This is a genomic window from Carnobacterium sp. (assembly GCF_040274425.1).
In genome coordinates, this window is sequence record NZ_JBEMBC010000009.1 from 1 (window position 1) to 57,671 (window position 57,671).

The following is a 57,671-nucleotide window of genomic DNA, read 5'->3' on the forward strand; positions in this document are numbered from 1 at the left end:
ATTTAAATTATTTAAGTAGTAAAGGATTACTAGTTCGTACTCATGGCGGTGCTACAGTTGCCAATTCTAAAAATGAAATCGTTATTGAACGAAGCTACTCCATTCGTTCAAATAAAAACCAAGCTCAAAAGAAAGAAATTGCTAAGACCGCTTATACGTATATCTACTCTGGACAGTGCATTATTTTAGACGCAAGTTCAACATGTTACGAGTTAGCACAATTGTTAAAGGATACGCCAATGCGTTTGACTATCTTAACGAATGGATTAAAAACAGCTGATTTATTAAAAGATAATCCAAACATTACATTGATTTTAATAGGAGGGATCGTTAAAGGAGCCTCCAACGCTGTTGAAGGACTAATTGGGACAGATATACTCACAAAATTTAACATTGATTGTATCTTTATTTCTGCTCATGCCTTTAATTTAATTGACGGGTTATCTGACTTCAATCTTTATGAAGTTGAACTAAAACAAAGAATGATCGAGGTTTCTACGAAAGTTTTAGCATTATTAGATTCAAGTAAATTAGAAAAAAATTCCATAGCTACTTTTGCTGCTACTGATCAAATTACAACTTTGATTACGAATAAAGAAATAGATAATCAACTTAAAGATTCTTATCGCCAAGCGGGAATGACAATTGTCACTCCTTCTTAAAACCAGCCTTTTCTTTTTTAACACCAATTGGAAAAATTGGTGTTTTTTTATTTTCCAGATACACTTTCTTTACATTTGTTCTTGACTGTAACAAAAAATAGTTATATAATTTTTACATATGATACAGTCATATACAAATGTTAAAGGAGGACTTACCTTATGACACAATCAATTGAAAATCACGCAAGTTTAGATGATGATAAGTTAAAGGAAATCTATACAACAATGTGGACTATTCGTTACTTTGAGGAAAAAGTCGATCAGTTTTTTGCTAAAGGTATGATTCATGGAACGACTCATTTAGCTGTTGGACAAGAAGCAACGGCTGCTGGTAGTGGTGCTGTCTTAAAGAAAACAGATTGGATAACCGCTACGCATAGAGGTCATGGTCACACAATTGCTAAAGGAACAAACGTAAAGCCTATGATGGCCGAATTATTTGGACGCCAAACGGGTACAAATAAAGGCAAAGGCGGCTCAATGCATATTGCCGAATTAGAAAATGGCAACTTAGGTGCTAATGCAATCGTAGGTGGTGGATATGCTATTGCTACAGGTGCTGCTTTAACTTCTAAAATGAGAAATGAAGGAAAAGTTGCCTTAGCTTATGCTGGCGATGGTTCCACTAACGAAGGAAGTTTCCATGAATCCTTAAACCTCGCTTCTATTTGGGACTTACCTGTAGTTTTCTTTATTGAAAACAACTTATACGGAATGAGTGGTCCTTTTGTAGAAATGACGAATGTCCCTCGCATTTCTGATCGTTCTGCTTCTTACGGCATTCCTGGCGTGACGATAGATGGAAACGATATCATTGAAGTGATAAACGCTACTTATGATGCTGTAGAACGTGCTCGTCGTGGTGAAGGTCCTACTCTGATTGAAGCTTTAACTTATCGTTGGAAAGGTCATTCAAAATCAGATGCTAAAAAATACCGCACAAAAGAAGAAGAAAAAGAATGGAAAACAAATAGAGATCCTATTAAATTGGCGAAGAAACGATTCATCGATGCAGGTGTCTTCACTGAAGAAGAAGCTGATGAACTTCAAAATAGTGCTCGTCAATCCATTGAAGAAGCAGTAAAATTTGCCGAAGAAAGTCCAATTACAGATGTTAGCGAACTGTATACGGATGTTTACTCAGACTAAGGAGGAAATCAATAATGCGTGAAATTACTTATTTAGAAGCCGTTAGAGAAGCAATGAGCGAACAGATGCGTGAGAATCCAGATGTCTATATTATGGGTGAAGATATTGGAATATATGGCGGTGGATTTGGGGTTACTAGGGGAATGTATGAAGAATTTGGCGGAGAACGCGTTAGGAATACACCTATTTCTGAAGCGGCTATTTCAGGTGCTGCAATTGGTTCCGCTATCACAGGAATGCGTCCGATCTTTGAATTGCAGTTCTCAGATTTTATTACCATCGCCTTAGATAACATTGTTAATCAAGCTGGAAAAATCCGCTATATGTACGGAGGAAAGGCTCAAATACCGTTAGTAATGCGTACTCCAGGCGGATCAGGAACGGGTGCTGCTGCTCAACACTCACAAAGTTTAGAGAACTTTACAGCTCATATTCCTGGTTTAAAAGTTATCCAGCCTTCTACTGCTTATGATGCAAAAGGATTGTTGCATTCAGCCATTGAAGATAATAATCCAGTTATGTTTTACGAACACAAATTATGTTACAAAACTACCAGCGATGTTCCTGAAGGAAAATACCTCATCCCTATTGGAGTTGCAGATATCAAACGGGAAGGAACAGACATTTCTATCGTTGCTACTGGCATTATGGTCCATAAAGCTCTTGAAGCTGCAGAAATTCTAGCTAAGGAAGGCATCAATATTGAAGTCGTTGATCCTCGTACTTTAGTTCCTCTTGATAAAGAGACGATTGTTAAATCAGTCATGAAAACTGGAAGAGCAATTGTCGTTACGGAAGCTGTCAAACGTAGCGGTTTTAGTGCTGAACTGGCAAGTGTGATCGCTGAAAGTGAGTCATTTGATTTTCTAGACGCACCGATTGTTCGATTAGCTGGCAAAGAAATACCAATCCCTTACCAACCAGAATTAGAAAAATTAGCCGTTCCACAAGTCGATGATATTGTAGAAGCAGCTCGCAACATGATGAAAAAACACTAGGAGGTGAATCAATAATGGCTCATGAAATATTTATGCCCAAACTAAGTTCTACTATGACTGAAGGAAGCATCACTGAGTGGTACAAAGAAGAAGGCGACTCTGTTGAAATCGGAGAAGCAATTTTTGAAGTCATGACCGATAAAATTGCTATTGAAGTTGAATCCTATGATGAAGGTATTTTATTAAAAAAATATTTTGATGTGGATGAACCCGTCCCAATCAATCATGTGATCGGGTATATCGGCGAAAAAGGAGAAAACGTTCCAGATGCTCCTCCTGGCGAGAGTGGTTCAACTGTTGAGGAACCTAGCCCCTCACCTGCGACCAAAGATGAAACCGATACACCGAAATTTGATCAAGAAACTGTTAGAGATGCCGTAACATCTAATAAAGAAAGTCCACAACAACCAGAACCTTTAAAAGCTACGGAAAAATCTAAAACTTCTGAATCTGAACAAACAGATTTAAGTGAAAGAATACGCGCTACTCCAGCTGCTAGACGCTTAGCTCGTGAACACGATCTTTTATTACATGAAGTATCCGGAACTGGGAGAAAAGGAAGAATCCATATAGATGATGTTCGAACTTATCTTGAAGAAAAAGATAACACTCCTGAATCTTCTACTATTGAAGCACCAACAGAAAATGCGCCAGAATCAAAACTAGTATCTCCTACTCTTCAGTCTGGAGATACTGTCATTCCTTGGAAAGGCATGCGTAAAGTAATTGCCGATCGCATGACAAGAAGCAAGCAGGAAATTCCTCATGTTACTTTAAATGCTACATTCGATGCTCGAGAATTGATTAAACTTCGTCAAGAACTGTTGCCTCTTGTAGAAAATGCTACAGGGAAAAGAATTTCTTATAACGAAATCATTATCAAAGCAATGACAATTGCCTTAAAACAACATCCAAGGTTGAATGCTCATGCTTTAGACGATGGGATTCATGAATTTAAAGAAATTAATGTTGGATTAGCTGTTTCAGTAGATGATGGTCTACTAGTTCCAGTCATAAAATTTGCCAATCAAAAAGGATTAGCGGAAATAACCAACGATTCTAAAGAACTTGCTGAAAAAGCTCGTACCGGTAAACTAGCTTCTGAAGAAATGACTGGAGGTACAATCACTCTTTCCAGTTTAGGCAAAAGTCGAGTTGAAAACTTTAATCCTGTAATTAATCAACCAGAAGTCGCTATTCTTGGCGTCGGAACGCTTAAAGAAGTACTTGATTTAAATGAAAATGGCATCGTCTTTAAAAAGCCAACTATGACTTTAAGTCTTTCTTTTGATCATAGAGCTGTCGATGGCACGCCTGCTGCAGATTTTTTGAATACTCTAATTGATATTTTAGAAGACCCTAGGCTATTGCTTTTATAAAGTAAAACAGCTCCACGTAAAGCCACACTATTTGCAGTGTGGCTTTTCTTTCTCTATTACAATTATGGTATAATAGACAAATACTAACAATTCAAGGAGTCGAGAAATTGTGAAAAAATGGGAAGATAAACGATCTATCTTAAAAATTGCTACCCTTTACTATAGCGAAGGATTAACACAAGCAGAAATTGCAAAGAAAATGGAAATTTCAAGACCATTAGTATCAAAAATTTTGCAAGAAGCAAAAAATACTGGAATAGTCGAAATCTATATTAAAGATGAAGATGCCTACTCCATCGCTCTTGGAATGGAAATCGAAAAGAAATATGGCTTAACTGAAGTTATTATTGTGCCAAATCAAAAAAGTGCTACTGAAGCGATTTCTAAAAAGAATGTTGGCAGAGCAGCTGCTTCTTATCTTTCTTCTATCCTTCCAAAAGTAAAAAAAATTGGTGTTTCTTGGGGCACAACATTGGCTGAATTCGTTGATGAGATGCCTTTTCTTCAATATCCTAACGTAACAGTCATACCCATAATGGGTGGTGTCGGCTACTCAAACGTTCTTTACCATTCCAATCATTTAGCATTTTTGTTAGCACAAAAGTTAAATACAAACAGTACTTATTTTTATGCACCTGCTTTAGCAGATACAAAAAAATTAAAAGAAAGTTTGTTAGAATCTAAAATGATCTCAGTTGCCTTATCAGAAGGCAAAGATGTAGATGTAGCTATCGTGGGTGTTGGAAATCCTGTTCGTTCTTCTACTTATCGCGACTTAGGATATTTTACTAACAGCGATATTAAAGAACTTGAAGAAAAAGGAGCAATTGGGGATGTCGCAGCTACCTTCTTTGATAAAGATGGTCAACCCGTTGACACGGACGTTTCAAGTCGTATGATGGGAATTGAATTGGAAGATCTAAAGAATGTCCCTTGTGTTATCGCCTTGGCAACTGGTAAAGAAAAAAGTGACAGCTTAAAAGCTTTGCTTGCACAACAAGTTATAGACGTATTGATTATAGATCAAACATCCGCAGATGAACTTTAATTTCAGCCTTTATCAATAAGGAATGGCAGATAACAGAAATAAATCATTGCTTATTTAAAGAGAATTAATTTTTTTAGTCCTCCTTTATTCCGCTTTTTTAATATTTTAAGAGTATAAAAACTTTTATCTTTAGTGATTATCATGAATAAATTATTTATAAATAAACTTTACTCAAAAAAAATAATAAGAGCACTAAGTCAAATTTTTTCCTTTGACTTAGTGCTCTTTTAATTTCTTCGCTAACTAATTTACTAAAAAATCTTAAAAAAAATTAAATTTAATTAATCTTGTAGTGCCCATTCATAAATCGCATGGGCCACACCATCTTCTTGATTAGATTTAGTTTCATACTTAGCGATTTGTTTAATAGACTCCACAGCATTACCCATAGCAACGCTTGTACCTGCTACTTTCATCATGTCTAAATCGTTCTCACCATCACCAATCGCCATTACCTCATCCATAACAAAACCAAGTTTAGTTGCTAAACCTGTCAATGCTTCACCCTTATTCGCATTTTTCGGCAACAATTCTAAAACATACGATAGACTTCTAATAGGATAAAAGTACTCGGAGATAAAAGGTGGCAAAGAAGAAGCCAGACGGTCAAGTTCCGTTTCTGTTGCTACATACATTGCCTTGAAGATAGTCATATCATGCGGTAATTTTTCTAATGGCAAATGGACTTTTTCCATACCTAATAAATCAGCATCAAATTGCAGCATTTCCGTTGGTGCTCCAGTGTAATAGTATTCCTTTTCATCAAAATAGGTAAAATTCATCTCAAAAGGTTCAATTAATTGTTCAGCTTGCTTTAAATGCTCATGGTCCAATTCATGTGAATACACAATTTCCCATGTCGTAGTCTTTTGTACGACCGTACCGTTTAATGAAATAACGTAGTCTTCTTCATCTTGAGGCAATTCTAATTCTTTAAGGTACTCATAAACTGCTTGAACAGGTCTTCCTGTACACAAAACGATCTTGATTCCTGCTTCACTTGCTTTGGTTATCGCCTTTTTCACCTTATCCGTAACCAAATGGTGCTCATTCAATAACGTTCCATCCATATCAATCGCAATTAACTTAATCAATTTGTTCTCCTCCATTTAACTATTCCTTTAAAACAGTAGGTTATTAATACTCTGCGTATTCATAGTCTACCCCTTTTAATGCTTGTTTTACCCATTGATTATGAGTACTTTCTTGTTTCTGTGTTGATAAATGTTCAATAGATTTTTCAATATCCAAACAAGCTTGAAAGAATTGTAGCGCATCTTCTTCTATTTTAAATTGAAACTCCTGAGCAAGCTCTTTTGTGTTCGCATAATGTAAAACAACTTCTTTTTCATTTATGTAAACGCTAAAATAAGATGAAATTTTTCTTTCCTTCACTGTAAGCCACTCCTCACCTGGTTCAATTATAGAAAATCTATCTACAAATATCATACCACTAATTCAGAAAAATCAGTAGAGCGAATGGTTTGCAATAAACGTTCTCACTCCATTTGTCTAAAGCGAAAAAGGAGTGATCGTCAAGCCTTAGTCGACTGAGTCACATTCCTATTTTAGTATTTTCACCATTCATTTATCTAGTCAAACATTTGATTGTACTGTTGAATGGCCGCTTTTGATTTTTCTAAGTTTGTTACGGTTAAATCGTAGTATTTAGAAGCATAATCATAAAATAAAATATCTACAGCATACATTTGGGTCAGCAAAGATATTGTTGCCCCACTTCTTAATGGAGCTTCGTGGGCAAACGCAGTTTTTAACGCAACATCCGCTTCAATACTTAGAGGGTTTTCTGTATTGCTTGTAAGCGATACTGTTTTTAATCCAAGTTCTTTTGCAATCGTCAATAATGCCAATACTTCTTTTTTCTCTCCGCTATTCGAAACACCAAAAAACACGGCAGGCTTATTAGTAACTGCCATTGAAGTGACTAATAAATGTTGGTCAAGTGAACAAACCATTATTTTGCCCATCCGACTAAATTTTTGTTGGATGTCCGAGGCAACTATTTGGGACGCTCCTAACCCATAAAGGTAAACTACTGAACTCTCATGCAGCAGTTTCGTCACTCGTTCAATTTGTTTTGTATCCAATACATTATTGGTTTCTTCAAAAAGATGATTGGTATTGATCAATAACTTCTTTTTTACTTGTTCTAAATTCTCATCGGATAAAATATCCGTGTATAAATTATCTTTGATCCCTTGCGAATCGGCTGATAACTGCAACTTTAATTCAGTAAATCCTTTTATTCCGATTGATCGACAAAATCGAATGACAGCGGCAGAACTTGATTCTGCTTCGGTTGCCAAATCAGTTGCACTCATTTGAATAACTTTCATGGGATTTTTAAGAATTGTTTCAGCAATTTTTTTTTCAGATTGCGGTAAAGCAACAATCTTTTCTCTAATTTTCAGTAAGACATTGTTTTGCATAACTTGTGACCTCCGTAGTCCTTAAGAAAAGCTGAAAGATATTTTTCATAATGAAAAAGACATGCAAATCGCTAGACTTACATGCCTTTTCAAATGCTATTATTAGTTTACAATAGATGAATGGAATTAACCAACAATACTTTCAGTTTCAAATTCATCTGAATCGTATCCTACTAGTTCAGTTGGCTCCATTGCTGATTTTGGAACTCCAAAGAAGTAAGTTGCTACGAATCCACCAGCATAAGCTGCTAATAATCCAACAACATAACCCCACCATTGACCATTAGCGATCAATGGAATCAAGGCAACTCCACTTGGTCCAATTGCTGTTGCTCCGATTCCACCAAACATTCCGATAACAGCTCCACCAATTCCGCCACCAATACAAGCAGTGATGAATGGGCGACCTAATGGCAATGTTACAGCATAGATCAATGGTTCGCCAATTCCTAAAATACCAACAGGCAATGAACCTTTGATCATGTTTGTTAATTGTTTGTTTTTACGACATTTAACCCATAAAGCGATTGAAGCTCCGACTTGTCCGCCGCCAGCCATTGCTAAAATTGGTAATAATAATGTCATTCCTTGAGAAGCGATCATTTCAATATGAATTGGTGTTAAGACTTGGTGTAACCCAAACATAACCATTGGCAAGAACAATGCGCCTAAAACAAATCCAGCAAATGCTCCTCCAACATTTAATACCCAAGTAATAGCTCCAACTAAACTAGTTGAAATTGCACCTGCGATGGGCATAATCAAGAAAATCGTTACTAATCCAATAACCAATAAAGTGATTGTAGGTGTGACAATAATATCGATTGAGTCCGGGATAACTTTATGCAAGCTTTTTTCTACTAATGACAATAGATAAACAGCTAAGATAACACCGATAATTCCACCTTGTCCAGCAGCCATAGGGTCACCAGTAAAGATATTTGTCAAAGGTGCGTCAACCAACATACCTGGAAGATAAATAATACCAGCGACAACCCCACCTAGACCTTCAGTAGCGCCAAATACTTTTGCAGCATTGATCCCTACGTATACGTTCAAGTAAGTAAATAATCCACTTTTAATGATATTCAACACTAAAACAATTGTTACCCAGTTTTCTCCGGAAAGTGTTTCAGCAGTGATCATATTTTGGAAGATTGAAGCAATCCCACCGATAATACCAGCTCCAACGAATGCTGGTATTAACGGAACAAAAATATTTGCGATGTCTTTCAATACACGTTTGAAAGGTGTATTATTTTTCTTTTTCAGCTCAGCTTTTTTTGCTGCTGCTTGTTTTTCGGCTTCAGAACGACCAGAATTTGATGCAGTTGCCGTTGATTTGCCGGCTGGAATTTTATCGCCTAAACGAACACCTGCCATGCTTACCATTTGGTTCGCAACTTTGTTTACTGTACCAGGTCCAACAACGACTTGTAAAGTATCATCTTCTACAACACCCATAACTCCGTCGATTTTTTTCAAGCCATCAAAGTTTACTTTATCGTTATCTTTGATATCCATACGAACACGAGTCATACAGTGAATAACAGAATCAACGTTACCCATACCTCCAACTTGTTCATATATCTGTCTAGCCATGCGTTGCTCTTTTGTTTCAGCCATCTTTTTACCCTCCTAGTTTTATGCTAAAGTTTCACGAATGAACCCTTTAGCTTCTGTTAATTTTTGAGTTGCTGTTTCTTTATTTGAATGCGTTAAGATCATAACGATTGCCAATTTTACTTGGTGATCAGCAGCTTCAAATGTTTCACTAGCTTCTTCATACGTACAATCTGTTGCTTGCATGATAATGCGTTTTGAACGTTCTTCTAGTTTTTTATTTGATGGTTTTACGTCTACCATTAAGTTTTGATAAACTTTTCCAGAACCGATCATTGCTCCTGTTGACAGCATATTTAAAATTAATTTTTGAGCTGTACCAGCTTTTAATCTTGTAGAACCTGTCAAAATTTCAGGACCAGCATCTACTTCGATCGGCATTTGGGCAAATTGGCTGATTTCAGCATTTTTGTTGCATGAAATAGTTGCCGTTGTTGCTCCAATGCTAGCTGCATATTCTAATCCACCGATAACATAAGGTGTACGTCCGCTTGCTGCGATACCAACTACAACGTCTGTATCATTTAATTGAATCGCTTCTAGGTCTTCTGCTCCCAATGTTTTTGAGTCTTCCGCTCCTTCAACAGCAACTGTCATTGCTTTCATTCCACCGGCAATCAATCCTTGGACCATACTTGGGTCAACACTAAATGTTGGCACACATTCAGCTGCATCTAAAACGCCAAGACGTCCGCTAGTTCCAGCGCCCATATAAATTAAACGGCCACCTTTACTAAATGATTCAGTAATAGCTTCTACTACTTTTGTGATTGTAGGCAATGCTTCTTCAACTGCTAAAGCCACTTTTTGGTCCTCTTGATTCATTAAAGTCATGACTTCGCTTGTTGAAAGCTCATCTAAGTTCATTGTTTGCGTATTTCTTGTTTCTGTCGTTAATTTGTCTAAATTCATTTCCTTAACCTCTTTCATTGTCTTATATCGGTTGAAGTTCAAATAATTGACCTTCTTTACACCAATCTATTAACGGAATATCTTCTGGAATAACATGCGCCACAATATTTACTTTGTCATCTTTAAGTAATGGTCGCTTGGCTATTTGAATTTCTCCCATGTATCGACCGTATAACTTATTATCTACTGTAACGCTTCCTTTTACTCGATCATTAGTGCTGTGTGGTTCAATAGTCGGAATAGTTTTAAATCGTGCATCCGCGCTTCGAATGACATCTCGTGCTGGATCCCAACGATTTTGATGCTTTCCAACGATGACGGATAAGAATTGTGTTTCTGGCTCTTCTATAACTGAGAATAATAACGTTTTCCTTTTAATATAATAAAAAAATTGCAATTGTGTTCTGTCATCAATTGTTGGATCGCCAATATAAACATCATCAACTTCGCATTCTTCTAACAACTCGATCGTACTAGCTAAAGGGTGCGCTCCTCGTTGTTTTTCTAACGTTGGCAACTGACAAAATAAGGGTCCTCTTAACTTTTCGTTTCCAGGAACAAAAGCCATTACTTTAAATCCTAATGCTTTTAACCACTGATTTTTGCGGATAAACTGATTTTTTTCTAATCCAGTTTCTGGACGTGGATAATAATTGTGCCACGCTTCCATTTGATTGAAATCTGTATTAAATTTCTTAAGTTCATCAACATCCTCTTGCGTAATAGTACTGGCATTAAAAGCAACCTTCATTGAGCGGCTGACTTGAGCACTAATTTGGTTTGTTATACCATAATCCATTCTTAAACCTGTAATTCCGATATCCAGCATTTCCTCAGGTCGGTCAAATGAAAACCCGATTCTTTTCAAAGCATCTCCTGAAATATCAATCATCAATTGCATCTTTAACTCTTGTGTCCATTGACCCAGCATCTTCAAACGTGTTACATATTGAGACGCATCATCTTCTGGAATATGCAGTGAAGAAAATACACCTTCAAAACCGCTGTCTTTCATTCTTTGTAGATAGTTTTTTGTTTCAATAGTTAACTCATCTCCAAGAAAGACAGATAAACCAAACATAGCACCACTCCTTTGAAATCGTTTTAATGACATGACTAATAATAACACGTTAAAATATAATTTCAATAACTTTTTTCATTTTAATGAAAAATAGACCAATCGCATTTAAAAAACCATTACATACTAGTGTAACATGACATTTCAAATGTATACCTTTACATTTCTCCCAATAAACTAATGTTATATTTTAAAATTTTATTCAAAAAAAGTTAGAGAGTTAAGCTTTTTTACTGGTTTTTTTATGTTAAAATGAAATTATATTTCAAAAAAATTGGAGGATTCACATGCAACGCTTATTTTTTGTCCGCCATGGTATGACTGAATTTAATTTAGCTAATCGTGTTCAAGGAGGAGATATTGATTCTCCATTATTGCCACAAAGTTGGGAAGATGCGAAAAAAACAGGTCAACACCTTAAAAAATATAATCTTAAACAGATTATCGCTAGTCCACAAGAACGAGTCGTCGAAACTACTCGTTTGATTACTTCTCAATTCGAGCAAGACTTTAAGGTTCAATACACTGATGATTTAAAGGAATTCGGTTATGGTTCTTGGGAAGGAGCATTTATTCCACATTGGCAAAAAACTTCTCCCGATACTTTTTACAATTTACGTCAACGTCCAGATTTATACGATCCTAGTGCATTTAAAGGAGAGACCTACCAAGAACTGATTGCTAGAGGAAGCAGAGCAATCTTTCGTTCTATCGAACAATTTCCTGATCACGATCTTTTATTTGTAGGACACAGCATCACCTGGACGACTACACTTTTATCATTGATCGGAACTGACTTAAAGGAGCTTCGTTCAAAAGAACCGTTGGCTAACACAAGTATCTCTGAATTAGGATATGAAAATGGTCAATTCACTTTAAATAATTGGAACCAAACGGATCATTTAATTTAAAGTAAGCAAACTCTCACAAAAAAATAAGCTTGGCATCTCGCCGAGCTTATTTTTTTTATACCTATTTTTAATTATTTTCTAGAACCTTGTTTTGATTTCTTTTTAATAGCAATTTAACGAATAAAACCTGCAACACCATTCCTAGCCCTGCGCCGCAACTGTCGATCACTACATCACTTAACTGACCGCCTCTGCCTGGTACTATTAATTGATGGATCTCGTCTGAAAAAGCGTAACCGACACAAATGACTAACCCAATTCCAATTGCTTTAAAACCCGTTACACCACTATTCATTAAAGCTACTTTTACTAAAACGCCTAATACAAAATAAATAAAAAAGTGAGCATTTTTTCGGATAAAATGATGCAAATCTGGTGGAACAAGCATATGTCGCAATCCAATAGACAATGTATATAACAAATAGGCTGCGATGAGAATACGCACTAATTCTTTTATACCAATCGTTATACCTCGTTTTTTTAATTTTATAAGAACAAAACCAGCCAAACCGATCACTATGAGAACTTGAGCAATTTTAATAATTTGTACACTGATACCCAATACTGTGTTACTTAAATCCCAAGATTGTTGTTGAACTTGATGAGAAAAATAAAAAATCAAACCCATCCATAACAATACGGCCAACCAAGACAAGCCTTTTTTTAATTTTTTATTTTCAAGAGTCATTTCCACACATCCTTTATGTCCAACAGGTATTCCATTCCTTTTTTCGCCTAATATGATTTTTCAAGTATACAGATAAGCACTATGAAATTCAATCAAATAATGCTTTCAGTTAGGACATGTTTGGAAACTGATGACTACCTTAATTTTTAGCATAATAAAAGAAAAGCAGTTTTGAGTTAATCGAATTATGGCTTATTTCGTCTACTCAAACGGAAATCGGGTTTGAGTTAATCGAATTAACAATCATTCTATCTACTCAAATGAAAAACGGTTCTGAGTTAAACGAATTAACAATCATTCTATCTACTCAAATGGAAATCTGTTCTGGATTAAACGAATTAACACTCATTCTATCTACTCAAATGAAAAGCAGTTCTGAGTTGAACGAATTAACGCTCATTTCATCTACTCAAATAGAAATCTACGTTGAGCGGGTATTTCCCTCTCGGCGAACTAGTTTACAACGCGTCTTAATAAAATTCTATACGCAGCAAAAAAGAAGTTGAGAAAATCTCAGCTTCTTTTTTTTGCTGTTATTTCTTGAATCCATTTCAAGACAACTTGTATTTCTTGGTCCCAAAATGCCCAATTATGGTTTCCTAGCTTTTCAATAAACGTATAATCGATAGATGTTTCTTCAAGAGCCTCACTAAATTTCAGATTATCTGCATAGAGAGAATCTTCCGTACCACAAATTTGTAAAACTGATGGTTGAATGGTTTCTTTTTTCACTTGTTTTAACAATGCATATAAGTCATTTTCAGATCCTAGAAACGATTCTTTTGATCCAAATGCTGGTTTGAAAAGTTTATCTCTATTTGGATCATCTTGCCATATTCTATATGGATCTACAGCAGCTGACAAAGCAGCAATTCCTGCTACTTCGTCAGGATAAGTAAGTCCCCATTTTATTGCGCCATAGCCACCCATAGATAACCCGGCAACAAAGGTCTCTTCACTTTTATGAGAGATATTAAATAAGTTTTTCATTTTCATAGGGAACTCTTTTGTTAAAAAGCTCCAGTAATTTGCCCCCATATACATATCTGAATAGTAACTTATATGCACTTGAGGCATAAAAATAGCTAAGTTATATTGCGATGCATAACGTGCTATTGAAGAGTTATACACCCAACTAGAATCATCGTCTGATAATCCATGTAAAAGATACAAAACAGGATACGGCCCTATTCGTTCTTCCGGCAAAATTGCTTTATAAGAAATCATAAATCCTAATTCTGAAGAATCGATTTGACCTGAAATAACACTCATCATTATGCCTCCCACTGTTTAGTAAGATTGGCTTTTCACCAATGTTGTTTTTAAAACTTGGTTTTCAACTGACTCGTCTTTGATTAAATTAATTAATGATTGAGCTGCAATAGAACCCCATTTATGCTTAGAATAAGCAATGCTTGCTAATCTTGGCGTCATATAGTTGCTAACCAATAAGTTATCAAATCCAATTATACGAATATCTTTTCCAATTTTCAGATTAGTCTTTTTAAAATAATTGTATATTCCAATAGCCATCTCATCATTAAATGAAAATACAGAAACTCTTTCAGTCCATTTATTATGAATGATTTTTCCAATTCTTTGGCCTGAAACTTCTGAAAAGTCACCTTCTATTATTTCATAAGGTTGTTTGTTTTCAGATAACACTTTTATAGCAGCTTTCAAACGCTCATGATTATCGAATGAATCAGGCGGACCAGTAATCAAATAGACAAGAGTATCAGGCTTTTCCAACAATGCATCGATTGCCATTTTAGCCCCCAGACGGTTATCAACTAATACTCTGCGAATATTTTCATGATCAATTTTACGGTCCATCACCACTATTTTGTGTCCTCGATTAGCATAATCAATTAACTCATCATCTGGAAAACCAGTATCTAAAACAATAGCACCATCAATCATTCGCTCTGGTAAAAATAAACGTGAACGGTCTCCTGAACAAACAATCATATCATAGTTATTTTCTTTTGCCGTACTCATGATTCCTTCTAATAAATCTCCATAAAAAGTACCACCATAAGTTGCCAAATAGACACCAATAATCTGTGTTTCTTTTTTCCGAAGATTGCGACCAGCCCTATTTGGAATATAATTCAATTCTTCAGCTATCTTTACAATTTTTGCGCGTGTTTTTTCAGTTACTTTGGAACTCCCATTTAGAGCATAAGATACTGTTGAAATGGAGACATTTGCTGCTTTCGCGATATCTTTTATTCCTACCATTTCTTTTCCCTACTCTCCACCCTTTGATTCTTTAATCATATCAATCATCTAACAATAAGACTAGTCTTATCTTTCATTAGAGATAAATATCAAAGCGATTATCCTCTGCTTTTAATTGTTTTTCAACTTCTTCTTTACTTACTACAAACCCTCCTGAACGGTATCGATTCGAGTAGTTATCTGTGAAGACTGTTTTTTGATTGATTTCTAAATGAGGTGCTTCGTTTTTTACATGGTAATAAAATTTTACAGGCTTATTATAAAGTTCAAATGTAAACACTAACTCATTCAATGAATCAGGTAGCACAGGATCAATTGTCAGGTTCGTTTCAGTCGACCGGATACCCAAAATATTCGAAATCAATTGATTCATGTAAATTCCTGGACCACTTGAATAAATGCGCCATCCTCCTTTAACTTCTACTTCTCCATTTTTAAGCTTAGTGAAGTTTTCAGCCGCTTCGTAACGGGTCTTGAAGTCTCCATCAGAACTACTGAAGTAAGCATTGCTTTGACGCAATTGAGCGTTAGGTACAACCGTTTTAATATTAATGGGGTTCACAATAGACAAGGATTCCCAAGCTTCATTTCGTTTTCCAATCGTCGCCATAGCTTCAGCAAAACGGATGTGAGCATGAACGTACTGCAGCCCTACTTCACGTCCAAAGTTTGCAGCTTGTTCGGCTCGTTTGAAATACATGCTTACTCCTCCTTCATAGCGGGCAGGTTCACTCATAAGTCGCACGCCATCTGGATAACTCAATTCATTCTTAATCAATTGGTAATGCCGTTCAACTTGTTCTGGAGTAAACAGCTCAGCAATCATAGATTGTTGCATAGGCAATAAACGGTAATCAATACCAGTTCGTGTGTCCGTTGGGTGAATCATAAGTTCAACTTTATCTGGATTTTCCATAAACACAAAACCAGGGATCACATCAGTCGAGAGCATGTATTTTTTATAATCTGCTTCAAGATCTTGATACATTTCTTTCAACACACTAGAAAAATCTGGATTGTATTGATTTAAAACTTCAGCTAACTGTTTCAACGATTGATACATTAACGCAACCGTCCAGCTGCTGGCCATATGGCTCTTCAAACGAGAATCAAAAGGCTGCAGTGTATCATCCCAATCCCCATCGCCGTAACCTGGTAAATTCGTTCCCTCTAATAAATGGTGTTGAATATAATCGATTTCCTTAACAATATGTTCAAATACGGTAGCAGTCTGTTCAGTTTTATCAAACGTTTCGCGGTCTGTATAAGCGATTGGTTCATCTAAAAAGGCATAGTCATTTGAAGCTTTTAAATAATCGCCTATCACTTTAAGCGGCCAGACAATAACATCGCCATGACTTTCTTCTGCTTTCAAGTAAGTGTACCGATCAAACATAAACCATTGCGGCCAGTTTCCATCATCAGCAAATTGATTCGCAAATAATATCCGCAATATTTCTTTAATGCTGGCGTAATTTTGCGTCGCCATGAAATATTCTGTTGGACCTTGCATAACATCTCTAGTCCCCCAAGCTGCTCCGCCATATTGTTCTAATCCATGCGGCACCAGATAGTGAACGAGCATATTGTGCGTATACCACCATGCCAGTAAATTCACTCTGTCCAATGAATGATCTTCAGTATCAATCGATAATTCAAACCCATTCATCACTTGTTTCAAGTGGTGAGTATATTTTGTAACTTCATCTTGAAAAGAACGTTTAATGAATTCACTGTTTTCATTTTCCAAACTGGCTTGAATCTCAACTGTAAATTTGGGTGTTTTATCCATCTCCAATACAACTAGCGGACTCTCAGCATCTGTTCCATTTTCCAAGAAAAAATGCTCATCGGTAAGGGAGAAATCCACACCCTCAATCGTCATGGTGTAGTTCAATTCTGGGTAAAGCTCAGACATAGTTGATTGTTTTTCAGAACGAAACTGTAGTTGATTTCCTTGTTCAGATAGTGAATAAGGCACTGTATTTTCAATTTCATTCATGGTTACTTGACTGGTCAAAACAAACCGATATGCTTTGCTTTTTTCACTCTCAACTTCTAAAAAGAGTTCAGGTCCTTCGATAGTCGTATAATTCTTAATTCTCAACACATCGTCTTGGATTTTGTAATACCATATGGCATAATTAAATCCCATTTCAAATGCACTTGGCATAGTTAAGAGATGAAAGTTTCCTTCTAATTCTACGTACAGTCGTTGTCCAGCCGTTTTAGCAATATTTAATCCATTACGCATATTACTGATAAATTTATTATTCGATGTATTTCCCATCACCACTTGAGAATTGAAAATACCATACATATAAGCAGTCGTTGTCAAAATAGCTTCATCAACCGTTAATTGAGCACCGCTAAACAGAATATGTCCATGAGGCCGTTCCATCAATTCTTCTTTTTCTTTTAACACAACATGGGCTTTCTCCTGAGTGAAAAAAGATAACAACTTTCCTTCTTCATATTCTTCTTCTAATCGTTCTGGAAAATAGTCTTTAATTTCTGCTTTAGTAAAAGTTTGAGTCTGTAAAGGTTCCCCGATAACAGTTTCCTTTTTCACCATCTCTACATCTGTAAACACTTCTTTTGATTGCTTAGTTTTTCCCCATAGTTGCTGGATCATTTTTAATGCTACTGGTTTTGTGATAGCTTCCGGGTGATCAAATGCTGTAAAGCCATAAAACACAATGGACTGCTTGCCGGTTAATAGGAATTGTTCAGATTGCAAAGCACTATACGCCATTTCATATTGATAGACTTCGTTTGCTAAATGCTTTTGGCTCAATATAGCTGGTTCATTTGTTGTTTTGTAGCTCTTTCCAAAAAATTGAAAGCCATCCGTTGAATAACCCACTGTTTTACTCAATGCACCTTGTTGCAGGTATGGGTGATTTCCATTACCTTGTGCTTGATTTTGACGGCTGCAAATCGTGTACCCATTTTCTTCTGATTCAAATACAGCATGGTCAAGATATTGCGAGTTATAAGCCTCATTAGATTGGACCGTTCCTTTGTCAGCTAAACCAACATCTTGACCGTAGACAATATCTACTGTGACATTCTGTCCATCGACTTCAATATCCCAAAACCAAGCTTGTTCGGTTAAAGAGAATGTAACGCTATAAGCAATGTCTTCCCAATTCCCAGTCCAACGCATCTTATTTTCAGCTTGTGAGAGCTGGCTCGTTGATTGTAATCCAATCAACGGGGTATAAGTTACTTTACCCGCTTCAAATTTACGCAAAAATACATTCATAATAGAAGCATCAAGTGCTCCAAGATTTAACTGATTTAACATAGTCCCATTTGTATTTAGTTCAAATAAATCACCGCTCATTTTAAACTGAGCGGTTAGTTCACCTTCATTTATACTGATCAATTGATTTTTAGTCATATTTATCCCTCATCTTTACCTATTTAGTCATTAATCTAATAGTTTCACTTTGGACATTCTCACTGTCTGTACCCACCATGACTTTAAATGTCCCACTATCGGTAGAAAAAGTGAGGTCAGAATGTACATAGCCTAATTCTTCTGCTGTTAATATAAAGATCACTTCTTTTTCTTCTTGTGGTTCCAAGATGATTTTTTTAAATCCTTTTAACTCTTTTACTGGTCTGACAACTTTTCCGATTTCATCTTGAACATACAATTGAACAATTTCAGATCCGGAAACCGTTCCGTCATTTTTAACAATAACACTCACCGTTACACTATCCTCTTTAGTGAATGTTGTGTGAGAAAGTCTAAGAGCAGAGTAAGAAAAATTCGTATAACTCAATCCAAATCCAAATGGAAATAAAGGAGAATTTTCAACATCTAAATATTTGGATAAGTATTTTTCAGATTTATTTTCTTCATTCATTGGTCTGCCGGTTTTGTCTTGATTGTAGTAAATCGGAACTTGGCCTATATTTCTTGGAAAGGACATCGTTAATTTTCCAGAAGGATTTACTTCGCCAAATAATACATTGGCCAAAGCTGCTCCACCTTCTGTTCCAGGGAACCAAGCTTCTACTAGACCATCTACATCATCAACAATATCGGATAAATCTAAAGGTCTTCCATTAAATAAAGTCGCTACAACGGGTTTAGCTAACTTACGAACTGCTTTCACTAATTCAATTTGATTTCCTGGCAAAGTAATGGACGTTCGACTAGCTGCCTCGCCACTCATTTCAGAAGTTTCGCCTAGTGCGAGCACAATCACATCTACATCTGTTAATTTTTCATCATTCACATGATTTAGAATATCTGCTTCTTCTATTACAACTAATTGATTAGAAGAAACATATTCTAACATTCCTTCATAAAGCGAACGCGTTTCTGAAGTGTCCCCTTTCCAAGACCATGAACCTAGCAAGTCATTTGTTTGACTATTTGGACCAATCAAAGCAATTTTCATCTCTTTTTTCAAAGGCAAAATGTGTTCATTTTTTAGTAATACGATAGATTGCTCTGCACTGATTCGTGCTACCTCCCGATTTTCTTGGCTGAAGACTTCTTGTTCTTCTTTTTGAGCATCTGCTCCGCGATAAGGACTTTCAAATAGACCTAAGTCATTTTTCAACTCTAAGATACGTAAGACAGCTTCATCTAGTTTTTGTTCATCTACTGCGCCACTTTCAATCAAGTCTTGCAACTCACTTGAATAAGCAGCTGACATCATTTCCATGTCGACCCCAGCTTCAAAAGCTAGTATTCCGGCTTCTTTTAAATTTTCTGCAACTCCATGTGCAATCAATTCGCCAATCGCACCCCAGTCTGAAATAAGTACACCATCAAATCCCATTTCTTTACGCAATACTTCATTCATTAACCAACTATTTCCTGTTGCAGGCATGCCATCTACTGTGTTAAAAGCTGTCATGACCAAACGACTTCCTTCATCAATGGCAGCTTTATAAGCTGGCAAATAATTTTCACGCAATTGTCGTTCTGACATATTGACTGTGTTGTATTCTCTTCCGGCAATAGGTGCTCCATAAGCAGCAAAATGTTTCACACAAGCAGCTAACTTAGAAATATCCTCTTTCAGGTTTGTTCCTTGATATCCACGAACAAAAGCACGTGCCATTTCTTGGTTTAAATAAGCATCTTCTCCTGTTGACTCCATCACTCTGCCCCATCTTGCGTCCCGCACTAGATCAACCATTGGAGAAAAAGTTACATGTAATCCTGAAACAGACGATTCTCTTGCTGCAATTGACGCTGTTTGTTCGACTAACTTAGGATCCCAAGAACTAGCCAATCCTAAAGGAATAGGAAAAATAGTGCGATAGCCATGTACAATATCTGCCATGAACAATAAAGGGATTCCTAGTCGGTTGGATTTTAAATGTGACTGTTGGATAGCTTTTACTTGTTTAGCACCAGAAATTCCTAGAACTGAACCAACTGTCGTCATTTTTTCGGTTGTCAAATGCATGTCGTTCATCGGTCCTGTAATTTCATTTTCTGTTGTATTGTAAAAATCTGCTGATATTTGAATCATTTGACCGATTTTTTCCTCAATCGTCATTTCATTTACTAATTCTTTTAATTTTACTGTTTTCATAATATCCTCCTTAAAATGGTGTTATTTCAATCCTGATACATTAAAGCCTTGTAAAATGTATTTTTGGAAAGTTAAGAAAATAATGATGATGGGAACAACCATAAATGTTGCACCAGCCATTTGTAAGGCATAGTTATTGCCGTATTGTCCTTGTAGCAATTGTAACCCTACAGAAAGCGTGTAGTATTTTTCATCATTGGCAATAATCAATGGCCACATGAATGAATTCCAACCAGCAATAAAGGTTAAAATACCTTGTACCGCTAAAATTGGTTTTGATAACGGAATAATAATTCGAGTAAAAATGTAAAATTCGCTTGCCCCATCTAATCGAGCGGCTTCTAATAACTCATCAGAGATGGTAGACATAAATTGTCGAAATAGAAAAATACCATATGCTCCTACTAACCCCGGCAATACAATCCCTGCTAAAGTGTTCGTCAATCCCAAATTATTTAATATCAAATAAACGGGAATCATTGTTACTTGTCCAGGAATCATCATTGTTGCTAATATCATAATGAAGAGACTATTTTTTCCTTTAAAACGGTATTTGGCAAATCCATACCCAGCCATAGCATTTAGAAACATTCCTCCGAAAGAGAAAGCTGTAATGATCAATGTATTTTTTAAATAAACCCCAAAATTCATTTTTTCAAATAGATCAATAAAGTTTTGGAAAGTCCATTCTTTAGGGATTAAGCCGGATTCCATAGAGACAATTTCCGCATTTGTTTTAAATGAGGAAAGCATCATCCAGATAAACGGCGTAACAGCTATGATTCCACCTATAATCAAAATAACGCCCACAATCACCTTGTTTCTTTTTTGCGATTTTTTATAAGAATTCATTTATTTTGTGCTCCTTTCTCTTACATTTCATTTTCATTGCTCTTTAGTTGTCCTCTAAGTTGGATTAAAGTTATGATAATAATGACAACAAATAAGATCAATGATCCGGCTGCTGCATAACCAAATTCATTCAACTGGAACCCATTTCGGTATAAGAAGAGCGAAATACTTGTAGTGCTGTTTAACGGTCCACCTTCAGTCATAACAAATGGTTCTTCGAAGAATTGTAACCATCCGATAACGGTTGTAACACTGACAAAGAAAATAGAGAATTTAAGCATTGGTACAGTGATATAACGCAATTGATTCCATTTTGAAGCCCCGTCTAACTCAGCTGCTTCATAGTATTCTGGCGGAATACCTTGTAAAGCTGCTAAGAAAATCAACATGTTGATTCCTGTCCCTCTCCAAAGTGCCAAAACAATCAACGAAAGTTTAGCTACACCAGGATCTAATAACCAAGCAACTGGTGCGATTCCAACCAAATCTAATAGTTGGTTAAACAGTCCTATTGCAATATTGGGATTATACAAAAAGGTCCATACAACAGATACTGCGACAATGTTGGTTATCGAAGGAGAATAAAAAACTAATCTCATGAAAGAGAAAAATCTTCCGTCTCCAACATTTATTAAAATTGCCAGCCCTAATGAGAGTATCACGACTAAAGGAACGCCAATCACAACATAATATATAGTGTTTCCTGCAGCTTTAATAAAAATTGGATCTGCCAAAATATTTTTATAGTTGTCTATTCCAATAAAGTTGATTCTTGACCAATCTGCTAATCCCGCTAAGCTCAAGTCCGTAAAACTAATGAACAAAGCAATAAAAATAGGAAGTATAGAAAAGACTAAAAGTAAAATAATAGCAGGTGAGATAAAAAAATAAGGAGCTTTTTTGTTTGCCGATTTCATAATATTCTTCATCCTTTCTAAAACTCATTGACTTAGACTAGAGTTTACTCAATACTAATCTGTACTCTTGTATCAATAAAAATTCAGAAAAATAAATCAAGAACCGATTCGTTTTGATTATTTCTCTGAATTCCCACATAATTTAACTAACAATAACTATCTAAAGCTCACTTTTTTTATTGAAGCAGACTTTCTGTTTCGGCATTGAATTCATCCATTTTTTCTTGAATGTCAGCTCCGCCTAGGTAAATTTCTTCCCAATCTTCTAGGTAGCTGGCAGCAATTCTTTCGAATTCTGGAATCAAAGGCATTGACTCAGAATTTTCAAGTTGTTCTCCAAAAACTGCAATAATTGGATCTGATAATGCTTCATCTTCCCAAGCAGCAGTTGCAGATGGCAATGAGTTAGAAGATTCAAAGAATGCTAATTGATTTTCAGGACGAGATAAGAATTCAATCAATGTAACAGCATTTCCTTCGTTTTCTGTTCCATTAAAAACAGCTAAGTTAGCTCCACCTGTATTTGAAAGATTATTTTCAGAACCTGATGGCAATACAGCTGTTGCCCATTTCCCTTCAATATCAGTCGTGCTATCATTAATTGAATTAATCATCCAGGGTCCACTGATAAACATTGGTACGATCCCTTCTCCACCAAAGGTTTGAGAAATATCTAGACCCAAGTCTTGTTTAGGAGAAGAACCATTTTGAATAAACGTATTTAAGTAATCCAGCGTTTCTACAAAAGGCGCTTCATTGAAAACAGGTTTTCTATCTTTATCAAACAACTCTGATCCGTTTTGACGAGCAAACATAAATGCAGCTGATTGATCATTAGAATCAACTTGGAAACCATACATATCGTCTCCGCGTTCAGATAATTTCATAGCGGCATCTTCTAATTCTTCCCAATTTTTTGGAGCTTCAGAATAACCGACTTCTTCTAGCAAGTCTGTCCGATAATAAAGTGCTCTTGTTTCTGTATACCAAGGTACTGCGTAATATGCGTCATCAAATTCAGTTGTCGCAACTGATCCTTCAAAAAAGTTTTCTGAATTCAATGTTTCCTCTGATTCAACATAAGAAGAGATATCTTGCAAAGCTCCTGCATCAACAAATTCAGCCATCCACGTTGTACCCATTTGAACGACATCCGGTCCGTCTCCTGAAGCAACTGCTGTTAATAATTTATCATGGGCACTAGACCAAGGAATACTTTGAATATCCACTGTGATTCCTGATTCTTCGGTAAAATCATCTAAAATTGGTTGAATTTGTTCATTTCCATCCCCCATGTACCAAAAAGTTACTGAATCACTTGAAGCACTGTCCTCCGTTTCTGCACTATCACTTGAACAAGCCATTAGTAAACCTGCTGAAGCTAACGTTAACGCCCCTACAACTGTTTTCTTATGCCATTTCCTCATTCTCTTATTCCTCCCTTTTTTTATTGGTGAAACGTTTCTACAATTAATATAAAACTCTTTCCACAAAAATGCAAGCGTTTTATCGAAACGTTTTTATTTATGAATTCAATTTATTTTTATGGTTTATTTTTAACCTATATCTTTTTTTTTAATTTACGGGTAGAATATGATTATCAATTCACTTGAATAGGTTTACATTTTTCATTTATAAGTTAATGCTCCCAGCCATTAAAAATTCCAAGAAAATGAGGGATCAGTATGCGTGAAGTGTTAGATGCAAGTGAACGTAGAAAATTAGAAGTCGTTGAGCATCTTTATTTTACTGGAGGCTGGGTGACTCTAAAGGAACTTGCCCAAAAGACAGTTAGCTCTGAAAGGATTTTAAAGCAGGATATGCTTCAACTACGTGAATATTACACTAAAGATGTATTACAGACTTCTCATCTTGGAGTTCGCTTAGTTTTACCACCGCACAAAGATTATGATGATCTTTATCGCTATTTTTTGTCAAATAGCCTAGCCTTTAATTTTATAGAAAAGCTTATTTATGATGAAACGAAAACCGTATTTGAATTAGCTGAAGAATTGTATGTTAGCCCATCCACATTATTTCGTCTTATAAAAAAATTGAATATTTCTTTAGCTGATTATTACGTGCAAGTGCAGACAAACCCCTGTAAGTTGATCAGTGAAAACGAAGAAAGTATTCGTTATTTTTATATCAGTTATTTTTCGGAGCGATACAATAATCTGGAATGGCCATTTAAAACCATTAATCAAACTTTTTTTGAACAATTATTGGTTTTTATTGCAAAAAATAACGATATTCCTTTAAATTTTGCTGATTTTAAACGTTTGAAGCTTTGGACAGCTATCCCCTATTTACGAGTTAAACAAGGGCATCATGTATCTATAAAGTCTTCTATTTATTCCAAAATGATTCCAGATTTCTCAAAGTTTCAACCTTTAACAGGAATAATCGAGAAAAAATTAGCTATTACACTTAATAAAGAGTTTATTGAACAAGTCTTTTCAATTTTTATTAATAATAATTTCAAATTTAACTATGAATCTTTAATAGAGGATACTAAAACCGATCCTGCTGTTAAAGAACAAGTCTCTTATCATACCACCTTGCTACATAACTTATCAAATCAAATTGGAATACCAATACCCAATCACCAACACTTATTGAAAGAGATGTTTAACATTTCGCATTTTGTTTTCAAGTCAAAAGAAGGACAATACCCGCCTCCCTATATTTTATTTAATTCAAAAAAGTATTTTGTCCAATCGATGGAAGAATTGTTTCCTGATTTTATAACATTAGCTTTTTCAAATTTAAAGGAATATGAAAAAAAGATAAATGAAAATTACAGCGAAACTGCTAGATATGAAATTATCTATACTTTACTCATACATTGGGATCACTTGATACCAGAACTTTATAACCAAAAAGATAAAGTGCGATTGTTGATCGTAAGTGACTTCGATGTTGAACATGCCAAAATGATTCAAGATCTATTGCATCGTTATTTAAAACATGAGATTATTACTACTCTCTACACCGATCCTATTTTTTCATTGAAGCAACTCAATAATCATGCTTATGATATTTTAATCACTACTTTTACGCTTCCTTTTGATGATAAAACAATTGAGCAAAGTTGTATTTGTATCCGAAATGTTCCAACGAAGCATAATATAACAGACATTGCTCAAGCAATTGAGCAGCAATATAAACTAAAAACACACCCTTTGAAAAGTATATTGCAAAAGTATATTCAGTTCTAAAAGGAATAGTTTGACTACAAAAAAGGCTTGAGACAATTATCATGTCCCAAACCCTTTTTTGTATACTCTTTATTCTTCGCTTGTTACCAATTCTAATGGTGAAGCAATGTACTCTTCAATTGATTCGCCAGCAAAGTAATCAAACGCTGCTTGCATCGCTAATTTACCCATTTCGCCAGGTTGTTGAGCAACAGTTGCGCTTAGGGTACCTGCTTCTACTGCTTTGATTCCATCTTCTGTTCCATCAAAACCAACAACTTGAATCTCTCCTGTTTTCCCTGCAGATTGAATGGCTTCAATGGCGCCTAAAGCCATTTCATCGTTTTGTGCAAAGACAGCTTGAATATCAGGATTTGCTTGTAACATATTTTCCATAACCGTTAATCCTTCTGCACGGTCAAAGTTTGCAGTTTGACTATCTACTACGTTTAAAGATTCTTCAGCTAGATTCGTAAATCCTTCTCCACGCTCTCTAGTAGCTGAAGCTCCTGGAACGCCTTCTAATTGAACGGTATTTGCGTCTGTTCCTGAAATCTCTTCAATGTATTTAGCAGCCATTTCGCCACCTTCAACGTTGTCAGAAGCTACTAATGTAACTATTTCTCCGCCATCACTTGAACGATCAATCGTAATGACCGGAATTCCAGCAGCGTTTGCGGATTCAACAGCGGGTGTGATTGCAGCTGAATCGACTGGATTGATCAATAAGATGTCTACTCCTTGTTGAATCAAGTCATCAATATCATTGGTTTGTTTTGCTGTGTCATCTTGTGCATCAACACTTTTTACAGTTGTATCTTGCTCATCTGCCAAATCAGTAATTCCTTGTTCTAATGAAACAAAAAACGGATTATTAAGCGTAGAGATCGAGACACCTACGACCAATTCTGACGTTTCTTTTTCTTCCACTGGACCACTTTCAGTAGTATTTTCGCCTTCTAAAGTTGCTGCCCCACATCCTGCCATAAATAAAGCTGCTGCTGTTGCTAAACCGATTAATTTTTTCATCTTAGTAATTCCTCCTATTTTTTGTTTTTTCTGTCTAATAATACTGCGATAATGATAACAATACCCTTAACGACTTGTTGGTAAAAACTGGATATTCCTAATAAATTCATCCCATTATTCAATGTTCCGATAATCAAAGCCCCGATTAAGGTCCCAACTAATCTTCCGCGTCCGCCGGATAAACTCGTTCCGCCTAATACGACAGATGCGATGGCATCCATTTCATAAGACGTACCAGCAGTCGGTTGTGCAGAGTCTAACCTAGATGTGATGATGATACCAGCTAGTGAAGCCATCAAACCAGATAAAGCGTAGATACCTGTTTTGATTCGATCGTTTTTGATACCCGCAATAAATGAAGCTTTCTCATTCCCCCCTATCGCAAATGTTTTTCTACCAAACGTCATTTTGTGTAACAGGATAAACAGTAAGATAAAACTAATGATCATCAATACGACTGGGAATGGGATACCAAATAAATACCCGCGGCCAACAAATTTGAAAATAAAACTGTCGCCAATACCCGTGATTGGATTTCCGTCTGTGTAAACCAGAGTCAATCCACGATAAATCGTCATTGTTGCTAAAGTTGCGATAAATGGTGCCATATTTCCTTTAGTGATCAATAATCCGTTGACAGCTCCAAATACCGTTCCCACGACTAAACTTAAGATCATCGCAAATATAGGATCCATACCAGCTGCAATTGAGCCTGCCATTAAAGCACTGCTTAAAGCTAACGTTGATCCAACAGATAAATCGATTCCACCTGTAATAATGACAAATGTCATCCCAAAAGCAATTAACGCATTCGTTGAAACTTGTCTTAATAGGTTCAATAGATTGGTTGGTGCAATAAAATTAGGATTTACAATTGTCACTAATACCACTAATACGATCAATGCAAGAAATGGTCCAAGTTTTCCAATATAATTTTTTGGAGTTCCAGTTTTCTTTTCCTTTTTTTCTACATTTGCTTCTACCATGTTAGTACCCTCCCGTAGCGAGTTTCATTATTTTTTCTTCTGTAGCTTCTGCTTTAGTTAATTCCCCTGCAACATGACCTTCATGGATTACGATCACTCGGTCACTAACTCCTAAAATTTCTGGTAAGTCACTGGATACCATGATGATGGCTACACCTCTGTCCGCTAATTCATTCATCAATTGATAGATTTCTCGTTTCGCTCCAACATCCACGCCACGAGTCGGCTCATCTAAAATCAATACTTTTGAGCCAATGCCGATCCATTTAGCTAAGACGACTTTTTGCTGATTCCCACCTGACAAACTGGAAACGCTATCAAACTGATCCTCTGCTTTAACATGCAGACGCTCCATCAATAATTTGGCAAAATCAGTTTCTGCATGTATATCAATCAGGCCTTTTTTACTAAATCCATCAATCGATGGTAAGCTGATATTGTCTCGAATCGAATAGTCTAAGATCAACCCTTCTTCTTTTCGATTTTCTGTTAAAAAACCGATACCTTTTTCAATCGCCATACTTGGATTTTTGATCGTGATTTTTTCCCCTTCAAGATAAATTTCTCCTTGATCCAATTCATCGATTCCAAATAAACTACGCATAATTTCGGTTCTTCCTGCTCCCATCAAACCTGAGAATCCAACAATTTCGCCAGATTTCACTGTAAATGAAATATTTTCAAAACGATTTTCTTGTGTTAATCCTTTTGTTTCGAATACAGTATTTCCAATTTTAGAGTGTTTCTTTGGATAGTAGTCTTCTAAGTCACGTCCAACCATTTTGCGTACAACTTCATCATTTGTGGTTTCTTTGGTCAAAGTTGTATCGATCGATACACCGTCTCGCATAACAGTTATGCGGTCGCTGATTTTAAAGATTTCTTCCATCCGATGTGAGATATAAATAATGGCTACTTTTTTTTGTTTCAACGTTGCGATAATTTTGAACAATACATCGATTTCTCTTTCCGTTAACGCTGCTGTTGGTTCATCCATAATAATGACTTGAGCATTTGTCATCAACGATTTGGCGATTTCAATCATTTGTTGTTGGCCGACTGAAAGTTGTTTGACATCTGCATCTAGGTCAATGTGGACCCCTAAATCATTGAATGTGGCTTCTGCAAGACTTCTCATTTCTTTTGTTTTGATCCAACCCATTTTATTCTTAAGTTCTTTCCCAATAAACAAGTTTTCAAGTACCGTCATTTCCGGCCAAGTATTCATTTCTTGGTGAATAAAACTTACCCCGTGTTCTTCTGCTTCTTTTGGATTATCAAAGTGCTTCTTTTCACCATTGATACTAATTTCGCCAGCATCTGATTTATGCAATCCTGTTAAAATATTCATCAATGTTGATTTACCAGCTCCATTTTCACCCATCAAAGCATGAACTTCACCAGCATGAATATCGAAGTCCACTCCTCTGAGGACTGAATTGCTGCCAAAACTTTTTCTAATGCCTGTCATTTTCACTTCCATCTGACACACCTCCTAAAATAAAACACCTGATTGCAATATTATGTTGGAATAGGGTGTTGCTTCACCTGTTCGTATGACCGCTTTTACATCTTTCAACTGTTCTTTAAACGTTTCATGACTCACATATGTTACTTGTTCATCTTCTACTAATGCTGCTTTTATGTCCGTCAACTGCGTGGCATTTTGATCTTTGATCTCCTCAGCTAAAACCACTTTCTCAACTTTCATATCGCTTAAAACGACTTTTAAAACTGATAGAAAAGGAGGTTCAGATAACGTCAAAGCTAAATCGATTTTTTTCACGCCATCTGGTACAGGTAATCCAGCATCACCGATCGCGATTTTATCTGTGTGCCCCAAATCGGATAAGACTTTTGCTATGTCACTATTTAATATTCCATGCTTTTTCATAGTTCTCACTCTCTTTCATTTCTGCTAGCGTAGGCATTCCGCCTTGAGCGCCAAATTTTTGGATCGATAATGAAGCAGCTAAGTTCCCAAAACGAATACTGGAATCCATATCTAAACCAGCCGTAAGGGCTACTGCAAATGCTCCGTTAAAAGTATCTCCTGCACCTGTTGTATCAATTGGGTCAACTGAGTAAGAAGAAACATGCTTCTCACTTGTTCCATCATGGTAATAAACACCTTTAGACCCCATCGTCACAATCAATTGATTCGGGTAGTGAGCTAAACCTTCAGAAAGAGTCATCTTCGGAAATAACAATTTGAACTCACTTTCGTTTGGTGTCAGATAAGTAGCCTTTTCTAAAACGCTTTGGCTGACTTTCCTAGCCGGTGCCGGGTTATAGATTACTTTGACCTGTTGATCAAAACAAACCTTGATGATTTCTTCAACAACTTCTTGTGGCAATTCATTTTGTACTACCACGATGTCGCTTGTTTGAATCAATTCATTTAATTTCTCAACTCTATTTGTATCAATCACATTGTTCGCTCCTGGAACATAAACAATGCTGTTGTCTCCGTCTACAATTGTGATGTGGGCTGATCCAGATGGCACTTGTGTAACGGGTTCCACATAATCTACATGAATGCCGTTTTCTGTCAGATTCAGAATCAATTCTTTTCCAAACAAATCTGTTCCAACAGTTCCAGCCATATAAACGTCTCCGCCTAGTCGAGCACTTGCGACTGCTTGATTAGCCCCTTTTCCGCCAAATGTTGTACTGAAATCATTGCCGGTGATGGTTTCACCGACTTCTGGCCTTTTATCAGCTGTCACTACAAAATCTGTAGAGATACTGCCAATTACGGTAATTTTACTCATTTTTCATCCTTCTTTCTAACTGATTCTCTAATTTTTAACGTTACGGGCAATTGAATGCGGCTATTCTCAACAAATCCTTTTTCAAGAATATCACACAAGAGTTCTGCACCTTTATACCCGATTTCATAAGCTGGTTGAGCGATAGTTGTTAAGCCTGGATAAACCATTCTACTAAACGGCATATCATCATAGCCAATGATCTGAAAATCTTCTGGAATGCGGCGACCCCTTTTAAGTGCTTCTTTCATAACGGCCATTGCATAGACATCATTCGAAGCAATCACACTGTCAACATTAGGAAATTTTTCAAGAAACTGTTCTGCCGTTTCCTCAGCTTCTTCTAACTTAAAACTAGTAGTTTGGAACAATTGATAGTCTAAGTGACTTTCTTTTAATACTTTTTGGTTTCCAGCTAATCGAACAGCTGAACTGGGCACTTCTTTTGGACCCACCATAATGACGATTTCTTTTGGCTTTCTAGCTACAATTGTTTCAGCAGCCATCATTCCACCTGTGTAATCATCTGAATGAACAGCAAAATCATGGTCGCTTTTCACTCGGTCTAATAAAACAAATGGCATATTTTGAAAATCTTTCGTGTTGCCTTGAACCGCTGAGATGACTCCAGCAATGTTATTTTGCGAAAAAATTTTCAAATAATCTTTTTCTTTTTCAAGATCCTCTTCCACATTTCCTAATAACAAGCTATAGCCTCGTTGGTTCACACCATCTTCTACTCCCTTAGCGATTAAAGGAAAAAAAGGGTTTGCGATGTCCGGCAATAGTAAGCCAATCAGCTTTGATTTTTTTTGATAGAGTGATCTTGCTACTTCATTAGGATAAAAATTTAATTCTTTAACGGCTGCCTCTACTTTTTTTCGAGCGTCTTCACTGACATAGCCACTATTGTTTAATGCCCTAGATACAGTAGCTACCGATACACCTGCTAGTTTTGCAACTTCCTTTATCGTTGTCATGTTATCCCTCGTCCTTTTAAAAGTTTGTATGGAACCGATTACACATGAATCTTACCATCTATTAAAAACACATGCAAGCGTTTTCTTTATTTTTTTATTTAATTTAGAAGATAATTACCCATCACTCTATTATTCTAGACAAATTATCGCCTATTTTGCAATCATTTGTCCCATTTTCTTAATTATTGGACGAATCATTTATTTTTTATGATTATTCGTCCATTCCCATCAATCTTATCATTAATAAGCAATGCTCTCCACAAAAAATAGGCATTTAATTAAATGCCTATCACCTATACTCATTTATCTGTTCAAATACCTCAAAATAATGATCCCATTATCTACAATATATTCTTCCAGCTTTAACTCGATTGGTGGATGTCCACCATAAAATAGTGGACGACCTGCTCCTAGAATAATTGGGATCAACCCAATAATGTACTCATCAATACAATCTGCTTTTAAAAAGGCATTGATGAGCTGACCACCGCCAAATAGCATGATATCTTTGCCAGGCTTTAGTTGTTCTTCTTTGATCACTTCAATAATGTCTTCGCCACAAAACTTAATGTTATCATAATCAGTAATCGTCGAATGGGTAGCTACATAAACGGTTTGCGTTTTAAATTCCAAATGCATATCTTGCTCATAGCACCTTTTCCCCATTACCACGATATCAATATCTTCTAGCAAGGTTTCATAATTGTATTGATTGTCTGTATTTAATGTATTGTCTTCGTACCCTTTTATCCATTCAAAGCTGCCATCTTCATTGGCAATAAATCCATCTAAACTCATTGCTAAGTTCATAATGATCCGTCTCATCCTACCAGCTCCTTTAATAAAAACTCTAATCTTATAAAAAGATTAGAGTTTCATTTTTACCCTTCGTAGGCTTTTTTCAATTCGGCAATATTCATTTTTTTCATTGGAAGGAATGCTTGTGTTACACGATCCAATTGTACACGGTCTTTTGTATTCATCATGTCATTCATGATCGTAGGCGAAATTTGCCATGAGAATCCGAACTTATCTTTCAACCAACCACATTGTTCAGCTTCCGGCACAAAAGATAATTTTTCCCAAAAATAATCAATTTCTTCTTGCGTATCACAATTTACTAAAAAAGAAATGGCTTCAGAAAATTTAAAGCCATGCGCAATGGCACTATCCATCGCTACAAAGTTTTGTCCTTCTAAATTAAACGAACCATACATCAATTTTCCACCTTGACCTTGTTCATCATCCTCACCATAATAATTCAACCCGTCAATGGCGGCATTAGCAAAGACTGAGGTATAAAATTCTATTGCTTCTTTTGCTTTGCCATATTGTTCATCTGTAAATAACATTGTTGGCGTGATTTTTTGCGAAATCAATTGATCTGGCAAATACATAATTTGCCAAGAGAGACCATACTTATCCTCTGTCCAGCCATATTTTTCACTAAATGGGTAGGCATCAAGTGGCATCATTATGGAACCTCCCTTGGATAGTTGTTTCCATAAATGATCTACTTCTGCTAAAGTTTTACAAACAACTTGCAAAGAAACAGATGGGTTCAATTTGAATGTTGGACCGGCAGAAATGGACATAAAAGATTGGTCAGCTAAAGTGAACACGATGCTCTCTGCCGATCCAGAAGGAGTGTCATTAAGAGTTACCACACTATCAATAGAAGAATGATCAAATAAATTTGTATAGAATTCTGCTGCTTCAAGAGCCTCTTTATCGTACCAAAGATGCGTAACAATTTTTTGCATGAGTATACCTCCTCATCACTTTAATTCAGTATACACTTGAAAAAAATAATTGTAAAAGCATCTTGACTATCATTTTCTTATCTTTAAATCATTCTATTTTTACTAATAATTTTAGCGAATTAAGGTACAATAGGTCAACTTAAAGTACAATCTCATTTGAGTAAGCACAATGAATCCTAGTTCGACTAACTCAGAATTGCATTCTGTTTGAGTTGATGCAACGAGCCGTAGTTCGATTAACTCAAAACCAATTTCTATTTGAGTAGGTTCAATTAGCCTTAGTTCAATCAACTCAAAATCAATTTCCATTTGAGTAAGCTCAACTAGCTTTAGTTCGATCAACTCAGAATCACATTCTAAATGAATTAACCAAATTTAACTAGTAATACCAAGAAACTAACTTTTTACCATGCAGGAACAAGAGCCCCTTTGAACTCCTCTTCAATAAACTGCTTGATCTCGTCTGTTTGGTAGTATTCAACGAATTGCGCTACAGCTTCGTCATCTTTGTCTTCTGTACGAGAAACAATAAAGTTAGCTTGTTCTAAATTGTCGACATTCTCCATAAAAATCCCTGATTCTTCTGGATTCAAACCAGCGTCTAAAGCAAAATTAGAATTGATTCCTGCAGCACCTAAGTCTTGCAATTGAGCCGGCAATTGTGCAGCTTCGGAGGTAATAAATTCTAAATTTAATGGGTTTTCCACAATGTCGCTAATGGTGACTTCTTGCCCAGAACCTTCTGGTAAAGTAATCAATTCTGCTTCTTCAAATAGTTGCAATGCACGCCCTTCTTGGGTCGGTGAGTTTGGGATTCCAATAGTATCTCCTTCTTTAATTTCACTTACATCATCATAAACTTCTGAGTAAATCCCCATTGGAATAGAAATCGTTGGAGCTATTTTAGCTAAATCATAGCCGCTTTCTTCAATTACCGTTTCTAAAAAGGGACCTGTTTGGAAAGAGTTGATGTCTACTTCTTTATCCGCAAGAGCTGTGTTAGGTTGAACAAAATCTGAAAATGAAACGACCTCAATCTCAAGTCCGTCTTCTGCCGCTAATTTTTTAATTTCGTTTACGATGTCTTCATGCGGTCCTGTGGTAACTCCAACAGTTAATACCCCATCACTCAACAGCCCTGCTTTTTCTTGTGAATCAGCTTCGTTTCCGCTACAACCTGCTAAAAATACACCAATTGCTAGTGTTGTAATAATCCCTGTTTTTCGTCTCATCATCATTTCCTCCTATTTACTAATTCAGTATTTTTTCTAATGGCAATACGTTGAAAGGCGCAAGTTGAGCGATTCTTTTTGCAGCTTCTAAAATTTGGTCATCCGGTTGCGACAACCCTATTCGAACATATCCTTCACCTTGCGAACCAAAACCATTTCCAGTAGCCACAATCACATGTGCTTCATTCAATAAGACCTCGAAAAATGTTTCTGATGTAAAGCCTTTTGGTACTTTGATCCATACATAAAACGACCCTTGTGGTTTATGTATCTCTAATCCTGTATCTTTCAATTCAAAAAGAAATCGATCTCTACGGCTTTCATAAATGGACACCAATTCTTTTACGGAAGATTGATCACTGGTTAATGCCTTAGCTGCTGCTTTTTGAATTCCTCCATATAAACTGACACTCGTATGATCTTGCAGGACATTTAAACTTTCGATAACCGATGGATTACCTACTGCAAATCCAATGCGCCATCCTGCCATGTTGTGTGATTTCGATAACGTGAAGAATTCAACTCCTATATCCTTTGCTCCTGGAGTCTGTAAGAAACTTAACGGCTTTTCACCATCAAATACAAGCGCTCCATACGCAGCATCATGGGCCACACAAATTTGATTCTTTTTAGCAAATGCAACCGTCTCTGAAAAAAATTCCGGCGTCGCAATTGCTGCGGTTGGGTTATTTGGGTAATTCAAAAAAAGCAATTTTGCTTCAGCAGCAACACTTGGATCAACCAAATCATACTCAGGTAAAAAATATTTACTGGCTAACAATGGTAGCGAGGCTACTTTTGCATTTGCCAATGCAATTCCTGATAAGTAATCTGGGTAAGAAGGATTCGGCAATAAAACTGTGTCTCCTTCGTTTAATAAACATTGGCTGATTTCGACAATTCCCGCTTTAGATCCATGTAAGACTGCTACTTCAGTATCCGGATCCACATATACACCGTATTCTCGTAAGTAATAGTCCGCAACAGCCCTTCTCAAATAATCATGCCCTCTATAAGGTCCATACTGATCATTTTTTGGATCATCCGCTGCTGCTTTTAATTCCTTTACAATAAATTGAGGTGTAGGTAAATCAGGATTTCCAATCCCTAAATCAATTACATCGTATCCTTGTTCAATCAGTTTAATAGCTTTTGCTCGTAAGTGAGTAAAGAACTGATTTGGAAGGCGTTTGAGTGTCTCTGATGGTTCAAATAGTGTCATTCAAATTCCTCCCCAGCTAGTTTTCTAGACTTTTATTGCTAAATAATTTTCCAATGAACGCATACCGCGTTGGATCATTTCTTTGGATACTTTGTATTGAGATTGCAAAAGAATAGCATCAACTGCTACTTTAGCGGCAACTTCGCCCAACTGTTCATCAGTCAAATAGCTCAAATTTAAATCAGCTAAAGTTTTTGGAAGATTTAACGATTCATAAAAAGCAGACAGTCGATCAATTTCCGCCCAGTTTTCCTCAATAGCAAGTTGAACCATTATGCCATAACCAACTTTTTCTCCGTGAAGAAATGTATGTGTCTCTGGAAAAGCTGTCAGTTTATCATGCACCGCATGTGCGACTGTCGAACGAGCGTATCCATCCCCAAGACCGCCCACCAATCCACTAACCGCAATAACGGTTTCACATACTTGAATAAAGGCGGGAGTCAAGGTCTGAGCCTGAATATCCATCACAGCTTGTTGTCCATAGTTGACAATGTTGTCTCGGCAATTTAATGCTGCTGCACGGGATAATACTAACAACGCATTCGTTTGATATTCTGGTCTGGATAAGACAATATCCGATTCGTACCATTTAGCCAGTGTATCGGCAATTCCTGCTACAAAGTAATCGACCGGTGCACCCAACAATAGATTGGGTTCAATAATTAATGCATTTACTTGTTTTGTATGGATAACAAAACCTAAACACACACCTTCAGCAGTATACATCACGCTTAGAGGCGTCCACGGGGCACAATTACTAGCCAACGTTGGAATGATGATCGATTCAATCCCAGGCGATTTAGCTGCAGCATATTTGACAGCATCCATCAGTTTTCCGCCACCTACCCCAATGACCGCCTCTGCTTGCGTTTGACTTATTAATCCCACAATACGGTCAACTTCTTCATGGGTACATTCACCGTTAAATAGTGCAAATTCCAGTGTAATTTCACTATCTAAAAGCTGAGTTAAATAATTTTTAGCTTTATCCCAAGAATGTGTTCCATGAATGATCAGGACTTTCGTGATCCCTCGTACCATCAACTTCTCGGTTAAAGAATCCAATACCCCTACGCTGCATTCATATTCTTGTGGCCCCGTTCTAACAACTAATGACATATGCTATTCCTCCATTTTTAATTTTATCTACACAAAAAAACCGTCCTTGCACAAAAAAATCTTTGTGCAAGGACGGAAAGATTCTCTCTCACGTGTTACCACCTTGTTTTATAAAAGCTTTACAGCTCCTACCTTAACCAGTACGTTTAGTCCCAAGGGAACCTCTTTATACTGTGACACGCTAACGGGTGCGACCGTATTAATCTAAAATTCAACAACCCTCGATTAATCCACTCCAAGACCATCTTCCATTTTAATTCTACTGCCTTTTTTCACCAACCAAGGCTCTCTATAAGTTTCATTTAAAATGTACTCTTCTCTTCGTTGTGTTTACTAAAAAAAATCTAATCATTTTATAATCAAACTGCAATTTTATTCACTATAACAGCCTGTTATTTTTTTGTCAACAATCTCTTTACAATTAATTGATTTATCCCTTAGCAATTAAAATTAATTCTCGTTTCCCTTATTCATTTAGAGTTGCTTAAACTAATTCTCAAAAGTTAAGGAGAATCAAATTAAAGAACAGTTATAATTTAATTAAAAACATTAACTATCTGATGCTGCATTAATTGATAACGTTTACAATTAAGTCGTACTACGTTTTCATCAAATTGACACATGAAATGGGGCCAGCAGGATGAAAGAAGATTTTGACTATAATCAGCACAAAGAATATTATAATAATTTAAGAACGACTTATTATCAGTTTAATAAAAAAATAGCGACAACTGACTATACGCCTCTTCAAAACGAAAACGGTGACTCGCATTACTATTATGAAACGTCATTTACTCGAATACCGATCAAACCTTTGTTGATTACAGACACAACTCTTTCCGCCTTGCTAGCCATTAGCTTTGAACACTCCCATATTTTATTGAATGAAAAGACCTATTACATAAAAGATATTCGTGATATTAAAGACACTTTATTTAATACCATAGTTTTTCAATTAGGAACTCCACCTTTAAAAACAAAGGAACATTCTCGTACCATTATGAACCGTTATTTCAGCAACCGTCCGCTAAATTACCAGACGATTCAATCCATTGGTAAAAGTCTAGGGTATCATCATCGCTGTCCGTTTGTCTCAGGCTATCAAATATTTGTACCCGAGAAAGGCTCATCTAACGACTCTACCAGCTGGTATGGGCTCCATCATGCGCTTGATGCCGTAGAAGATAAAGTAGGAAATAGTATGCACGTCTATTTTCGAGACGGCCATGAATTGAAGCTTTTTATTTCAGCTCGTAGCTTTAACGAACAAGTAGAGCGATCCGCTAAACTTTCTTTTCTTCAGCAAAATGTGATTGATGAAATCGTTGGACTCTTACACTTTTCTCATACACCTTATTTTACTGATGAGCTAAACATTGTGCAAAGACGTGTAAAAGCTTCTACTTTTCTATCCGTACTTTCTCCAATAGAAACACTCATCAATTATTTGAGCATCTATCGCGCAAATGAATCACTTGAAACGATTCTCGGAGAAGGAAACCCGTATATTAATGAGATTAGAGAAGATTTTTCTCTAAGTTTGAAATTTAAACCCACTTATTTCCATGACTAAAATGAACAGCTTATGCGGATGATCCCGATTCACATAAGCTGTTTTTATGGTTCAAAGTTCTATTAGTCTTTCAAGATCAGCAAAAAATGCGCTAATTTTTCTGCTACTCTCTTTTTCCATTGATAGACTGTTTTCCGACTCACTCCTTGCTTTTTAGCAATTTCCGTAACTGATAAACGAGTGACTACTGTATCTAATAAATAAGCTTGTTCATTTTTAGTCAGTAATGGTAACATTTCTTTCAATAAATCCATCTCCTGATACGCTTGTTCAAATGGCAAATGTGTATCTGGCTGCTGTTTAACTAAATCTTCTGGCCAAGGCATTTCACTTTCCCATTTTCGTTGTTGTTTCCTTAATAAGTCCAACATTTTCCAACGAACCTTTGTATAGGCAAAACCAGTAAATTGATACAAATATTCGGCTTGCTCTAAATCTTTTGGAAATGTTTCGTATGCTTCTACCAATTTCAGCAAGCCTTGTTGTACAAAATCATCGTAGTCTGAATGATTGCGGCTCACACCTAATTTCTTCAATACCCCATGGACGATTCCTGAATGCTGATCAAAAAATGCTTTTTCCTTTTCTTCACTTAGTTTTCTTATCATCTGGTTCAAATCCTTTGTTAGAGTGTTACAAGGCCTTGTACTCTTATAGCATAAGCCCTTCTCATAAAACCGACAAGAAACCAAACCAGACTAAAAAACCTCCAAAATCTCTTATCAAAGAGACTTTGGAAGCTATCGATACTTTTTTAAAATTTAAAGATAAATCCATTGATAATGACAAAAGCAGCTAGCACAATAAATAAAGAACTTTTAGAAAATGCAGCTGCTTCTTTTTTTCCATCCATTATAGTTTCTTCTGAACCGGATGTTACATCCATCGCTTGAGCAGAATCTTTGGTTGATGCTTGGTTTTCATTTTGAGAGCTGGTCACAATTGTCTTTTTTTGTACATCTTTCAACTCTGTTGTTATTTCTTCTTTACTAACTTCCGTTTTAGTCTCTTCCAAACTTAACTCTGATTCTTTTTCTGATGTACTACTTTCTTCTTCATTTAATATAGGCGTTTCTTTATCCTCTGTATCAAGTTCTTCTGTCAACTGTTCTTCTATCGTAAAATTCCCGATTGAAAGATCCTCTTGGAGCAGCTTTTCTTTTTCTTCTTTTAATGCTTCCAGATGTTGGATATTTTCTAACAATAAGTCTCTATTTTCTTGTACGTCTATGTCTTCTATTTCTGCTGCTGTTTCTTCTACTAGTAGTTGTTTGTTTAGTTCATCAATTTGTTTTTGTAAATTTTCTTTATCTAATCCAATTACAAATTGGTTATATAAGATAAATGGATTGCCTTGCTCATCACTACCACTTAGGTGATCGATCACCCAATCGCCCATTAACTCATTGGTGACAGAAGCCAATTCTCCTTCATAGGCTTTTGTTTCTTCATTAAATGTTAAAGAAAGCAGCAACTGTTGATCTATTAATTCTCCGTCTTTAGACAACGAGCGATAAACAACTGTTACATTTGTCAACCGTTCATTTCCAATTGAATGCAAACTAAACTGAAGCTTTTCGCCCACTTTAACTGCTTTTGGTTCAACTTTAATCGACGTGAGATCAACTAGAGAAGCTGGGTGTGCAAGTACTTCAAAATCGCCTGCTTTTAGTTCTGGATCTTCGTTTGCCAAAGATCTCGTTTCCAGTACACTCGAGACTTCGTTCCCATCAATTCCAACTGCTTTTGTCAACAACCAATGTCCGATAGTTGTCTCTTTAGTCGTCTCCAATTGCCCTACATACTGTTTTAATTCAGTATCATAGGTTAATACAACGGTTGTTTCTATTTTTGTGTCACTAGCTAAATAACTTAAAATAATCGTTTCAAAACTTAGTTCTTCCGGCAGTGTCAGACTGAATGATAGTTGCTCACCAGCATGAGCTATTTTAGGTTCAATAGATACCTTATCACTCACAATCACCTTATTCTCTAAAATAGGCTTTTGAGTTTCTTCAGGTTCGTTATTTTCATTTGATGGAGCACTTTCTGAGACTTCACTTGATACGTTCTCATCGTTTATTGCTGCCATAACCGATGGACTTTCAAAATTAATAAGCACCAGTAAACTCACCATCAGCAGCACTCGTATACCTTTTAATGTCATTTTTTAAGTATCTTCCATTCTCTATGTATTCTAGTGGTCCCTTAGCTAGTTTAGCGTAATCCACCAGTTAATCAATCCTTTTACAGCAAATGACACCAAATAGACAAAAAAACCGAAATCGGTTCTCTCAGTTTCAACAAAATTTTTTTAATTGTTTAATAGCCGTTCTCTCTAATTTTGAGATTCATCTCTCAAATTATTTATGAGTAATTATTCTTTTCATTCATAAATGAACGATTAATATAGATAATTTTTACTGCTTTGCTAAATCCTTTTTATGACGGCGACCAGGGCTTTGTGGCTTTGTCATATTTTGTTCATAATGAATCCTTTTTTCTTAACTTTTCATGAATTTTTAATCTTTTATTATCACGTTTTATGCTAAAATAATTTGAAATCGTTTAAAGGTTCACATCTAGAGGAATGGTATTTATAACACTTTCACTGCCATTATGTTCAACAATAAATTGGACTTCCTTAGCCAACCAGTTATTTAAGTCTTCAAATGTATATTTGTTCTTACGTAATACCGTATCGATTGGGCAGTCTAAGACCCCATCGGCATTTATCAAGACATCAGACTCTTCTACATCAAGTTTAATGGTTTGGTATTTTCCATGGATCACATAGTAATACTGCAGTTGTGGAAGATTTGTTGGTTTAGTTGAATATTCTTTATTTGTAATACGTCATTCCTTCTTCCTCTGTGCAGGTGATAAACGTCTTTATTTTTAATTTGAACGCTTTTTTCTTTCCTAGTAAGACCAACTGCTTTGAATCAAGTATACCGACTATACACTGCTTTGCCACAAAGCGTTACAATAATAACTGGACTATTTCTAGGAGGTTGTCATATGTCTGACATAAACGTTCCCATTGGCTCAACATTAAAGAAAATTAGAGAAAATAAAGGCTATACGCAAAAAGAAATTTCAGATCATACCATGGCTCGTTCAACGTATACAAAATTTGAAAATGATGATATCACCCCGACTCTTTCCAAATATCTCTCTATTTTAGATCATATGGATATGTCTCACGAAGAATTCAGCTACCTTTTAAATGACTTTGAATTAGGACAGAAAGAAACGATCCTTTATTTATTTAAACAATTAGATAAAAATCCAACGCTTGAGTTAGTTTATGAGATCATTGAAAAAGGCGAAACATTGGTGCAAGAACGCTACGATCAATTGACCCTCGATATTTTAAATGCTTGTCGTGGATATGCCGTGTTGCTTGAGGAACAAGATTTAGCTAAAGCTAAAGATTATGCTCAAAAAGTGTGGAGTAGAATGGAAACACTGGATAAATGGTACTTAGCTGAACTGCACATTATCAATAGCATTTTGTATTTATTCGACAGTGATACCGCTGCTCTCCTCACAGAAAGAGCACTTGAAACATTAGCTCAATACCAACATCTTGAAGAAGCAAGGAATTTGAAAATCAGTTTCTTACTGCACTTAACAAATCTATTAATGATGGATCAAAAATACGAACAATCCTTGTTTTACATTAAGCAAATGGAAGCTGAAAGTGCTCGGATAGATTATGCGGTTATGCTGGCGACTGCCTTGGTTCGCAAAGAAGTCTGTATGAAAAAAATCGGCGATACATCTGAATCTGGACTCATTGATAGAGCCATTCGCATTTTTGACAGCTTAAATAAACAAAAATTAAAAGAACTCGTTATAAAAGACCCAGAAAACTTTTTGAATCTTTATTCAAAGTACCCTGTTGATCAAATCAACGATGAAATTTTAACATAGTAACAGCTGAAATATTATTATAAACGTAAAAAAGCTGCCTAGAGAAAAAATCTCTTGGCAGCTTTTATTTTTAAATCGTTTAGTATACGTCACTTGACCAACCATTTGCTTTATAGGCATTCACCATATTTTGATTATGTTCATCTGTCGCATAGTTCATTTCTATCGGTCTTAAATAGATAGCAACCGTCTGTTCAGCTTCATTTTTATCTACTGAAATTACCTCAATTTTATCAGGATTCACAAACATAGAATCTTTGATAAAATCTCCCTTTTGAGGAATAGTAGAAGATTCAAAAGGTTTTTGCAAAGTAATTACTTTCTCATCCGGCGTTTTCACATGAATCGTACGATAAAGAGTTATTTCCATTATCTTTCCTCCAAATTTCTGTCTTTAAGTAAATCATATCATACCTTTGGCACTTGGACGAATAGAACACTCAAAGAACAGGATAAACTAAATACACATACTCGCTATTTTTCAATTCATTACTATTTTGGACAAATAAGTCCGTTTTTTAATTTATTTGTCTATTTATCTATTACTTAGATGGATTTACTTTAAATTCTACCGTTGTAAATTTAACTTTTAGACTGACCTAGTTTTTCTTGAATTTTTTTAATATGTAGTTGTTTTGTTTCCTCGTCAGCATGCATAAAAGGTTTAAGTACTTGAAAATAGGCTTTTATATCCTCTGAAGTTAATTTAGGTGCAGAGTTTCTTAAGTCTCTTTTCAAACTATTTCTCATTTGATTTCGTTTCATAACAGAAACATTAGGACTAGTTACTGTAATTTTCTTTAATTCACAATTATTGCTGAAAACGATATACGACTGCATCAATGATTCATCAGTAATATCCAAAACTTCTTTTAATGCTTTAACATGTCCTTTATTTTGCCAAATAGGATTAAAAAATTTGAATTTCTTTTTATTTGGAAAAGTTTGCGTCCAATTACGGTATTTTTCATCTCCAAAAATCCATCCACTATAATTTTTTGATTCTATAACGAAAAAACCAAAATTTGTAATAATCACTAAATCAATTTCAGTCGTACTTCCATCTTCTTTAGGAATATAAAGATTCGTCAATATTAATTTTGTCCCTTTTATTTTTTCAAGAGTACGATATATATTATATTCACCCATATTTCCTTTATTAAAAAAAGTTTGCCAAAATGTATGATGACTGGCTTTTTGATAGTTCGAATCATTAAATTCCATATAATTTTTTAAGATTACCATGCCAAATACTATAATATATATACCAATTAACATTCCCATAAGTTCTACCATTAAATTTATATCCTCCAAAGTTCTAAATAATTATTTATACCTTATCCATCATACCCTAAATTTAGCCAATTTATAATGAATGATAAAAATAAGTGAACTTCTTGCGATTTTTCGATTATTTTTCTTATCTTAAATGCCGCACTCAAATCAGATGTAGTATAACCAAATTTACTATCAACTCCGTCTGCACCAATGAAAGCACAATCAAAATTAAAATATTCAATATTTTGCACGGTCAAATCGCCTTTAAACGAATTGTTTGTGAAATTTGTCTATTTTTTCAATTCATAATATCTCCATCTACCTGTTCCTTTAGCTGTTAAATGTTGGTTGAAAACATATCTAATTCGGCAAATAGACAACCGGTTATCACACCATTTATAGATAGCTGTTGTAGTAATTTTTTTCTCTGGAAATAATCGTATAAATTCTTGTGCATGCCGAATAACGGTTTGTGAGACGACCTCTTCTTTGCTACAGTATTTACATATACACGTCCTATTTTTTGTGAATATTTCTATAAAAGAACCACAATAAAAGCAAGTAACTCCTTTCTTTAACAACTCATTTTCATAGTAAGGTACATTATGTAAAGAAAAATCTTCCATATGCATCGGTTTGATTTCTTCGGCAAAACGGTAATGGTTCTGATTTAATCTTCCCGAAATTTCATTAACCATTGAAAAGTGTGATTTTATCATTCCCGGCAACACTATTCCACTATCTCTTGGAGCTTGAAACAAAGTAAAATCGTTATTTACAAAGACAACCAGCTTCTTAATAATCCAATTATATCCCATTTGATCCACTAGTTGACGCAATGCTGATTCCGCATTTTTGATTTGATATTGAGGATCAAACACCTCCTTTTTAGTTCGTTCAAAGTGCAGCTTTTCGTTTTCGTAATAATATTCGCCTTCAAAATTTTTCACTTCATATATAAAAAGACACTTTGCAGTAATTACCAAAGTATCAAGTTGAAATCTCTTCCCTCTCACCGTTAAATACAAATCATTTAGAACTAGACTCTCACATTTCAATAGTTTTGTTATAGAATCAAACTTTACTTCCCCATTGTATCCTTTTACCCAGTTCGCATATTTATTACGGTCATCTCTTGACAAATTCATTCGATTTGCCAAAGACTCCATGACTAATAATCGAAACGGTTTTTCTCTCTCTTTAAAGGCCATCCATCTATCACTCCTATTTTTATTTCTCATATATACTATACGTAATTTAAGCTATTTTTCGATTAAATAACAAGTTACTTCATAATGCAAATTCATTTTTTAGCCCGATTATGAGGTAAACCACTTCTAACGAGTAATCAATGTCACTTTCTAGTACCACTTATTAGCTAGATAGGGTCTAGCTAATAAAACTCTTTCGATTTCTTATTCAATAATGAGATAGGACTCTGATACTTCGTAATTTGCTCAAATTCCTATACTGAATTATGAAGTAGCACACTTCTAGTAAACAATTCGCACTGATTTTCGTATCCTATTATGTGGAAGAACCTTTATAGCTAATAATAGACTCAATATTCGTATCAACTTTGTAAGGTAGGTTAGGCTTTATTCCAAATGTTGCCCTGAATGACGACATAAAATTTTCTTTCATGCAATATAACCTAAAAAAAAGCAAATCTTCTATACTATTCGTATAGAAGATTTGCTTTTTGTTTTAGAACTCTTCTTCTTCATCATCTGTATTAGAATCTTCAGCTGACCATGATACAATTCCTTGCTGTGCTTCGTTGATTACTGAAGCAACCGCATCTTGTATAGAAGAACCAATCATTCGTTGATTAATAGCATCGATGACCATGGGTAAATTGACACCTGCAATAACATGAATTTTCTTTTGTTGTTCATCTGTAAGTGAATTTACAGCTAAGACGGCTTGATTATACAAGCTGGCACCTGCTAAATCTACAAAAATAATGACACCTTCATTTTGATCGACCGCTTTTATTTCTTCTAAAAATTTTTTATTTAAATCTTGAACATTATCCTCATGAAACAAATTTAACGTTTTGATATTTTCTGTGCTACCTATAATCAAATCTGCTGCGCTGACTATACCATTACTCATCTTTCCATGAGTAGCAATGATAATTCCAATCATTTACTATTCCTCCCAACTAGTTGTTCCAAAAAAAGTACTACTTCATTCATATTCGTATCACTTAGTTTATTCTGTTTTAACTCTTTTTTACTCAAGGTAAAGCTATCTTCTTCTTTACTACCACTAATGACGTACAGTAAGCGATCATTTGTGATATCAGGTGAAATTACTGTTTCAACTGAATTTCTAGAAATGGACAATTCGCGGTTACTCATCACTTGGTACAAGTTTTCTTCTGATCCAATACTATCTAACATACAAATAACTGCATCACTTTTGTCCATGACTTTTTCTAAGCCAGAATTATTAGTACAACCTGCATCTAAAAAGGCAAATGCCACCTTTTTATTTTTAAACTGTTTTGTACAATAGAGTTGCATTAAAACGGAAGATGTATTTCGAATCAAATTATGCTTATTCGGCCATCCTCTAGCTACACTTTTCAAAAAGTAAAAATAGAGAACATAAAATAAAATACAAAGCAGAGAAAGGAAACTTGTTAAATTATTTGTTTGAAATACCGGCATAGCAACTTTCCATGTGAAAAACAATCCAATAAGAAGATAAAAAACAGAAGAAAGCAAAATGAACAACATTGTATTCTTCGCTCGACTTTCTACATTGAAAAATTGATACGGTCCAAGATGAACGGCTGGGGTATCATAATAGGTGCAAATAATAGTATTCGCCTTTTTTATATCTCCAACATAAAGATTTTTATATTCCACAATATCTTTTTCATTCAATTTAAAGGTATCCAGCTCAACATCTGATCGAAATTGACGTATATCAGCTGTTAAACTTTCTAAAAAACGATCTTTTCGTTTCCGAGTATAGCGCTTACCAAAAATTGAATGATAGCGAACATACCAATCTTCTAATTGCTCATCTTGTTCCATCAATTATCATCCTTACTTATTATAAATTAAATTTTGCCAAAACTTCTTTCAAATTAGTTTTTGGAGCAGAAGGAGTAGCTTGGAAATAGATATTTTCTACATTGTACTCTTCGTTTAGCTCTTTTAATTTTAAAGCGTCTTCTTTATTTAAATAGACTGATTTTGTAACAAAAATATCATTTTCATTTTTTTGAGCAATGCCTCCAATATTTATTTCTTTCATTGGAACACCATACTTTACTAACTCATATATGACACTTATTGTTTTAGAAATCAAAATACAACTATATTCTTTGAATGCAAATTCATCCCAATAGTATTTACATTTGTCTAGAGTCATAACAATTGTTTTCTGTCCAGTACGTCCTCCAGCACTTTTGTACAAACTTTTCATAAATTTATCCTTTGCTACAACATCATCTACAACAAATAATGAATTTACTCCATCGCGTCCAGATAGTGTCAGCATTACTTGTCCATGAATTAAACGCTCATCTACACGTGCTAAATTTACTACTCCCATTAATTTCAACTTCCTTTCTGATAGTTGTTTCTGTTATTATTTTTTTATAATATTCCAATTGCAGCTAATACAATTAAGATTAGTGTTAACCATACTAGTGCTCTTGTGACTTTTAATCCCTTCTTGACATAGTACCAATATATTCCCATAACGGTTACCAGAGGTAGTAAACCTGGTAGGATAGTGTCCAGTGTTTCTTGCAGTATAAACGGCCTTCCAGATATCGCAAATTCTAAGGAAGAGGAGACCGTTACATAGTTTCCAGCTAGAATCCCCATCATGAACAACCCTAAGATAGATAACAATTCGATAGCATTTTGAACTCCTGCACTTTCCATTAACCCTGTTGCACTTCTACCCATAACAAATCCTTGACGTGCAAAGAATAAACCGATTAATAATTGATAGGTTGCAAAAGCAATGAATGGGAATAAAGCTCCTAAAGCTAGACCATTTTGAGCCCAAGGAATAGCAATAGCAATAAATATATATTGTACCGTTCCTGAGTCAATGGAGTCCCCAATACCAGATAACGCTCCCATTAAACCTGCCTTAGTATTGTACATTAAATCATCTGTCATCGTTATTTCTTCATTGTTGTGCTCTTGTTTTGCCCGTTCTTGTTCCATTGAAGACATTAGACCTGTTATGATTCCACCGCCCCAAGTTAATTGGGTATTAAAGAACAATAATTGTCTTTTATATGCCGCACGTAAAGCATCATCCTCTTTGTATAACTTTCGCAAAACTGGCATCATACCGTATAGTAATGATGGTGCAAGATAACGTTCAAACGAATGAGGGATCTCATTTGCAAAGTGCCATCTTAGGTAAGCTTTAGAAATATCCTTTTTTGAAATTTCTTCAGGTACTGTTTCTTTTTTATTTTCAATAGAAGTTGTTTTTTGTATGTCAGTAGTCATTTTTTAGTTCTCCTTTCACTTGTCGTTTTTTTAAAAATCATCGTCATCATCATCAAATTCACCAGCAGAAGTTGAGTCAGCTGCCGAAGATTTAGTTGCAGTATTATTACGACTAAGTACAAATATTGCCGCAACAAGTGTACCTAAAATAGCATAAGTTACCATTGTGATATTTAAATCTTTGAAGATCACACTTATGAAGTAAGCTAACAGGAAAAACACCATATAATCACGACGACCAATAACATAAATAGTTGTAGCAATACCAATTGCTGCTAGTCCGCCACCTACAACTTCAAGAATGTGTAAAAATACTGTACCTTCTAAAGTTGTGATAACATCAGCAATTACTGGAGCTCCCCAATACAAAGCGATAAACACTAGTGGAACGAATAAGAGGAAAGAAGCAATCGTTGGATAAAGGACAACAGAGCGAGAAATTCCACTGTGATTCAAGCTTTCAACGGCTCTATCCGTAGCTTTTCCAAGAAAAGTATTGATAAAGAAACGGAATTGATAAAGATAAGATCCTAATAAGCCTACTGGAACGGCAACAGCGATTGCGGCCTCAGGAGTAAGATCTCCCAACAAAGCCACTGAAACTGCAATAGCTGCAGCAATTGATGGTTCAGAAGGCATCGTACCACCTGGAGAGAATACACCCATATAAATCAACTGAATAGCTGCAGTTATAACCATGGCTCCTGCAATATCTCCCATTACGACCCCAACTACTAAACCGGTCATCAATGGAGAAAAACGTAGCGTTAACGTAGCTCCACCTAAAAATGATCTTGACATTATTGCAGCGACCCATAGTGCAATAATCAGACTTTGCCATATTGATAATGTTTCCATTTTTTATTACCTCCTTATTTATTCAAATAATTTTCTAAATCAATTAGTGCTGTGGTTAACGTTTCTTCATTTACTTTCAACGGCAGCAAATGAACTTTTTTCTTGTTGTCAATTAATTTTACAATGTTGCTTAAAGTACTTTCAGCCATAGGATATACACCCATCTCTGTCAATGATTTTGGTAAATGCAACGATTCATAAAATGGAATTAATTCATCAATTGTAGACCATTTTTTTTCTAAAGCTAGCTGATAAAGAATACCATAAGCCACTTTTTCACCGTGCAAGTACACATGTACCTCTGGCAGATAAGCGGATATAGCGTCGTGGATAGAATGCGCAGCAGTGTTTCGTGCATATTTATCACCCAAGCCACCCACCAAACCAGCTATAGCAAAAATAATCTCTGAAATATGAACAAATTCATCTGAAATATTCCCTGCTTTCATGTCCTCAATTGCTTTTTCAGATTCCGTCAACACTTTTTCTTTACACATACGAGCAGCATAACGCGCCATTTGTAAAAACGGTTCATCACTAAACTCTTCTTGTTCCAAAATCAAGTCCGACTCATACCATTTTGCTAAAGTATCCGCAATTCCAGCAATAAAATAATTAACGGGTGAATCAATCACTAGTGCCGGATCAGTAATCAGGAAAGCAGCTTGTCGTTTGACATGTTCTGTTTTTCCTTCTGCTAAACCATTGTCTTTATACATAACAGAAAGCGGTGCCCATGGTGCACAATTACTTGCCAGTGTCGGAATAATTCCAAATTGAGTATTGGTTAAATGACTGGCATGTAAAACTAAATCGGATAATTTACCTCCGCCGACTCCTATGACAAAATCAATCTTATTTTTTTTAATAATTTCTGCAATACGGTAACACTCGTTATAACTGCATTCTCCCTTATATTGCTCATAGATAATTTTTTTATCTAAATTTATCACTTTAGTTAAGAAAGGTTTTGCTTTTTCCCAAGAAATGCCTCCATGTACAATTAAGATACAACTTGCAGCATGTTCTTGAAGTAGTTCAGGAATGATGTCTATTGCTCCTTCACTGTATCGATAAAACTGTGGTCCAACTTTCACATTTAAATCTTTAATCATTTATACACCTCCTCTCTACTTTAAATAAGAACTAATCTTTTGCACTGATCTTTTTGGAAGAAGACCTTCTGCGCTCCTCTCACAATCAGTTGCACATTTATTTCCCATACCTTCAAGACATTCCATTGTATATGCTGAAGTGTGAGGCGTAATGATAACGTTTTCAAATCCGAGAAAAGGATGATTTGCACGTCCTGGTTCAACTTCTAGTACATCTGTTGCAAAACCAGCAATTTTGCCAACTTCCAATTCATGTATCAGTGCGTCTTCCTCAATCAATGCCCCTCTAGCAGTATTAGATAAATAGACATTGTCTTTCATTTTAGAGAACTCTTCCTTAGAGAGCATATGATAGTTATCGTCTGTTAAACTGGCACATATACAGATGACATCAGCTTTTTCTAACAACTCATCTAGCTCCACTTTTTTTGCACCAAATGCTTCAATCTCCACTTTGTCTTTATTGGGGTCATATCCAAGCACTTCACAACGAAAACCATAATGAAGAATTTCAGCAACTCGACTTCCAATGTTCCCTATTCCAATAACACCTGCCGTTTTCCCTCCAAGTGCATGACCAACAAATTGAGCTCTTTTTTCCCATTTGTCTTGTACAACACTTTGATAAGCTAAATTTGTTTGTCTCATGACATTTAATAAGTTGGTTATATTATTTTCTGCAACCGCATCTCGTTCAATTAAAGCTGGTACGATAGATACGATGGTATTGTGTTTCTTGGCTGCTTCTAAATCAATATTATTGTAGCCAATTCCATGTCTCGTAATTAACTTTAATTCATCTTTATGGTCAAAAAAGTCTTGTGTAAAAAAAGGTGTTACGCTAGCAATGATCATGTTAAAGCCTTTCAATTCTTCCGCTAACGTTTTTCCATCTATATCGCCATCAAAAGTAAAACTTTTTACCTCTCCTAATCGATGCAGTCGCTCTAAATGGTTTGGGAAGACTTTTCCGAAACTACTTGAATTTACAATTGCAATTTTATTCTTTCCACTCATTTTTATTGTCCCTCATTTCTCGTAACATCATGGCCACCAAATTGATTACGCATCGTTGCCACAACTTTTGCAGAAAAGCTATCATCAATTTTTGATGCATTGCGAGCAAATAATGAACTTGAAATAACGGGGACAGGTACATTTAAATCGAGTGCCTCAGCTACTGTCCATTTCCCTTCTCCGCTTGCATCTATGATACCTTTGATATCGTCCAATTTAGGATCACTTGCAAAACTTTCTTCTGCCAATTCCATCAACCATGAACGGATAACTGAACCGTGATTCCATACAGAAGCCACTTTTTCGAAGTTGTAGTCATAGCCACCTGCATTTAAAATATCAAATCCTTCACCAATAGCTTGCATCATTCCATATTCAATACCATTATGGATCATTTTTAAATAATGTCCGCTACCAGATTTTCCGGTATACAGATACCCTTTATGACAAGCTAGTGCAGCAAAAACTTCCTCTGCTTGGTTAAAAACTTCCGCATCTCCTCCAATCATTAGACATGCTCCTTCTTGTGCGCCTTCCATTCCTCCTGACGTACCACAATCTAGAAAACCAATCCCTTTTTCTTTAGCTAGTTCATAATTTTTCACACTATCCTTGAAATACGAATTTCCTCCGTCTATCAAAATATCATTTGATTGCAATTCATTAGTAAGCGTTATCACTAATGTATTAGTGATTTCTCCTGAAGGTGTACTTAAGAAGATGATTTTTTTATCTTCTAATTTTTGTAGCAACTCTTCTTGTGAATTTACGATAGATAAATGACTCTCAGAAGCTTTTTGGCGTGCTAGGGTTGAAACATCATAACCAATAACATCGATATTATTTTCTTGCAAATTCAACGCTAAGTTCAATCCCATCTTTCCTAAACCAATAATGCCTACTTTCAAGACCTCTCCTCCTCTATGACTTTTATAGTTCCAAGTATAACAAATTTTTTTTATTTGTAAAGGCTTACTATAAAAAATATTTTTTATTATCAAAAAATGTAGTATACTGTTTTAAAAGGAGTTGAAGCTGTATGGCTTACAATTATTTAGAAAAACTACTACGTCCGCATATGAAAAGTTTTAATGATACGGAGAAAGTCATAGCAGATCATTTTATTGCACTTGGAAATGAGGTCGTGAATAAAACCCTTTCCAATTTAGCATCTGACACTGGATTATCTGAAGCTACCATTTTCAAATTTGTTAAAAAAATTGGTTATGACGGCTTCCCTAATTTTAAAATTTCAGTGGCTTCTAATTTCCAAGCAATAGAAGGACGAAAAAACGAATTAACCGTTTTTTCTGACATTAGTAAAGAAGATTCTTCCTACGCTATTGCACAAAAATTAGTTCATTCGAATAAACTCGCCTTAGACAACTTGATTGCATCACTAGATGAAAAGAGAATTAATCAGGCATTAAATTTAATATACGATTCAAAGACCCTTCACTTTTTTGGACAAGGGGCTTCATCAGTAATCGCTTTAGACAGCTACCACAAATTCTTGCGGACAAAGTTTCACTGCAATTACATTTCTGATTACCACATGCAACTAAGCTATGCAACAAAACTCGGTCCTAATGATTGTGTTTTTTTATTTTCACACTCTGGAGAGACTATCGAAACGATTGAAGTGGCAAAAATTTTGCGAAATAATCAAGTCAAAATTATTATCTTAACAGGCAATCACCATACTGATTTAGTTAAACTTTCGAGCATATCGTTTGTTGTAGATTCAGAAGAATCAGCTTTTCAATCAGAAACACTCACTTCACGAATTCTTTATTTAACGATTATTGATATTCTATATGTAGCAATGATGTATCATGATGAAGCAAAAAATAAAGAATCCCTAGAAAAAATCCGAAAAGCATTGGCTGTTACAAAAAAAGGAGGAGCAAAGCGGTGACAATTAAAGCAATCGTATGTGATATGGATGGAACTCTGCTTACTTCGGACAATAACATAGCACCAAAAACGTTCAGTAAATTGATGGAGCTACAAACTAAAGGTATTAAATTGATTTTGGCAAGTGGCCGTAGCTATATCCGCTTATTACCGGATGCTTTAAAGTTGCGTATGGATGAATATGCTGGTTTGATGATTGATGTTAATGGTACTTCCATTTATCATGTGCAAACAGCTAAACGTGAACGAATCGGCCAATTAGAACACTCATTTATTAATGAGATCAATCATTTCTTTTCTCTCTTTACGGTAGAATTGCAATACAGTCAAGATGATACGATCTATACTTATTTACCCGATGAAATTTACACCATTAAACGGAATATCCGCGGAGAGATGCGTCTTCCAGATGATTACCCTTGGATGGGTGGAATGCACGGTTGGTTATGCGATACTCGTGATGGTTACCCAAATCAATATATGATTCGCAACTTGGCAGATACGCCAAGTTCTTGCAATAAGATATCCGTAGTTCAAGAACCAGCTTATATGTCCTTCGTTCGGGATACTTTAAAAAATCATCCTATTTATGACCAATATGAATATGTATTTTCAGATGAACGTAAAATGGAGATCACAAATAAAAATATTACAAAAGGAAATGCTTTAGATCTCATTATGGAAAAACAGAACTTCCAACATGATGAAATAGTGGTATTTGGTGATAGTGAAAACGACATTTCTATGTTCAAAAATAAAAAATATTCAGTTGCAATGGGTAATGCACTTAATTACGCAAAACAACAAGCTAATTACACGACCGATAGCCATAACCATGAAGGGATATACAATATGTTAGTACATTTAGAAAATCAAGGGCTCTTCGAATAAGAGATTATAATATGGTATAAACTGCTACTTCCCTTAAATCATAAGTGTTCCCGTATCTTGTTTCCAAAAAACGTTTTACTTCTGAACACTAAATTGATTGCTCTCACTATGATTACTCCCTAATCAGAAAGTACCAAAAAGCACCTACCACAACTTTGTATGTGGGTAGGTGCTTTTTACTAATTTATTTATCTAATTCTATCTTTTCATGATTAAATTTATTTAATGAGATAATACATAGAAATGAGACTATATTATTCATCTACAAATAATATAGTCTCATTTCTTATAAGATAGATTATTAAAAAATGTTTGACTTTAACGATTTATTTTACCAGATCCTGTTTCTAAAAAATCGTTTACTTCAGAAACACTAAATTGATTACAATCACCATTAACTGTATGTTTCAACGCAGATGCTGCTGTAGCAAAATTTATAATCGTTTGAGGATCATTTTGGCATAGAAGACCATGCAAAACGCCACCAGAAAAGGCGTCTCCACCTCCTATACGGTCTATAATAGGATTTATATTATGACAATCAGACTCATAATATTTTTTTTCTATCCATAAATTACCGGTCAAATCGTTTTCAGTTGCTGAATGAATGATTCTTTTGGTTGAGTAAAAAACTTCAATATTAGGAAACAGTTTTTGCATTTCTTGATAATAATAAATCATTGCATTTTTATTATCATTATTTTCACTATACTCGGAAATATTCAGAAGATACCTGGCATCCATATCTCCAGCTGAACAATAATCTACATACGGCAAAATTAGTTTAATTATTTCCCTTGCTTCTTCTAAACTCCACAATTTTGAACGATAGTTAATATCAAAACTAATCTTAACTCCAGTCTTCTTAGCCGTTTTGATTAAGTCTATTGTCAGTTGCTTCCATTCTTTTGAAAGAGCTGGTGTAATTCCAGAGATATGAAATAAATCGACGCCTTCGAAAAGAGCATCTAAATCCCACTCAATTTCTGTTATAGCAGCAAAACTAGAGCCTGTTCGGTCGTAAATCACGTCTGCTGACCGCTTACCTACTCCAGCTTCCATATAATACAATCCTAAACGCTGACCACCAAAAAGTAAATGTGTAGTCGATACTCCATAACTATTCAGAAATTTTTTAACGGATTGGCCTAAAGCATTATTGGGAACTTTGCTGGCAAAGGCTACTTCATGACCATAGTTAGCAAGCGAAATAGCTACATTGGCTTCTCCGCCTCCATAACAAACCTCAAGTTGTTGAGCGTGTGCTAATCGTTCTCCAGGATTTGTTGAGAGTCGCATCATGATTTCACCCAATGTTACAACTTTCCCCATATTATCTTTGTCCTTTTATTTCGTGATATTTATTCATATATTGTGTTGCTAAATCTGTCACTTTATCAAATTCTCCTGTTTTTGCTGGTTCTAATAAGTTTCCTCCAACGCCAACAGCCACTACGCCTTCATTGAACCATTCTGCCATATTGTCTATGGTGACTCCACCTGTAGGCATGATATTTAAATACGGCAATGGAGCTTTAAATGCTTTAACCACACTAGGACCATACACACTTCCAGGGAATAATTTGACAATATCAACACCGCTTTTAAGAGCTGTTTCCATTTCAGTGATCGTCATACAACCCGGCAAGTAAGGGATTTGATAAAGATTACACATTTCTGCAGTAGCTGGATTAAAACTTGGACTGACGATATATTGAGCACCAGCCATAATGGCTAAGCGAGCGGTTGTTGCATCTAGTACTGTTCCAGCTCCAATAATCACATCATCATAGTCTTTGTAATAATGAGCCAATTCTTTTATGATTTCATTAGCTTCTGGAACAGTAAAGGTTAATTCTATGCTCCTAATTCCGCCTTTAATAACCGCATGACTCGTTTTTAAAACTTCTTCTTTCGTTTCACCTCTAAGAACAGCTATGACTCCCGCTTCTTCTATTCGTTGTAAAATATTCATCTTTTTCATTCTTTAAGCTCCTTTAAATAGTATTAACAGTTTAGTTTTTAAGATAAAATAGCATTTCCTAAAGTACTTCCTGCAAGATGTTCTCCTTCAAGATTCTGTTCACCAGATAAACTTTGAACTTTATCCATATTGGTTACGACGACAATAATTGTGTCATCTTTTTGTGCTTGTTTAACTTTTTCTAAATTGACATGAGCAATTTTTGTCTTAGACGTTACAGATTCTCCTACTTTGACAAAGATATCAAATGCTTCTCCATCTAAACTCACAGTATCAATTCCCATATGAACAAGAATTTCAAGTCCATTTTCTGTTACTAACCCAACTGCATGTTTTGTTGGGAAAATAGATTTAATTTTACCAGATATTGGAGAATAGATATCACCTGAAGTAGATTTCATAGCATATCCATCACCAACCATTTTTGTTGAAAATACATCATCATTTACATCTTCTAAAGGAATGTACAAGCCATCCGTAACTGCACTCAATTGGACTTCATTTGAACTTTCCTCTACTGTTTGTTTTGGTACTAAAAAACTAGTAATGGCAAACGAAATTCCAATTGCAATGATAATTCCTAATACTGCATAAATAAAATATTGACCAATATAAGCCGGTAAACTGAAAATACTTGATAAAATATAACCATAGATTCTTACTCCAAAGAAACTTATGAAAGCTGACGAAACTGCACTACCAATAGTCGCTGCAAGAAACGCTTTTTTATACTTAGTTAATACCCCGAATAAAGCGGGCTCAGTTATACCTAACAAACCTGAAAATGCTGCTGATAAGATAATCGACTTTTCTTCTTTTGTCTGAACATTTTTATATAATGCAATCGTTGCACCGGTTATCGCCATATTAGCCATAAACATCATCGGCATTAACATATCGTAACCTTGATTAGCAAAGTTTTGCAACGCAATTGGCGTCATAGCATGATGTAAACCTGTAAGGATAGCAATGGGTCTGATCAACCCAACTACCACTCCGGCTAAAATTGGAGAAATAGTAAACAACCAACTCACTCCAGCAGCAAGCAGATTACCAGCATAGATTCCGATAGGACCTATTACCGTTAAGGCAAATAATCCTCCAACAAATAATGAAATCGTTGGCGTAAATACGGTACGTAAGATTTCTGGTAAGACTTTGTCAACCCACCGGTAAATATAACTTAGTGCTAAAACAGCAAAAATGATAGGAATGACCGTTCCGGCATAGTTAAATACGGGTACAGGAAGGATGCCGAAAAGCATAAAGCTTGAGATTTCGCCTGATGCTGCAGCTGCAGTCATTGTTGGAAATTGTAATGTTGCAGCAATTGCAATGGCTAGGTATTGATTGGTTTTAAAAATACGTGCTGCAGAAGCTGCTACAAAAAATGGTAAGAACGTAAATACTCCACTAGCTAACATATCAATTACTTGGAAAGTCGGGGTTTCATTAGAAATAATATTCAAAGCAACTAGACCAGCCATCAACCCTTTTATCATACCAGCTCCAGCAATTGCCGGAACAATCGGACCAAAAACGCCAGAAACCGTATCCATAAATAAAGAAACTAAGCCTTTTTTCTCACTTTGTTGATTATTGTTGCTGTCTGATTCATTTTCGATACCTAATTCTTTAGCTAATACTTCATAATAATCCGCTACATTTGTCCCGATAACAATTTGCAACTGATCGCTTTGAAATTTTGTACCTACTACACCAGGTATCTTTTCTAATTCTTTATAGTTTATCTTTTCTTTATCTTTAAGATTAAATCTTAAACGAGTCATACAATGCCAAGCATTATTTATATTTGT

The 57,671-nt window shown here is 35.6% G+C and carries 54 protein-coding genes, 1 pseudogene and 1 other annotated feature (1 of these 56 running past the window's edge); of the genes and pseudogenes, 11 read left to right on the forward strand and 44 right to left on the reverse strand.

What is annotated here, in order from left to right; all coding sequences use genetic code 11:
* From ABS911_RS03050 to ABS911_RS03070, 5 genes are all read left to right on the forward strand, one after another.
* A partial coding sequence (locus tag ABS911_RS03050; protein WP_350466241.1) for a DeoR/GlpR family DNA-binding transcription regulator occupies positions 1 to 662 on the forward strand: 662 nt, incomplete at its 5' end.
* A 159-nt stretch (positions 663 to 821) separates the two neighbouring features.
* Positions 822 to 1,811 carry a thiamine pyrophosphate-dependent dehydrogenase E1 component subunit alpha gene (locus ABS911_RS03055; RefSeq protein ID WP_350466242.1) on the forward strand — a complete coding sequence of 330 codons (990 nt, stop codon included), beginning with the start codon at positions 822 to 824 and terminating at the stop codon, positions 1,809 to 1,811.
* Between the two features lie 14 nt (positions 1,812 to 1,825).
* Positions 1,826 to 2,809 (forward strand): alpha-ketoacid dehydrogenase subunit beta, encoded by a 984-nt coding sequence (locus tag ABS911_RS03060; protein WP_350466243.1) that lies wholly within the window; start codon positions 1,826 to 1,828, stop codon positions 2,807 to 2,809.
* Between the two features lie 14 nt (positions 2,810 to 2,823).
* Positions 2,824 to 4,188, forward strand: coding sequence for a dihydrolipoamide acetyltransferase family protein (locus ABS911_RS03065; RefSeq protein ID WP_350466244.1), 1,365 nt, complete (start codon positions 2,824 to 2,826; stop codon positions 4,186 to 4,188).
* Positions 4,189 to 4,297: 109 nt separating this feature from the next.
* Positions 4,298 to 5,236, forward strand: a complete 939-nt coding sequence (locus tag ABS911_RS03070) for a sugar-binding transcriptional regulator (protein WP_350466245.1) — start codon at positions 4,298 to 4,300, stop codon at positions 5,234 to 5,236.
* Positions 5,237 to 5,517: 281 nt separating this feature from the next.
* Here the strand turns inward: ABS911_RS03070 and ABS911_RS03075 are convergent, their stop codons facing one another.
* The 6 genes from ABS911_RS03075 to ABS911_RS03100 all read right to left on the reverse strand — a co-directional run bounded on the left by ABS911_RS03075 (position 5,518) and on the right by ABS911_RS03100 (position 11,302).
* Positions 5,518 to 6,330 (reverse strand): Cof-type HAD-IIB family hydrolase, encoded by an 813-nt coding sequence (locus ABS911_RS03075; protein WP_350466246.1) that lies wholly within the window; start codon positions 6,328 to 6,330, stop codon positions 5,518 to 5,520.
* 43 nt (positions 6,331 to 6,373) lie between these two features.
* A complete protein-coding gene (locus tag ABS911_RS03080; RefSeq protein ID WP_350466247.1) occupies positions 6,374 to 6,631 on the reverse strand; it encodes a hypothetical protein in 258 nt (85 codons plus the stop codon).
* Between the two features lie 197 nt (positions 6,632 to 6,828).
* Positions 6,829 to 7,686 (reverse strand): MurR/RpiR family transcriptional regulator, encoded by an 858-nt coding sequence (locus tag ABS911_RS03085; RefSeq protein WP_350466248.1) that lies wholly within the window; start codon positions 7,684 to 7,686, stop codon positions 6,829 to 6,831.
* A 126-nt stretch (positions 7,687 to 7,812) separates the two neighbouring features.
* The gene (locus ABS911_RS03090) at positions 7,813 to 9,312 is read right to left on the reverse strand and encodes a PTS transporter subunit EIIC (protein ID WP_350466249.1); all 1,500 of its coding nucleotides are present in this window, start codon (positions 9,310 to 9,312) and stop codon (positions 7,813 to 7,815) included.
* Between the two features lie 18 nt (positions 9,313 to 9,330).
* On the reverse strand, positions 9,331 to 10,221 hold the full coding sequence (murQ, locus tag ABS911_RS03095) for an N-acetylmuramic acid 6-phosphate etherase (protein ID WP_350466250.1): 891 nt from the start codon (positions 10,219 to 10,221) through the stop codon (positions 9,331 to 9,333).
* Between the two features lie 22 nt (positions 10,222 to 10,243).
* On the reverse strand, positions 10,244 to 11,302 hold the full coding sequence (locus tag ABS911_RS03100; protein ID WP_350466251.1) for a DUF871 domain-containing protein: 1,059 nt from the start codon (positions 11,300 to 11,302) through the stop codon (positions 10,244 to 10,246).
* Between the two features lie 284 nt (positions 11,303 to 11,586).
* On the opposite strand from ABS911_RS03100, the gene ABS911_RS03105 reads away from it, so the two are divergent.
* The gene (locus tag ABS911_RS03105) at positions 11,587 to 12,210 is read left to right on the forward strand and encodes a histidine phosphatase family protein (protein ID WP_350466252.1); all 624 of its coding nucleotides are present in this window, start codon (positions 11,587 to 11,589) and stop codon (positions 12,208 to 12,210) included.
* Between the two features lie 67 nt (positions 12,211 to 12,277).
* On the opposite strand, the gene ABS911_RS03110 is transcribed toward ABS911_RS03105, so the two are convergent.
* The 8 genes from ABS911_RS03110 to ABS911_RS03145 all read right to left on the reverse strand — a co-directional run bounded on the left by ABS911_RS03110 (position 12,278) and on the right by ABS911_RS03145 (position 23,908).
* Entirely contained in the window at positions 12,278 to 12,898 is a 621-nt protein-coding gene (locus tag ABS911_RS03110; RefSeq protein WP_350466253.1) for a VanZ family protein, read from the reverse strand.
* Positions 12,899 to 13,411: 513 nt separating this feature from the next.
* Complete coding sequence (locus ABS911_RS03115) at positions 13,412 to 14,170, reverse strand: alpha/beta hydrolase (protein ID WP_350466254.1); 759 nt, start codon at positions 14,168 to 14,170, stop codon at positions 13,412 to 13,414.
* Positions 14,171 to 14,188: 18 nt separating this feature from the next.
* A complete protein-coding gene (locus ABS911_RS03120) occupies positions 14,189 to 15,142 on the reverse strand; it encodes a LacI family DNA-binding transcriptional regulator (protein WP_350466255.1) in 954 nt (317 codons plus the stop codon).
* A 76-nt stretch (positions 15,143 to 15,218) separates the two neighbouring features.
* On the reverse strand, positions 15,219 to 18,548 hold the full coding sequence (locus tag ABS911_RS03125) for a GH36-type glycosyl hydrolase domain-containing protein (RefSeq protein ID WP_350466256.1): 3,330 nt from the start codon (positions 18,546 to 18,548) through the stop codon (positions 15,219 to 15,221).
* Positions 18,549 to 18,567: 19 nt separating this feature from the next.
* Positions 18,568 to 20,712 (reverse strand): glycoside hydrolase family 3 N-terminal domain-containing protein, encoded by a 2,145-nt coding sequence (locus ABS911_RS03130; protein ID WP_350466257.1) that lies wholly within the window; start codon positions 20,710 to 20,712, stop codon positions 18,568 to 18,570.
* A 21-nt stretch (positions 20,713 to 20,733) separates the two neighbouring features.
* Positions 20,734 to 21,564 (reverse strand): carbohydrate ABC transporter permease, encoded by an 831-nt coding sequence (locus tag ABS911_RS03135; protein ID WP_350466258.1) that lies wholly within the window; start codon positions 21,562 to 21,564, stop codon positions 20,734 to 20,736.
* A 20-nt stretch (positions 21,565 to 21,584) separates the two neighbouring features.
* A complete protein-coding gene (locus tag ABS911_RS03140; RefSeq protein ID WP_350466259.1) occupies positions 21,585 to 22,481 on the reverse strand; it encodes a carbohydrate ABC transporter permease in 897 nt (298 codons plus the stop codon).
* 176 nt (positions 22,482 to 22,657) lie between these two features.
* Complete coding sequence (locus ABS911_RS03145) at positions 22,658 to 23,908, reverse strand: sugar ABC transporter substrate-binding protein (RefSeq protein ID WP_350466260.1); 1,251 nt, start codon at positions 23,906 to 23,908, stop codon at positions 22,658 to 22,660.
* A 258-nt stretch (positions 23,909 to 24,166) separates the two neighbouring features.
* Here ABS911_RS03145 and ABS911_RS03150 point away from each other — a divergent pair, with 258 nt between their 5' ends.
* A complete protein-coding gene (locus ABS911_RS03150) occupies positions 24,167 to 25,702 on the forward strand; it encodes an AcpB/EbpR/MafR family transcriptional regulator (RefSeq protein WP_350466261.1) in 1,536 nt (511 codons plus the stop codon).
* A 69-nt stretch (positions 25,703 to 25,771) separates the two neighbouring features.
* Here ABS911_RS03150 and ABS911_RS03155 read toward each other — a convergent pair whose 3' ends face one another.
* The 12 genes from ABS911_RS03155 to ABS911_RS03210 all read right to left on the reverse strand — a co-directional run bounded on the left by ABS911_RS03155 (position 25,772) and on the right by ABS911_RS03210 (position 36,786).
* On the reverse strand, positions 25,772 to 26,710 hold the full coding sequence (locus tag ABS911_RS03155; protein WP_350466262.1) for a D-ribose ABC transporter substrate-binding protein: 939 nt from the start codon (positions 26,708 to 26,710) through the stop codon (positions 25,772 to 25,774).
* A gap of 14 nt (positions 26,711 to 26,724) precedes the next feature.
* The gene (locus ABS911_RS03160; protein WP_350466263.1) at positions 26,725 to 27,696 is read right to left on the reverse strand and encodes an ABC transporter permease; all 972 of its coding nucleotides are present in this window, start codon (positions 27,694 to 27,696) and stop codon (positions 26,725 to 26,727) included.
* Between the two features lies 1 nt (position 27,697).
* On the reverse strand, positions 27,698 to 29,179 hold the full coding sequence (locus ABS911_RS03165) for a sugar ABC transporter ATP-binding protein (RefSeq protein WP_350466264.1): 1,482 nt from the start codon (positions 29,177 to 29,179) through the stop codon (positions 27,698 to 27,700).
* A 12-nt stretch (positions 29,180 to 29,191) separates the two neighbouring features.
* Positions 29,192 to 29,590, reverse strand: a complete 399-nt coding sequence (gene rbsD / locus ABS911_RS03170; RefSeq protein ID WP_350466265.1) for a D-ribose pyranase — start codon at positions 29,588 to 29,590, stop codon at positions 29,192 to 29,194.
* Complete coding sequence (gene rbsK, locus ABS911_RS03175; protein ID WP_350466266.1) at positions 29,565 to 30,470, reverse strand: ribokinase; 906 nt, start codon at positions 30,468 to 30,470, stop codon at positions 29,565 to 29,567. Before rbsK ends, rbsD begins: the two co-directional genes overlap by 26 nt.
* Positions 30,467 to 31,447 (reverse strand): LacI family DNA-binding transcriptional regulator, encoded by a 981-nt coding sequence (locus ABS911_RS03180; RefSeq protein ID WP_350466267.1) that lies wholly within the window; start codon positions 31,445 to 31,447, stop codon positions 30,467 to 30,469. The genes rbsK and ABS911_RS03180 overlap by 4 nt, the downstream gene beginning before the upstream one ends.
* Before the next feature lie 303 nt (positions 31,448 to 31,750).
* Positions 31,751 to 32,272, reverse strand: coding sequence for a dihydrofolate reductase family protein (locus ABS911_RS03185; RefSeq protein ID WP_350466268.1), 522 nt, complete (start codon positions 32,270 to 32,272; stop codon positions 31,751 to 31,753).
* A 56-nt stretch (positions 32,273 to 32,328) separates the two neighbouring features.
* Positions 32,329 to 33,210, reverse strand: coding sequence for a VOC family protein (locus ABS911_RS03190; protein WP_350466269.1), 882 nt, complete (start codon positions 33,208 to 33,210; stop codon positions 32,329 to 32,331).
* 111 nt (positions 33,211 to 33,321) lie between these two features.
* Positions 33,322 to 33,519 (reverse strand): hypothetical protein, encoded by a 198-nt coding sequence (locus ABS911_RS03195; RefSeq protein ID WP_350466270.1) that lies wholly within the window; start codon positions 33,517 to 33,519, stop codon positions 33,322 to 33,324.
* A gap of 95 nt (positions 33,520 to 33,614) precedes the next feature.
* Positions 33,615 to 34,442: a MetQ/NlpA family ABC transporter substrate-binding protein gene (locus ABS911_RS03200; RefSeq protein ID WP_350466271.1), complete on the reverse strand. Its 828-nt coding sequence runs from the start codon at positions 34,440 to 34,442 to the stop codon at positions 33,615 to 33,617.
* 19 nt (positions 34,443 to 34,461) lie between these two features.
* Positions 34,462 to 35,664, reverse strand: coding sequence for an aminotransferase class I/II-fold pyridoxal phosphate-dependent enzyme (locus ABS911_RS03205; RefSeq protein WP_350466272.1), 1,203 nt, complete (start codon positions 35,662 to 35,664; stop codon positions 34,462 to 34,464).
* A gap of 24 nt (positions 35,665 to 35,688) precedes the next feature.
* The gene (locus tag ABS911_RS03210; RefSeq protein ID WP_350466273.1) at positions 35,689 to 36,786 is read right to left on the reverse strand and encodes an iron-containing alcohol dehydrogenase family protein; all 1,098 of its coding nucleotides are present in this window, start codon (positions 36,784 to 36,786) and stop codon (positions 35,689 to 35,691) included.
* A gap of 65 nt (positions 36,787 to 36,851) precedes the next feature.
* Positions 36,852 to 37,120 (reverse strand) — a binding site (T-box leader).
* A gap of 306 nt (positions 37,121 to 37,426) precedes the next feature.
* Between ABS911_RS03210 and ABS911_RS03215 the strand changes: the two genes are divergently transcribed.
* Positions 37,427 to 38,359: a competence protein ComK gene (locus tag ABS911_RS03215; RefSeq protein ID WP_350466274.1), complete on the forward strand. Its 933-nt coding sequence runs from the start codon at positions 37,427 to 37,429 to the stop codon at positions 38,357 to 38,359.
* Between the two features lie 62 nt (positions 38,360 to 38,421).
* Here the strand turns inward: ABS911_RS03215 and ABS911_RS03220 are convergent, their stop codons facing one another.
* The 3 genes from ABS911_RS03220 to ABS911_RS03230 all read right to left on the reverse strand — a co-directional run bounded on the left by ABS911_RS03220 (position 38,422) and on the right by ABS911_RS03230 (position 41,152).
* Positions 38,422 to 38,967 carry an RNA polymerase sigma factor gene (locus ABS911_RS03220; RefSeq protein ID WP_350466275.1) on the reverse strand — a complete coding sequence of 182 codons (546 nt, stop codon included), beginning with the start codon at positions 38,965 to 38,967 and terminating at the stop codon, positions 38,422 to 38,424.
* Positions 38,968 to 39,113: 146 nt separating this feature from the next.
* Complete coding sequence (locus tag ABS911_RS03225; protein WP_350466276.1) at positions 39,114 to 40,526, reverse strand: hypothetical protein; 1,413 nt, start codon at positions 40,524 to 40,526, stop codon at positions 39,114 to 39,116.
* A 401-nt stretch (positions 40,527 to 40,927) separates the two neighbouring features.
* Positions 40,928 to 41,152: a hypothetical protein gene (locus ABS911_RS03230; protein WP_350466277.1), complete on the reverse strand. Its 225-nt coding sequence runs from the start codon at positions 41,150 to 41,152 to the stop codon at positions 40,928 to 40,930.
* Between the two features lie 228 nt (positions 41,153 to 41,380).
* On the opposite strand from ABS911_RS03230, the gene ABS911_RS03235 reads away from it, so the two are divergent.
* A complete protein-coding gene (locus ABS911_RS03235; protein ID WP_350466278.1) occupies positions 41,381 to 42,298 on the forward strand; it encodes a helix-turn-helix domain-containing protein in 918 nt (305 codons plus the stop codon).
* Positions 42,299 to 42,377: 79 nt separating this feature from the next.
* Here ABS911_RS03235 and ABS911_RS03240 read toward each other — a convergent pair whose 3' ends face one another.
* From ABS911_RS03240 to gnd, 12 genes and pseudogenes are all read right to left on the reverse strand, one after another.
* Positions 42,378 to 42,668, reverse strand: coding sequence for a hypothetical protein (locus ABS911_RS03240; RefSeq protein WP_350466279.1), 291 nt, complete (start codon positions 42,666 to 42,668; stop codon positions 42,378 to 42,380).
* A gap of 212 nt (positions 42,669 to 42,880) precedes the next feature.
* Positions 42,881 to 43,594, reverse strand: coding sequence for a nuclease-related domain-containing protein (locus tag ABS911_RS03245; protein WP_350466280.1), 714 nt, complete (start codon positions 43,592 to 43,594; stop codon positions 42,881 to 42,883).
* Between the two features lie 41 nt (positions 43,595 to 43,635).
* Positions 43,636 to 43,845: pseudogene (locus ABS911_RS03250) on the reverse strand (hypothetical protein); the annotation flags it as partial.
* A 21-nt stretch (positions 43,846 to 43,866) separates the two neighbouring features.
* Positions 43,867 to 44,787, reverse strand: coding sequence for a nuclease-related domain-containing protein (locus tag ABS911_RS03255; RefSeq protein WP_350466281.1), 921 nt, complete (start codon positions 44,785 to 44,787; stop codon positions 43,867 to 43,869).
* 496 nt (positions 44,788 to 45,283) lie between these two features.
* On the reverse strand, positions 45,284 to 45,727 hold the full coding sequence (locus ABS911_RS03260; RefSeq protein ID WP_350466282.1) for a PTS sugar transporter subunit IIA: 444 nt from the start codon (positions 45,725 to 45,727) through the stop codon (positions 45,284 to 45,286).
* The gene (locus ABS911_RS03265) at positions 45,724 to 46,626 is read right to left on the reverse strand and encodes a hypothetical protein (RefSeq protein ID WP_350466283.1); all 903 of its coding nucleotides are present in this window, start codon (positions 46,624 to 46,626) and stop codon (positions 45,724 to 45,726) included. The genes ABS911_RS03260 and ABS911_RS03265 overlap by 4 nt, the downstream gene beginning before the upstream one ends.
* A 19-nt stretch (positions 46,627 to 46,645) precedes the next feature.
* Complete coding sequence (locus tag ABS911_RS03270) at positions 46,646 to 47,149, reverse strand: PTS sugar transporter subunit IIB (RefSeq protein WP_350466284.1); 504 nt, start codon at positions 47,147 to 47,149, stop codon at positions 46,646 to 46,648.
* 44 nt (positions 47,150 to 47,193) lie between these two features.
* The gene (locus tag ABS911_RS03275; protein ID WP_350466285.1) at positions 47,194 to 48,072 is read right to left on the reverse strand and encodes a PTS system mannose/fructose/sorbose family transporter subunit IID; all 879 of its coding nucleotides are present in this window, start codon (positions 48,070 to 48,072) and stop codon (positions 47,194 to 47,196) included.
* A 30-nt stretch (positions 48,073 to 48,102) separates the two neighbouring features.
* Positions 48,103 to 48,930, reverse strand: a complete 828-nt coding sequence (locus tag ABS911_RS03280) for a PTS mannose/fructose/sorbose/N-acetylgalactosamine transporter subunit IIC (RefSeq protein WP_350466286.1) — start codon at positions 48,928 to 48,930, stop codon at positions 48,103 to 48,105.
* Positions 48,931 to 48,944: 14 nt separating this feature from the next.
* Positions 48,945 to 50,045, reverse strand: a complete 1,101-nt coding sequence (locus ABS911_RS03285) for an iron-containing alcohol dehydrogenase family protein (protein WP_350466287.1) — start codon at positions 50,043 to 50,045, stop codon at positions 48,945 to 48,947.
* Positions 50,046 to 50,060: 15 nt separating this feature from the next.
* Positions 50,061 to 51,062, reverse strand: a complete 1,002-nt coding sequence (locus tag ABS911_RS03290) for a D-isomer specific 2-hydroxyacid dehydrogenase family protein (protein WP_350466288.1) — start codon at positions 51,060 to 51,062, stop codon at positions 50,061 to 50,063.
* 2 nt (positions 51,063 to 51,064) lie between these two features.
* Positions 51,065 to 51,970, reverse strand: coding sequence for a phosphogluconate dehydrogenase (NAD(+)-dependent, decarboxylating) (gnd, locus tag ABS911_RS03295; protein WP_350466289.1), 906 nt, complete (start codon positions 51,968 to 51,970; stop codon positions 51,065 to 51,067).
* A 131-nt stretch (positions 51,971 to 52,101) separates the two neighbouring features.
* On the opposite strand from gnd, the gene ABS911_RS03300 reads away from it, so the two are divergent.
* Entirely contained in the window at positions 52,102 to 52,980 is an 879-nt protein-coding gene (locus ABS911_RS03300; RefSeq protein WP_350466290.1) for a MurR/RpiR family transcriptional regulator, read from the forward strand.
* Positions 52,977 to 53,870 (forward strand): Cof-type HAD-IIB family hydrolase, encoded by an 894-nt coding sequence (locus tag ABS911_RS03305; protein ID WP_350466291.1) that lies wholly within the window; start codon positions 52,977 to 52,979, stop codon positions 53,868 to 53,870. The genes ABS911_RS03300 and ABS911_RS03305 overlap by 4 nt, the downstream gene beginning before the upstream one ends.
* Before the next feature lie 318 nt (positions 53,871 to 54,188).
* Here the strand turns inward: ABS911_RS03305 and ABS911_RS03310 are convergent, their stop codons facing one another.
* The 3 genes in view from ABS911_RS03310 to ABS911_RS03320 are tightly spaced (at most 38 nt apart) and all read right to left on the reverse strand, a layout consistent with a single transcriptional unit that may run on beyond the window.
* Positions 54,189 to 55,202 carry a PfkB family carbohydrate kinase gene (locus tag ABS911_RS03310; protein WP_350466292.1) on the reverse strand — a complete coding sequence of 338 codons (1,014 nt, stop codon included), beginning with the start codon at positions 55,200 to 55,202 and terminating at the stop codon, positions 54,189 to 54,191.
* Position 55,203: 1 nt separating this feature from the next.
* Positions 55,204 to 55,854 (reverse strand): bifunctional 4-hydroxy-2-oxoglutarate aldolase/2-dehydro-3-deoxy-phosphogluconate aldolase, encoded by a 651-nt coding sequence (locus ABS911_RS03315; protein ID WP_350466293.1) that lies wholly within the window; start codon positions 55,852 to 55,854, stop codon positions 55,204 to 55,206.
* Positions 55,855 to 55,892: 38 nt separating this feature from the next.
* On the reverse strand, positions 55,893 to 57,671 hold the 3' portion of the coding sequence (locus ABS911_RS03320) for a glucose PTS transporter subunit IIA (protein ID WP_350466294.1). 51 nt of this gene lie beyond the right edge of the window; 1,779 of the gene's 1,830 nt are visible here — the last part of the coding sequence; the start codon falls outside the window, past its right edge; its stop codon occupies positions 55,893 to 55,895.

What these genes read in the sequence shown, in the direction of transcription:
- ABS911_RS03055 (WP_350466242.1), top strand. Translation starts at nt 822, where the DNA reads ATGACACAATCAATTGAAAATCACGCAAGTTTAGATGATGATAAGTTA.
- ABS911_RS03060 (WP_350466243.1), top strand. Translation starts at nt 1,826, where the DNA reads ATGCGTGAAATTACTTATTTAGAAGCCGTTAGAGAAGCAATGAGCGAA.
- ABS911_RS03065 (WP_350466244.1), top strand. Translation starts at nt 2,824, where the DNA reads ATGGCTCATGAAATATTTATGCCCAAACTAAGTTCTACTATGACTGAA.
- ABS911_RS03085 (WP_350466248.1), bottom strand. Translation starts at nt 7,686, where the DNA reads ATGCAAAACAATGTCTTACTGAAAATTAGAGAAAAGATTGTTGCTTTA.
- ABS911_RS03090 (WP_350466249.1), bottom strand. Translation starts at nt 9,312, where the DNA reads ATGGCTGAAACAAAAGAGCAACGCATGGCTAGACAGATATATGAACAA.
- murQ (WP_350466250.1), bottom strand. Translation starts at nt 10,221, where the DNA reads ATGAATTTAGACAAATTAACGACAGAAACAAGAAATACGCAAACAATG.
- ABS911_RS03100 (WP_350466251.1), bottom strand. Translation starts at nt 11,302, where the DNA reads ATGTTTGGTTTATCTGTCTTTCTTGGAGATGAGTTAACTATTGAAACA.
- ABS911_RS03105 (WP_350466252.1), top strand. Translation starts at nt 11,587, where the DNA reads ATGCAACGCTTATTTTTTGTCCGCCATGGTATGACTGAATTTAATTTA.
- ABS911_RS03110 (WP_350466253.1), bottom strand. Translation starts at nt 12,898, where the DNA reads ATGACTCTTGAAAATAAAAAATTAAAAAAAGGCTTGTCTTGGTTGGCC.
- ABS911_RS03115 (WP_350466254.1), bottom strand. Translation starts at nt 14,170, where the DNA reads ATGAGTGTTATTTCAGGTCAAATCGATTCTTCAGAATTAGGATTTATG.
- ABS911_RS03120 (WP_350466255.1), bottom strand. Translation starts at nt 15,142, where the DNA reads ATGGTAGGAATAAAAGATATCGCGAAAGCAGCAAATGTCTCCATTTCA.
- ABS911_RS03125 (WP_350466256.1), bottom strand. Translation starts at nt 18,548, where the DNA reads ATGACTAAAAATCAATTGATCAGTATAAATGAAGGTGAACTAACCGCT.
- ABS911_RS03130 (WP_350466257.1), bottom strand. Translation starts at nt 20,712, where the DNA reads ATGAAAACAGTAAAATTAAAAGAATTAGTAAATGAAATGACGATTGAG.
- ABS911_RS03135 (WP_350466258.1), bottom strand. Translation starts at nt 21,564, where the DNA reads ATGAATTCTTATAAAAAATCGCAAAAAAGAAACAAGGTGATTGTGGGC.
- ABS911_RS03140 (WP_350466259.1), bottom strand. Translation starts at nt 22,481, where the DNA reads ATGAAATCGGCAAACAAAAAAGCTCCTTATTTTTTTATCTCACCTGCT.
- ABS911_RS03145 (WP_350466260.1), bottom strand. Translation starts at nt 23,908, where the DNA reads ATGAGGAAATGGCATAAGAAAACAGTTGTAGGGGCGTTAACGTTAGCT.
- ABS911_RS03150 (WP_350466261.1), top strand. Translation starts at nt 24,167, where the DNA reads ATGCGTGAAGTGTTAGATGCAAGTGAACGTAGAAAATTAGAAGTCGTT.
- ABS911_RS03155 (WP_350466262.1), bottom strand. Translation starts at nt 26,710, where the DNA reads ATGAAAAAATTAATCGGTTTAGCAACAGCAGCAGCTTTATTTATGGCA.
- ABS911_RS03160 (WP_350466263.1), bottom strand. Translation starts at nt 27,696, where the DNA reads ATGGTAGAAGCAAATGTAGAAAAAAAGGAAAAGAAAACTGGAACTCCA.
- ABS911_RS03165 (WP_350466264.1), bottom strand. Translation starts at nt 29,179, where the DNA reads ATGGAAGTGAAAATGACAGGCATTAGAAAAAGTTTTGGCAGCAATTCA.
- rbsD (WP_350466265.1), bottom strand. Translation starts at nt 29,590, where the DNA reads ATGAAAAAGCATGGAATATTAAATAGTGACATAGCAAAAGTCTTATCC.
- rbsK (WP_350466266.1), bottom strand. Translation starts at nt 30,470, where the DNA reads ATGAGTAAAATTACCGTAATTGGCAGTATCTCTACAGATTTTGTAGTG.
- ABS911_RS03180 (WP_350466267.1), bottom strand. Translation starts at nt 31,447, where the DNA reads ATGACAACGATAAAGGAAGTTGCAAAACTAGCAGGTGTATCGGTAGCT.
- ABS911_RS03185 (WP_350466268.1), bottom strand. Translation starts at nt 32,272, where the DNA reads ATGAGACGGATCATTATGAACTTAGCAATGAGTTTAGATGGATTTATT.
- ABS911_RS03190 (WP_350466269.1), bottom strand. Translation starts at nt 33,210, where the DNA reads ATGCAAAAAATTGTTACGCATCTTTGGTACGATAAAGAGGCTCTTGAA.
- ABS911_RS03195 (WP_350466270.1), bottom strand. Translation starts at nt 33,519, where the DNA reads ATGGAAATTGATTTTGAGTTGATTGAACTAAGGCTAATTGAACCTACT.
- ABS911_RS03200 (WP_350466271.1), bottom strand. Translation starts at nt 34,442, where the DNA reads ATGAGACGAAAAACAGGGATTATTACAACACTAGCAATTGGTGTATTT.
- ABS911_RS03205 (WP_350466272.1), bottom strand. Translation starts at nt 35,664, where the DNA reads ATGACACTATTTGAACCATCAGAGACACTCAAACGCCTTCCAAATCAG.
- ABS911_RS03210 (WP_350466273.1), bottom strand. Translation starts at nt 36,786, where the DNA reads ATGTCATTAGTTGTTAGAACGGGGCCACAAGAATATGAATGCAGCGTA.
- ABS911_RS03215 (WP_350466274.1), top strand. Translation starts at nt 37,427, where the DNA reads ATGAAAGAAGATTTTGACTATAATCAGCACAAAGAATATTATAATAAT.
- ABS911_RS03220 (WP_350466275.1), bottom strand. Translation starts at nt 38,967, where the DNA reads ATGATAAGAAAACTAAGTGAAGAAAAGGAAAAAGCATTTTTTGATCAG.
- ABS911_RS03225 (WP_350466276.1), bottom strand. Translation starts at nt 40,526, where the DNA reads ATGACATTAAAAGGTATACGAGTGCTGCTGATGGTGAGTTTACTGGTG.
- ABS911_RS03235 (WP_350466278.1), top strand. Translation starts at nt 41,381, where the DNA reads ATGTCTGACATAAACGTTCCCATTGGCTCAACATTAAAGAAAATTAGA.
- ABS911_RS03240 (WP_350466279.1), bottom strand. Translation starts at nt 42,668, where the DNA reads ATGGAAATAACTCTTTATCGTACGATTCATGTGAAAACGCCGGATGAG.
- ABS911_RS03245 (WP_350466280.1), bottom strand. Translation starts at nt 43,594, where the DNA reads ATGGTAGAACTTATGGGAATGTTAATTGGTATATATATTATAGTATTT.
- ABS911_RS03255 (WP_350466281.1), bottom strand. Translation starts at nt 44,787, where the DNA reads ATGGCCTTTAAAGAGAGAGAAAAACCGTTTCGATTATTAGTCATGGAG.
- ABS911_RS03260 (WP_350466282.1), bottom strand. Translation starts at nt 45,727, where the DNA reads ATGATTGGAATTATCATTGCTACTCATGGAAAGATGAGTAATGGTATA.
- ABS911_RS03265 (WP_350466283.1), bottom strand. Translation starts at nt 46,626, where the DNA reads ATGGAACAAGATGAGCAATTAGAAGATTGGTATGTTCGCTATCATTCA.
- ABS911_RS03270 (WP_350466284.1), bottom strand. Translation starts at nt 47,149, where the DNA reads ATGGGAGTAGTAAATTTAGCACGTGTAGATGAGCGTTTAATTCATGGA.
- ABS911_RS03275 (WP_350466285.1), bottom strand. Translation starts at nt 48,072, where the DNA reads ATGACTACTGACATACAAAAAACAACTTCTATTGAAAATAAAAAAGAA.
- ABS911_RS03280 (WP_350466286.1), bottom strand. Translation starts at nt 48,930, where the DNA reads ATGGAAACATTATCAATATGGCAAAGTCTGATTATTGCACTATGGGTC.
- ABS911_RS03285 (WP_350466287.1), bottom strand. Translation starts at nt 50,045, where the DNA reads ATGATTAAAGATTTAAATGTGAAAGTTGGACCACAGTTTTATCGATAC.
- ABS911_RS03290 (WP_350466288.1), bottom strand. Translation starts at nt 51,062, where the DNA reads ATGAGTGGAAAGAATAAAATTGCAATTGTAAATTCAAGTAGTTTCGGA.
- ABS911_RS03300 (WP_350466290.1), top strand. Translation starts at nt 52,102, where the DNA reads ATGGCTTACAATTATTTAGAAAAACTACTACGTCCGCATATGAAAAGT.
- ABS911_RS03310 (WP_350466292.1), bottom strand. Translation starts at nt 55,202, where the DNA reads ATGGGGAAAGTTGTAACATTGGGTGAAATCATGATGCGACTCTCAACA.
- ABS911_RS03315 (WP_350466293.1), bottom strand. Translation starts at nt 55,854, where the DNA reads ATGAAAAAGATGAATATTTTACAACGAATAGAAGAAGCGGGAGTCATA.